Raw genomic sequence first — 41,844 nt, forward strand, 5'->3', positions numbered from 1 at the left:
GTAGCGCCCGTCGGCACCGTGGCCGAAATCGTGGTGGCGTTGGTCACGCTGAAAGCGGTGGCCGCCGTGCCGTTGAAGGTCACGGCCGTGGCCCCGGTCAGGTTCGTACCCGTAATCGTTACCACCGTGCCCACCGGGCCGCTGGTCGGCGTGAAGCTCGTTATGGCCGGCGCTGGGGTAGCGGAGGTTACTGTGAAAGGCAGTGCCGCCGAAGTACCACCGCCCGGTGCCGGGTTGGTTACCGTCACATTATAAGTACCTGCCGCCACTATAGCCGAGGCCGGCACGGTGGCCGTCAGCTGACCAGCCGATACGAAGGTAGTGTTCAGAGCTGCGCCGTTGAAGTTCACCACCGAAGAGCCCAGGAAGTTGGACCCGCTCGCCGTCAGCGTAAAGTCGGCGCTGCCGGCCGCGGCCGTGTTGGGCGAAATGCTGGTCAGCGTCGGGGCCGGGTTGGGCGCCGTCACCGTGAAGCTCAGGCTCGACGTAGCCGTGCCGCCGGGCGTGGTCACCGCGATGGTGCCCGAGGTAGCCCCAGTCGGCACCGTGGCCGTGATGGACGTGGCCGAGTTGACGGTGAAAGCGGTAGCGGCTGTGCCATTGAAGGTCACAGCCGTGGCGCCGGTCAGATTAGTGCCCGTAATCGTTACCACCGTGCCCACCGTCCCACTCAGCGGCGAGAAGCTAGCAATAGACGGCACCTGGGTAGCCGCGTTAACGGGTGCAAAAGCCACACCCCGGAAAACCGTATTGGCCGCCACCGTCTTAATCGTCACCAGCGACGAGTTCGGGTCGGGCGCCGCGTTGTAGCCCGTTACGTCGGTGGCCGAGTACAGCCCGGTCGTGCCGGTGGCAAACAGCGTAGCCGAGTTGCCCACGGCCTGCACGGTCAGCCCGCGCAGCCCCGCTGTCGAGGCAATGACACCGTTGTAGGTCCACGTACCGTTCACCAGCGAGTATTTGTTGATGCCGCCGCCCGCGCCCGAGCGGTCATCGGCCACGTAGGCGACATCGGGACCGGGTACCGTGGCATCCATGTCTACCAGCGCAAAGCCGTAGGGCGAAGGGCTGGTTCCGTTGCCCGGAATAACCAGCGTAGTGTTCTGGCCAGCCGTGGTCGGCAGGCCGGTGCCCACGGTATTCACCCCGATGTTCGTGCCCGAGCTGGAGGAAATGTAAAGCTGCCCGCCGTAGATGCCAACCGCGCGCACGTTGGTAGGCGCAGTGCTCAGCAGCGTAGAAGTAGTAGCGCCCAGCGTGGCGGAGCGCGTGCCGCCGCTACTGGTGGGCGAGCCAGTACCGGCCAGCCAGAAGCGCGTACCATCGTCGGTGGCTGCGCCGCGCGGGCTGCTGGCCAAGTAGGCATCCGTCAGCCCGGTCGAGGTGTCGATGCTGCCATTTACGTCGATGCGGGCCACTACCCGCGCCGCCGCCGAAGCCGTGACCGAGGTCGTGGCCGGCGCCGCGTCGTAGCCCACCAGCGTCAGGTAGCGCCGGTCCGTCGACAGGGCCAACATCCCCTCCGAAGTGGCGCTGGCCGTCAGCGTAAACTGTTTCTGGCTACCGCTGCCACTCGTCGGCAGCGCAATGCTCTGCACCAAGTTGCCATTGGGCGTGTACTCGTCCAGAAACACGGCCGCAGCTGTGCCGGAAGCTACGGCCGCCGTGCCGTCGCCCACGCGCACGACCACGAGGTTTCCGGAGGTGAAGGGTGCCGCTTGTAGGGAGAAGGTTCCAAGGGTGAGTAGTGCGGATAGGCAGCTCAGGTGCCACCTGCTGGTCCTCGCGGTTGTAGAAGTTGTTTTCACGGGCATAGAGCCATTAAAAGGTGGAAAGTCGGGTTATGCGGCACACCGAAGGCGCCGTCGTGGTCCGGGCTTCATACTGAATTCGCCGGGCCTGTGTTGCTGCCCAGGGCATAAAAAAAGCTCCCCGCCGGGGGCGGGGAGCTTTCTTCATAATCAGCAGTGCCGATTACTGCTTGACGATTTTCTGGCTGACTTTTTCGTCGCCGCTGCCAACCGTCACAATGTAAGTGCCGGTTTTCAGGCTGGTTACATCAAAGGCGCCATCCATGCCGAGCTTGCCGTTCAGGACCAGGCGGCCCATCAGGTCGGTTACCTGCACCGTAGCGTCCGAGCTGGCGCCGCTTACGCGGACGTTCAGCTTGTCAGCAACCGGGTTCGGGTACATCGACACTTCCAGCTTGCCACCGTTGCGGATGGATACGACCGGCAGGATGTGCGGCGTGCCGTCGGTGTCCAGCTGACGCAGGCGGTAGTACGATACGCCGGTCAGCGGCTGGGCATCCTCGTGGTTGTATTCGCTCTGGCTGGTGGTGTTGCCGCGGCCATCCACGAAACCGATGGTCTTGAATTCACGGCCGTCTTGGCTGCGCTGTACTTCAAATCCGCGGTTGTTTTTCTCCTGAGCCGTTACCCAGTTCAGGTGAGTGCGGCCGTTGCGCAGCTTAGCCGTGAACGATACCAAGTCCACCGGCAGCGGCGTCTGGGGCTGGTTGTTCGGCACTTTGTAGTTCTCAGCGTTCAGCAGGCCGTCGTCGTTGAATTCGAAGGCGAAGAAGTAGTAGTTCTCGCTCGAGTTCAGGTTGCCAACGGTGAAGCTGTTAGCTGCGCCGCTGAACACTACGAACGTGCCCGTGCTGGCTTCGATGGTCGTGCCAGTACCGTACTGGTAGGCGCCACCCACCGTCGTGCCGGGGTTGAAGTTCGACTTGTCCGTCGGGAACAGGCTCGTGGGCAGCAGCGTGTAAGTACGCGAAGCAATTACGAGGCGGTTCTGACCGTAGGTCGTGCCAGTGGGCGGGTTGCTCAGATCGAACGTAATGGTGGCCGTGGTGCTACCGGTAGGACGCACAATCTGTGCCGTCGATTGCGCCGTCGGTTCTTCTGCAATAGCGAAGCCCGTAGCGCGCCCGTTGCCGCTCAGCAGCATCAGCGGCTGGCCGTTGTTCAGCGCCTGGTTGGTGAAGGTCAGCTCTTGCGTAGCAGCACCAACGCGGGTCGGGGCGTAGCGCACCAGCAGGTTCACAATGCGGTTGCCGTCCATGTTGTTGAGCAGCGTATCCGCAAACACGTAGCCGTTGTTGACCGATTGGTTGGTGGGGTTGCCACCGTTCACAATGTCAAACTCGTACTGCGGCGTCCCAGCGGGGTTACGGCCAACGTCTTCCGTATCGTTCGGGAAGTAGAGGTTCAGCGGCCCGGTCAGCAGGAAGGTTTCCAGACGGATGGTCTTGGAGGCCGACTTGGTGTTTTTCACCGTAGCATCGCCGAACGAACCCAGGGGTTGCAGCAGGCGGATGGTCGGTTCGCTGATACCCGTCACCGATACGTCACGGTCAGGAGCCGGCGAGCTGGAGGCCCGGATCAGGGCGTTAACCGTCAGGGCTTGGTTGCCCGGCACGAAGCGCACGTAGATCGGCTGCTGGGGCACGTTGTTCTGCCCGTCACGCGTCAGCGTCACCGAGGTGAAGAAGTTCACGTTGTCCGTCGACACTTGGAAGTAGCTGCCGCTGGTACCGGCCGGGGTTACCACGATGTCCTGCAGCAGGTTGGTGCCCGAAATCAGGAACGACTGCGAAACCGAGAACGTGGCCGGACGGGTAGCAAACGTAAAGCTGTTGTTGGCCGGGTTCGTGATGGAAATATCCGACACGTTACCGTTGGAGGTAGCCGATACCGACACCGTCACCGGGGTAGCACCCGGGCTTGAGGCTTCAATCGTGCCAGCAAAGGCACCTTGGCCAATGGGAGCCACAAGGCGGACTTCCACAGTAATTGGCGTGATGGTACCACCCGAGGAGGCAATGACCAGCGGACCTGCTACGAATGCACCACCAGCGGAGGCATTACGCAGTTGAATGTTGGCATTCGACGGCGTCAGCGTAATCGGGTTCGTGCCCAGGTTGGTGCCACTCACCGTGAGGGTGCGCGTGTCAGCCGAACCGCTCTGCGTAACGTTGCCGAACGTAATCGTCGTCGGGTTGACGTTGATGGTGGCGCCCGTCGAGCCAGCTACGCCTACCCCGGTTACGTTTACCTGCGTGGTAGCATTATTAGCTGCTACTTGAATCGTTTCCGATTTAGTGCCAGCCGAGGCCGGCGTAAAGCGCACATCAACGGTTACGTTGGTTACCGTGCCGTTCGTGACAGGAATCGTTGCCGTCTGCCCGAAAGCGTTCGAACCGACCCGGACCTGGTAATTATTGGTTGCCGTAATGGTTACGTTGCTGTTGAGGCCGCTACCGTTCACCACGAAAGACTGCGAGGCCGTAGCCGTACCAACCGTGGCCGAGCCAAAGTCAAGCGGGTTCGGCGAGTACGTTACCGTCAGCGTGCCCGGAGCAGCCGTACCCGTACCCGAAACCGCTACGTTCTGGGTAGTAGCTCCAGCGCTGGCGAAGCTGACATTGCCCGAGTAATTTTGAACTGCCGTCGGGGCAAATACCACCTGCACCCCGGCATTCACCGCGCCGGTGCCGTTGCCAGTGTTGCCGCTGGTCACGGGTACCACCACTGATTGCTGGTACACGCTGCCGTTGTAGCTTACCGAAAAGCCAGTCGGAGCCGTTACAGTAACCCCAGCAGTAAGGGAAGTAGCCGTGATATTGAGCGTCTGGGGGCTGGAAGAGGTATTTACCGTTTGGTTACCGAAGGTGGCCGAAGGCGGGTTCACCCCAATGGTGGGCGTACCTTGAATGCCGGTACCCGTCAGATTGAAAGAGGTAGTCGTGCCGGTATCGTCCGAAGAGAACTGCAGGCTCCGGTTAGCCACCCCTGTTGCCGTTGGAGCAAACCGGGCATAGATAACCGTCGAGACGTTGCCGCTCGCATTCGGAGCCAGTTCCAAGCTGGTTTGCGGGTTGCTGAAGGTATTATCGCGGCTAAGTTGGTAGCGCGAACCTGGAATCAGCGTAACGTTGATCGGCTGAGTCAGCCCGGAACCTGTTACGGTATAGGATTTCGAGGCAGAGAACATGCCTACTGCCACCGTACCGAAGTTTTGTGGATCTGCCGGATCGGAAGACGTCACCGAAAACGACTGGGCATAGCCCGTGAGCGACAAGCTCAAGAGGGTGAAGAGTATCGCGCAGAGACGCTGCCAAGCAGGCCGTCGTGTGGCGATTAGGTAAGCGTTTTTCATATGAAAAGCGAGGAATGGTTACAAAGTGAGCGAGGGAAGGCCCTCAGGGGCTCATTACGCAGAACGTAATGGTTTGGATGATTGATTTCTGCTTTTATTATTGTAAGTTTCTTAGTCTACATCGGCTTTTAGGCTGCCTGAGAAGCGTGCGCCCGTTAACACATTTCATGCCACACAAAGGTGCGAAGCTATTTCCCATAAAAAAATTTGTTTTTCATATTCTCATGCCTTTGTAGTTTTTCATCACACAAATCATGGGCAGGAGACAAATATAAAAATACTTCTATTCATATACTTTTATAGCATTCGACTACTTAATAAACAAGAAAAGGTCAATATTTCGTTAAATATGACATAAAAAAACAGCGTTCATGCACAAAACTCCCAATTGACCCTATGTGCTTTAGTCCGGTTCCGGCGGCTATACGGGCAATGACCGAACTGGTTTACAAAAAAAGGCACTTCCTGACCGGAAGTGCCTTTGCATGTGTCGTGGTGTCGAGCTGGCATTACCGCCAGTCTGGACTGGCCGCATTCTGCAGCAACCGAACCCGATTGTTGCCATCAACGGCATCCATCACCCACACTTCAGGCGGCGTGATGTTGTCATTCGCTACATTGACAAAAATGATCTTGGCCCCGCTGGGCGAAAACCGAGGGTTGATGTCGTTCGTGCCAGCCGGTTTGTTAAGAGATAAGTCTTGTAGCCCCGTACCATCGGGTCGCTGCACCAGAATGTGGGCGTTCAACTGGCGCCCCGTGGGGTCGTCGATGCCGGCGAGGTCGCGGGTGTAGAGAATCTGTCGCCCATCTACGCTGAAGCTGGGAGAGTCCAGCCGGCCCGGCAGGTTGGCCACCACCTGGGTCAGCCCGGTGCCATCAGGGTTCAACTGGTATATCTCGGCGTCGTAGGCATTGGCCCCGATGGTCTGAACGACTATTTTATTGGCCAGCATCGACCAATCCAGCTCGCGGAAATGGCGGCCGGCGGGAGCGGTGGCTAGCAGCGTCAGCCCAGTGCCGTCGCGGTTGATGCGGTAAAGCTTGTCGTAGCGGGCATAAATCAGCTGCGAGCCGTCGGGGGACCAGTGATAAGCCAAGCCGTTGTTGTAGTACCCCTCTACCGGAATCGTGGTGATTACCTGCGCAGCGGAACCGTCGCGATTCATCGTGTAAATCTGGTACTGCCCAGTGGCATTGCTGGTGTAAGCAATCCGGTCACGTGTTGGGCATAGCTGGGGCGAGGTTTCGGTGAAGGCGCTGTTGGTCAGGCGCAGCAATATGCCGTTGGCTACGCCGTCAGTAGCATATATATCGGTATTGCCGTTGAGCAGGCGCGAAAACAAATAGCGTAGCTCAGGGAAGGTGCTGGTCTGGAAAGTCCACACGTCGCTGCGGGCGGTTTCGCCGGCGTGGTCGCGCACGGTCACCTGCCAGAAGTAGCTGGTGTTGTATTTCAGCCCGCTCACGGCCACGGTGGTGTCGCGGCTGTTGCTGAGCAGCTGCTGGCGCCCCGTCGAGCTGCCCTCGTAGAGCACGACGTCGTAGCGCAGGGAGTCGCCTTTGTCGGGGTCGGTGCCGTGCCAGCGCAGCGTCAGGCTGGTGGCCTGGCTGCTGGCGCCGTTGGCCGGCGCAGGTTGGTTGGGGGCGTTGGGGCGTTGGTTGGCGGTGGATTTCTCCATGCGGATTTCCACGCTGGTCACCGGCCCTTCGGCCACGTTCACGTTGAGCGTTTCGCTCTTGTAGTCGGTTTTGCGCAACGACAGCGTGTACTGGGCCACGGTCAGGTTGGGCAAAGTAAAGCGGCCCTCGTTGTCGGTGGTGAAGGACGACGTGGCCGGATTGGTGGTAATGACGACGTTGGGCAGCGGCGCGTTGGTGCGGCTGTCGCGCACGATTCCGCTCAGGCTGCCGTAGCGTGCGGGCTCAACGGTGTTTTCTTCGCAGGCGCTCAGCAGCAGGCACAGCGCCCACAGCAAAGCCCAGGCGCAGGACGAAGCAGGGTGACGATTCATGGTGGTGGAGAACATGAAGTAAGAGGCTTGATAACGGCCCAGAGGCGCTGTGGCGGGCAGCTCGGGGCTCATCGGGGAGCGGCGCCGCTAGGGAGCGGCGGGCAGCAGCAGCGAATCGGCGGCCAGGATGGCGCCCTGCTCATCGAGCACCCGCAGCCGCAGGCGGCAGGCGTCGTGGGCGCCTAGGTTCAGCGTGGTGCGCGAAAGCACGACGTCCTGGCCCGGCGCCGCCACGAAATTGCCCGCCTGGGCATTGCGCGACGAACCGCCGCGGCCTTGTTTCTCGGCGCGCAGCTCGTAGGTCCACCGGGCGGCGGCCGGCGCCCCGTTGTTGAGGCAGTGGCCGGTGATGGTCACGTTGTCGCCGCTGCGCTGCACTTCCAGGCGCGCCTGGCAGACGGGGGCATCGGCGGCGGTGGCCAGGCAGGCCGCAACGGCAGCCGCTAGTACGGAGGCATTCAGCATGGCTTCAGTCATTATATAAGGAGTAGAAGAAAAAGCAGCCCGACGTCGGCCGCGCAAGGTGCCGGAGCCGACGTCGGGTCACCTTCAGGGCGACACTCGCCCTTGCTCGATGGTGAGGCGGATGCCGTTGCCGACCATGCGCACCTCGTAGCCCGGGCCCGGCGCGGCACCGCTTTCGCGCTGCACCAGCTCGTTGCCGTTGCCGCGCTGCTCTACCAGGTAGCTGCGGTTGTCCAGGCTCAGGTCCTGTTGCAGCACGTTCTGGTTACCGCGCTGCCGAATTTCAGATTCGATGCCCGTACCGGTCAGCTGGCTTTCGGCCCGGTTGCCGGCTCCTTGCTGGTCCACCACGGTGCGGTTGGCCGCGCCGTACTGCCCGATGTCGGCCAGGTTGGCGGCGCCCGCCTGCACGATTTGCACCAGGTTGCCCAGCGCGGCGGCGCCGGCGTAGCGCTGCTCCACCGTGGCCTCGTTTTGCTGGCCCTGCTGCAGCAATCGGGCCGTATTGGGGCCGACAGTGGCGGCCGGGGCCATCGGCAGCCGCTCGGTACCCAAACGCTCAGCCAGCTGCTGCTCGTTGGAAATACCTTCCCGGTCGGTATTCTGCTGCGCCACCACCGGTAGCGCCAGGATGCTCAGCGCGCTGCTGAACACCGCCAAGGAGAGTGGTTTCATTGTGTGAATCGGATAACTAAGCAAGTCCGGAACGGAAGGCCGCCGCAGTTGGCAGTGGCGCAGCGCCACTGCCACGGGGCTGCTAACCCTGAAACCCTGCTCCGGCGGCGCAGGGCCGAACCGGAACAGGGTTTGCGGCAGCTAGCTCGCTGCGGGTTGGTTAAGGATGATCCTGGTGTACGTTAGCAGTGTTGTTGTTGCCATACTGCTCGATCGTGCTGTTCTGGCCGCTGGCACCCTGCCACACCTTGGCGCTGTTCTCGTTGCCAATCTGGGTCTGACGAGCAAGGTGGCCGTCCCCATCCTGGTCGATGTAGGCTTCGTTGCGGAAGCCGTTGGTGTACTGGTAGGCGCGGCTGTTGTTGCCTTCCTGCTCGATGGTCTGTTTGTTCTCATCGTTGATGATGACCTGCTCGGCGCGGTTGCCGTTGCCGCGCTGCAGTACGCTCGCCACGTTGTCGTCGGAGCCGCCGATGCCGATGGTCTGGGTCGAGTAGTTGTCGCTACCGGCCTGCAGGGCACGCGAATCGTTGCGGCTGCCGATCTGATCCTGCTCGGCGTGGTTGCGGTTGCCCACCTGCTGAATGCGCGCTAGGTTCAGGCTGTTGCCTTCGGATACGCGGCGCTGGCTCTGGCGGGCGTAGTTGTCGTTGCCGCCTTCCTGAATCACCGTGGCTTCATCGCCGATGGCTTCCAGTTGCTCCTGGTGCGAAGTGTTGCGGCCGCCGAGCTGCCGGGCGGTAGCGCTGTTCAGCGAGCCGGTCTGGTACTGCGTGGCGGTGTTGTCGCCGTCGATGGGCGTACCATCACCCTGCACGATGGTGGCCTGGTTCAATTCACCCAACTGGGTTTGGGTGGCGCTGTTCCGGTCGCCGATCTGGCGGGCCGAGGCTTCGTTGCCGCCAATCAGGCCCTGCGTCTGCGAAATGGTGTTGTTGCTGCCATTCTGCGTGCCCAGGGCGCGGTTGCCCAGCCCTGCCTGCGTCTGAGTAGAGGTGTTGCTGTTGCCGGTCGAGGTGATACGAGCGTCGTGATACAGGCCCACCTGGGTCTGAGTGGCCGTGTTGTCGTTGCCCGTCTGGGTGCTCCGGGCTTCGTTGTAGCGGCCGTTCTGGCTTTGCACGGCGTCGTTGCCGTTGCCGGTTTGCGTGCTCGTCTCGAAGTTGTAGCGGCCGTTCTGGCTTTGTTTCAAATCGTTGCCGTCGCCGGCCTGGGTGCCGTGGGCCTCGTTCATCAGGCCGGTCTGCGTCACGTCGGCGTTGTTGGTGCCGCCCGATTGCAGGAGCGTGCTGGTATTATTTTGGGCATGGGCGTAGCCTGCCGCTAGCAGTGCAGCTAGCATGAAAGTAATGCGTTTCATCGGTCGCGTTGGGGTTAGAGGGGAAATTGCTACGGGTTCCCTCCGGAGGAACAGTACAAATATATATTAGAATAATATCAAAGCAAGCTTCTGCGATAAAAAAAGTAAAATACTTTGAAGAAATAATCCTAGTAATCAAAACAGACCCTTGTATTAATCTGGTATGCTGACAGTTACCTTATTCGCAAGTCGCCCCTGGCTACGCTTGGTGCCCGTTTTTGTCCTGCCAATACTGGTATTCTAAAGAGCTGACTGGATTGCTCCGGACACGACAATGCCCGCAGTCTACGCTTGGGTAGCACCGCGGGCATTTCATATCACTGGGACTGGTGGTCAGGGTTTGGCGGGCGGCGATGGGGCGGCCGTTACGGTGCGGGGCACTCCAGCTTTCCGTCCCAGGTACCATACCACCCCTACCCTACCGGCCCAATAGAAATCATTGTACTTGCCCTGCACCATGCCATCGAGCCGGTCGGAAAGGTAGTAGTGGTTATCGACGCTGAGCTGCAGGCCGACCCGGTCGGTGGGCAGCCATTCGACGCCGGCACCGGCCAGCACGTGCGGAAACATTTCGGTGGCGCGGCCCACCATGATGCGGCTGCGGGTGGTAATGCCCGCCCCGGCAAACAGGAAGGGCGTCAAGCGCTCCTGCGGAAACAGGCGCAGGTGGGCGGCGGCTTCGGCGTAATTGAACGTTTCGCGGTAATACTCGCCGGCGGCCAGGGTGCTGCGGCCCAGGTTCACGGCGCCGCTCAGGCGGCGGTTGCCGCCGTAGCGCAGCGTCAGCTCGCCTCCGGGGCGGATCTGCGGGCCGCGGTAGTCGCCGCCGTAGCGCAGGGCGGCGGCGGTCAGGCCCAGGCCAAAGTTGCTGCGGCGCTCGTGCAGGGAGCGGCCCAGCACGTCGATGGTGGCGTTTTCACTTTTCTCGGCCAGGTATTCGGCCACGGCCCGGCCTTTGCGGTCGGCGGGGTTGCGCGGCACCCAGAGGCCCTCCAGCATGCCCTCGATGACCAGGGCCTGCACCGATTTCTCAATGGCTTCCTTCACGGCCATTTCCGTGGGCTCGTTGTAAGTGAAGCCGGTTTCGGTTTCCAGCAGGCGTTTGAAGTCCACAAACCGGAACAGGCTGGCATCGACCTGCTGCGAGAGGATGGTCTTGGAGGTGTAGACCGTCTTCAGAATCTGCCCGTTGCTGGTGCTGATGGCCCGCAGGTACACCGTCACGCGGTCCTGGCGGTACTGGCCCGAGGCCCCGGCCCCGAAGTAGCGCAGCCCGGCCCCGCCGGTCAGGATGTTGGCGTCGTAGGAAATAATACCGCCTTCCAAGATAACTCCAGCAAAGAGCAAAGGCGGGAGCGTGGGCTCTTTCTGGCCGGTAGCTTCCGAGTACTCGGCCCGGCTGCTGCGGATGATTTTCCGCTCGTTGAGCAGGTTGCCCAGGTTTTCGCGCTCGATAGGCTCAAACCAGCGCGAATCTTCCAGGGCGCGCAGCAGGATGCTGGTGGCGCCCTGGGTAATGGCCGTGGAGAAGCTGGAGCCGTTGGCCGTGGGCTTGTACTGCCCCGTCTGGTCGCGGAACTTGTAGACGGCTACTACCACCCGCTCGTCGGGGGCGGGCAGGCTGCGCAGCGTGGCGCTGGCGCGCACTTCGGCCCCCAGGCGGGCCCGCTCGGTGGCAAAGGGCTGGTGAAAATACGGCGCGCAGCCGGCTACCCCGGCCAGCAGCAACGCGGCGGCCGTCCGGGCAAAACGGGTGGGAATACGCATAGCGGTGGAGCAGGGCGAAAGCCGGCGCGTGGCGGCGTGGCGGCCGCCACGCGCTGGGGTAGAGAGTTACATGAAGGGGATGGTAATCGTCGTCTGGTTACCCGTGCCTGAGTCGGTAATCTGCACCGAGAGGCCGGTGCCGGTGGGCGTCACGTTCAGCTGGTAGGTGCCGATGGTGTAAGTGCCCTCCTTCACCGCGCCCTCGCCGAACTGCGAGGTAATGAGCTGGCGTGAGAGCTGCGCGAGAATCTGCTGGTTCAGGCTCTGCTCGAAGTCCTTCAGCGGGTCGCGCTGGTACAGGGACGACGAGGTGGTCTTGTCCTCGATGGTGTTCTGGGCCTGGGCCGAGCTCAGCAGCCAGGAGTAGTTGAAGGTGTTGCCGCCCCCGAAGGCCGGGTTTTTCGGCTCGTACACCAGGTCCTGCGCCGCGGCCGGCTGCCGCGAGCCCAGCACCAACAGGCCTAGTAACAAGGCCAGGCGCATAATCAGCGTAAAATGGCTCATGAGAGTAAGGTGTTTGGAAGGTGGAACAATAGCCTCAGAAAAGGCCTGACCCGGCTTGGTCGGCCCGTTCGAGTTGCTTGGTCACGGTTTGGGAGCGGAACAGGAAGTCGTAGGCCACGGCCACGGCCTCCTGGGCGGCGGCCTCCACCACCTCGAACTTGGGTTGCAGGGGCATTTCCAGCAGCTCGGTGTCGTTCACGTCCACGGCCACCAGGGTGCTGTTGCCGCGCCCGATCCGCTCCCGCAGGGTCACGGTGAAGTCGGTGGCGCCGGGCGGGGCCTCCCAGGTGGTGTAAAACACGTCGTAGAAGTCGTGGCCGGCTTTGGTAATCGTCTGATCTACCACCAGCCCCTCGATTTCGGTGGGCCGAAACCGGCGCGTCTGCGCCGAGTCGGCGCGCAGCAGGCGGCGCAGGGCTTCTTCCAGCTGCTTGGTCGATACGGCCTGTTCTCGCGGCGGGGCGGTTTCGTACGGCCGGGCGGCGGGCGGCGGGGCCGAAGTACCCGGCTTGGGCGCGGTCTGGGCCGGAGCCGGGTGGTGCAACAGGCCCAGCACGAGGCAACCGAGCGCAATCATCCAGGGCCGCCACCACAGCACAGGCGGTGGTGGCGGAGCAGTTTTAACTGTCCGTCGCATATGTGGTGGAGAAATGCGCGTGAGGGCCGTGGCGCGGACCGGTCAGGCGCAGTGAAATAAACTAATCCGAAAGGCTGCGGTTGATCAGAATACCAACAGCCTTACATCAACCAAATGTAATTAAATAAAAGTATCGTACAATAGTTTTGGTATAAAATATTGCTTAAAAGCAAATTATTTGCACTAAAACAGCAAATCCAGAATATTTCCCGGTATAGAGTCAGTCCGCGCCCGGCATTGACTCCCGGCCGCTGGCCCAAAAGCCCATCAGGAAACAACGGGAAGGGCAGGAAGCCGCCCTTGCTTGCAAGCAATGCCAAAAAGCTCCGGGCCCGCGGCGGCTACTCCCACAGGGGATAGTGTTCGAGGTTGACTTCCTGGCCGAAGAAAAGCCGGGTGCTTTCGGCAAACGAGGGCGTGAAGTCGGACACGTAGAAATGATGCTGGGGCGGGCGCACCGCCGCCGGAGCGGCCAGATCGTGCGCCTGCAGCAGCTCGCGCAGGGCTTCGGCCACGATGGCGGAGGGGTCGAGCACGTCGATCTGGCCCTGGTAATACTCCTCGATCTGCTCGCGGATGAGCGGGTAGTGCGTGCAGGCCAGCACCAGGGCTTCGATATCGGCCAGCGCCGGGTCCGACAGGTAGGTGTTGATGACGCTCTGGCTAACGGCGCCGCGCACGAAGCCCTCCTCCACCATGGGCGCCAGCAGGGGCGTGGCCAGGGCGTGCAGGCGAATGTCGCGGTCGAGGGCGTCGAGCTTCTTGCGGTACACGTTGGAGCCCACCGTCTGCTTGGTCCCGATCAGCCCGACCTCGCGCCCGGCGTAGTGCTGCCCGATGTGGCGCACGATGGGGTCGATGACGTTGAGCACCTGGGCCTTGGAGCCCACGTACTCGCGCACCAGCTCGTAGGCGGCGGCCGAGGCCGAGTTGCAGGCAATCAGGATGACCTTGCAGTGCTGGCGCAGCAGCACGTCGCAGATTTTCACCGAGTAGGCCTGAATGGCGGCCGTGCTCTTGTCGCCGTAGGGCAGGTGGGCCGTGTCGCCGAAGTAGACGAGCCGCTCCTGGGGCAGCAGCTGGTTGACGGCGCGGGCCACGGTGAGCCCGCCGATGCCGCTGTCGAACACGCCGATGGGGCGGGCGTCGTGCAGGGCGGGAGCGGCGGAGGCGGAAGCAGGGGCAGACATGGCGCCGAAGGTACGGCGGCGGCGCATTTCGGGCGCGCGGACAAAGCCAGTGCACGTAAAAAAACCGCTCGGCCGGGCAGCCAAGCGGGTTTCGTGGAGAATAACGGAGTCGAACCGATGACCTGTTGCGTGCGATGCAACCGCTCTAGCCAGCTGAGCTAATTCCCCGGATTTGGACTGCAACATACGGGCTTTGCGCAAGCGGCGCAAGCGGGAGGCCCGGTGGCTATTGCGTCGAAATGCGTATGTTGCTCAGCAAACCACATTGCTTTGTATGCTTCGAAGCGTCATTCTGGAGGAAATCGACCAGGCGCTGGCTCACTACGATTCCTCCCACGGCCGCCCCGTTGCCATTGAGCTGGGCGAGCGGAAATACACCCAGTTGGTGCTCGACGTGGCCAGCCTGCACCAGGACGGCGGCGAGCTGACCACCAATACCGGCCGCCCCCTGGCCTACCGCGGCCTGGAAATCCTGCGCGACGACGTGCACCGCGACCGGGTGCGCATCCTGTGACCACGGATTGGCTACGCCGAACTTCGTTTCGACGGATTTTTCGGATTGAACGGATTCGGGGACGATTGTGCAAGGCAGCTCACAGGCAGGCATTGCGCGCGAAGCAACCGCCGGAAGGTGTAGCGAATACTTCCTCATCGTAGCACCGCCGTCACAATACATGCAGACTTAAAGCCCGCACCACCTGAAACTACCGTTGCCGGTTTCGGGCGGTGCTGCTGGTTGAGCCGTCATGCAGCGGAAGGATTGGCTACGCCTTCCGGCGGTTGCTTCGACTACGCCTCACAATGACGACCAGTGAATCGTCGTCTACCATCGTCCCCGAAATCCGGGCAATCCGAAAAATCCGTCGAATCCGTGGTCTACCTTTGCGGGTATGAATCTGCTTTCTGGCGAAAATCTCTCTAAAAATTACGCGGACCGCTGGCTGTTTCGCGACCTGGGCTTCGGCCTGCAACAGGGGCAGCGCGTGGCGCTGGTCGGCATCAACGGGGCCGGCAAAACCACCTTGCTGCGCATTCTGGCCGGCCTGGAGCAGCCCGATACCGGCCTGGTGTCGGTGCGCAAGGGCATCCGGGTGGCCTTTCTGGGGCAGCAGCCACAGTTCGACGAGGAGCTGACGGTGGAGCAAACCATCTTCGCCTCGCAGAACGACACGCTGGCCGCCATCCGCGACTACGAGCACGTGGTGAACGACCCGAACCACCGCTCCGACGATTTGCAGCGGGTGATGGAGCAGATGGATGCGCTCAACGCCTGGGACTACGAGGCGCAGGTCAAGCAGATTCTGGGCCGCCTGGGCATCCTCGGGCCGCTGCTCGACCGTCCGGTGCGGCAGCTTTCGGGCGGGCAGCGCAAGCGCGTGGCCCTGGCCCGGGTGCTCATCGAGGAGCCGGAGGTGCTGATTCTGGACGAACCGACCAACCACCTGGACCTGGACACCATCGAGTGGCTGGAAAACCGGCTGGCCTCCCCCACCCTCACCCTGCTGATGGTCACCCACGACCGGTACTTCCTGGACAAGGTGGCCAACGAAATCGTGGAGCTGGACCAGGGCCGGGTGCACCGCTACCAGGGCAACTACTCCTACTTCGTGGAGAAAAAGGCCGAGCGGGAGCAGATGGAAGTGGCCGAGGTGGAAAAAGCCCGCAACCTGCTCCGCAAGGAATTGGAGTGGATGCGCCGGCAGCCCCAGGCCCGCGGCACCAAGCAGAAGGCCCGCATCGACGCCTTTTATGAAACCCAGGAAAAGGCCAAAACCAAGATTGGCGGCCCCCAGCTGGAGCTGTCGGTGAAAACCACCCGGCAGGGCGGCAAAATCATCGAGGTGGAGCACCTGCACAAGCAATTCGGCGACAAAGTGGTGCTGGACGACTTCAGCTACGTGTTCAAGAAAAAGGACCGCATCGGCCTCATCGGGCCGAACGGGGCGGGCAAGTCGACGCTGCTGAACATGCTCACCGGCAAGCTGCAGCCCGACTCGGGCACCGTGGACGCAGGCCAGACCACCGTGTTCGGCTACTACACCCAGAACGAGCTGGAGTTCGACGAGACGCAGCGCGTTATCGACATCGTGAAGGAGGTGGCCGAGGTGGTGGAAATGGCGAATGGCGACGTGGTGACGGCCTCGCAGTTCCTGCAGCACTTTCAGTTTCCGCCGGCCCAGCAGTACACGCTGGTAAGCAAGCTGAGCGGGGGCGAAAAGCGCCGCTTGCAGCTGCTGCGCGTGCTCATCAAGAATCCGAACTTTTTGATTCTGGACGAGCCGACCAACGACCTGGACATCATCACGCTGAACATCCTGGAGGACTTCCTGCTGAATTTCGCGGGCTGCCTGCTCATCGTGTCGCACGACCGGTACTTCATGGATGCGCTGGTGGAGCACGTGTTCGTGCTGGAGCCCGGCGGGCAGGTGCGGCAGTTCCCCGGCAACTACACCGACTACCGCGAGTGGCAGAAGGAGTATCAATCCGAGGAGTACGCCCGCGAACAGGCCCGCACGGCCAAGGCGGCGGCGGGCGTGGCCCCGTCGGCGGAGGTGAAGGCGGCGCCGGCCCCGGCCGGGCAGAAGCGCAAGGCCAGCTTCGCCGAGAAAAAGGAGTACGAGCAGCTCAGCAAGGACATCGAGCAGCTGGAAACCCGCAAGCAGCAGCTTATCACCCAGCTGAACTCGGGCAACGGCACGCACACCGAGCTGGCCGACTGGGCCGCCGAGCTGAAGCGCACCGACGCCGACCTGGATACGAAAGGGGAACGGTGGCTGGAGCTGGCCGACCTGGTCGACTAAGCGGCACGAATTCGCCGGATTCTACACGAAGGCCCGGGGCTTAGGCTCCGGGCCTTCGTGCGTTTTGGGGCCACGGCAGCCCGAAGCTTTGAAAGCCAAAATCAGCCCCAGCAGCCCGAATGATGCGTTTTCGGATCGATGCCAGCCGGCTGCCAGGGCCTGTCCGAAATTTTTCACCCGGTTCCGTGCTACTTTTTCTGCTTTTCTGCATCCATTTCTCAGGCTCCGCCGCTCCGCTCGCACTACTCCACCACCGAAAACACCTTAGCTATGAAACAGCCCAACCTCGACCAGTGGACCACTGGCTTCGCGCTGGTGGCTTTTCTCGGCCTGTTCGTGGCCCCGCTGCTCTACCTGCAAGCCGGCCGGCGGCACACCCCGGTGGGCTACGTGGCGGCCATCCTGACCTTGTTTTCGCTGACGCTGCTCTATTACGTGCTGTGGTGGAGCGGCTACCTGCAATACTTCCCCTACCTCAACGGCGGCGTGGAACTGTTCACCCTGCTGTTCGGGCCGCTGTTTTACCTCTACCTGCGCCGGCTGGCCGCTCCGGCCGGGCAAGGACCGGCCAGCCGGGCGCACTGGCTGCCGTTCGCCGTCGGCACGTTGCTCAGCCTGCCCTGGCTGCTGACGCCGCCCCTGCAGCGGCCGCAACTGGTGCGGAGCGGCAGATTCTTCGCCCTGTTTCATCAGGCGCTGCCCTGGCTGGCCCTGGCGCTGCTGCTGGGCTACGGCGGGGCGCTGCTGCGGCTGCGGCCGGCTTTCGGCGCGGGGCACCCGGCGGCGCGCTGGGCCCGCTGGCTCACGACCTGCTACTGGGGCTTCGTGCTGGCCAACGGCTCGTACTACGTGTTGGTGCAGCTGCCTTTCTTCTCGCGCAGCTGGGACTACGCCATTTCCCTGGCCATGTCGGCCTTCATCTTCCTGGTGGCCGTGCTGGCCTTCGTGCAGCCGCAGGTATTTCAGCCGGTGGCCGAACCGGCCCAACCGGTCCAGGCAGCTCTTGATACTCCGGCAACCGAGGCCGCTGATCTGGTAGCCGCCAACGCTACCGAGGAAGAAACCCCGCCGACCGAGCCGGCGCGCTATCAGCACTCGGGGCTGCCGCCGCGCGTGGCCCAGGAGCAGGCCCGGCGGCTGCAGCAGCTGATGCAGCAGGAGCGGCTGTACCGCCGCCCGGAGCTGCGCCTCGATACGCTGGCCGAGCACCTGGGCCTGAGCCGGCACCACCTCTCGCAGGTGCTCAACGAGCAGCTCGGCCTGAACTTCTTCGAGTACCTCAACGCCCTGCGCGTGGCCGAGGCCCAGGAGCTGCTGCGCGCCACCTCGCGCCGGCAGCGCAACATCATCGAGGTGGCGTACGCGGTGGGCTTTAACAACAAAGTTTCTTTCAACAAGGCCTTCAAGCAGGCTACTGGCCTTACCCCCAGCGAGTTTCGTCAGCAGCTGACAGTTAACACCGATGGGGATTTACCTTTTCCGCTGACGTCCGGGCTGGAAAAAGGATAAGGTTTATCGGGCTTTACTCGGCGGGGCATATGGTCGGAGTCCTTGGGACAGACCAACTCTCCGCCTTATGCCACATCTGCCTACTCAACTGCCGGCAAGGTTTCCGCCCGAAACCCGACCGGCTGCTCCTACCCTTTCCGCTCCGCTTCCGCCTTGGCCTCGTCGCGCCGAGGGCTGGCCGTGCCTTGCCGCTTCGCGCCGATGCCGGCGGCTGATGCGGACTGCTATGCCTTGAGCACCTGATTCCTCTCTGACTTCTTCGCCCCGGTACGCCGGGGCCTGTGGCAAAGCGGCGGGCTGAACCTGCCGGACCCCACGGCCGGGGTTGCAAACCCGGTCGTGCGCGAAAGTTTCCGCTTGGTGAGTGGGCGGAAACCCGGCCCCGGCGCAGAGCTGCGGGCCTCGTCCGGCGGGTTTGGCCCGCTGCCCCAGCCCTTTCCGCGCCGCCCTTGGGCCACTCTTTGGCCGCGCAACTCAGTCCAACTCTCACCTTCTAACACCCACACAACCTGCGTTATGAAACGAACCTTACTTTTATTCGGCCTGCCGCTCGTGCTCCTCGCGGAGCCCGCGGCGGCCCAGAGCCGCACCGTGTCGGGCCGCGTGACGGACCGCGGCAACGGCCAGGGCCTGCCCGGCGCCACGGTGCTGCTGAAAGGCACTACTACCGGCGCTTCTACCAATGCCGAGGGCACGTTTTCGCTGACGGTGCCGGCCGAGGGCGGCACCCTGGTCATCAGCTCCATCGGCTACGCCACCATCGAGCAGGTCATCGGCTCGCAGTCGACCATCAACGTGGCCCTGGCGGCCGGCACCGAGCAGCTGAGCGAGGTGGTGGTGACGGCCCTGGGCATCGAGCGGGAGCGAAAAAGCCTGGGCTACGCGGTGGAAACCCTGGAAAACAAGGACATCACCCGGGCCAGTGAGCCCAACCTCGTGCGCTCCTTGCAGGGCCGCGTGGCGGGTGTGCAGGTGTCGTCGGCCTCGGGCGGGGCGGGCGGGGCCACGCGCATCGTCATTCGCGGGGCGCAGTCGTTTACCGGCGACAACCAGCCGATTTACGTGGTCGACGGCAACGTCATCAGCAACAACGCGGTGACCAACCTGAGCACGGCCGCCCCGCGCGGCAACGGCGACGACCTCAACAACGGCGTGGACCTGCCCAACCGCGCGGCCGACATCGACCCGAACAACGTGGAGTCGATAACGGTGCTCAAAGGGCCGGCGGCAGCGGCGCTGTACGGGGCACGGGCGGCTTCGGGGGCCATCATCATCACCACCAAGAAGGGCGCGGGGCTGAAGGGCCGCTCCCAGATTGCGGTAACCAGCGCCGTGACGCTGGACCGGGTGAACCGCCTGCCCAAGTTCCAGAACACCTACGGCTCGGGTTCCGACGGCGTGTACGACCCGCAGAACAACGTGAGCTGGGGCCCGCGCATGGACGGCCGCCTGGTGCCCGACTGGCGCACCTACACCCTGGCCGACCCCAACGCGACGGTGGTCGACTCCATTCCGCTCACGCCCAAGCCCGACAACGTGCGGGACTTCTTCGAGACGGGCGTGACGACCAACAACGCGGTGTCGTTTTCGGGCTCGAATCAGAGCTCGAACTTCTACGTGTCCTTGGCCGACGTGCGGACCAAGTCGTTTATTCCGAACACCACCTACAAGCGCACCAGCGTGAGCCTCAGCGGCGGCACGCAGCTCTTTAACAAGGTCACGACCAGCGCCACCTTGACCTACGTGAAGTCGGGCGGGGACCGGGGCGTGCAGGGCCAGTCGCGCTCCAACATCCTGCAGACCATCTACAACACCCCGCGCGACATCGTGCTGACCGACCAGAAAAACTACAACGACCCGCGCTACGACCTGACGGGCTACTACCTGGCCGGCTTCCGCAACAACCCTTACTTCCTGCTCGACAAAAACCTGCTCACCGACGACGTGGACCGGCTGCTGGGCACGGCCACGGTGAGCTACGACCCGCTGGAGTGGCTGAACCTGACCTTCCGGCAGGGCGTGGACGTGTTTACCGACCGGCGCAAGCAGACCATTTCCCAGGGCACCATCAACAACCTGACCGGGCGCTACCTGGAAGACAACAACTTCGGCCGCAACCTGACCACCGACGCGCTGGTGAACGTGACGCGGCGCTTCGGCGAGGATTTCACCCTGAAGGGCGTGTTCGGCACCAACTACCAGGAGCAGCTGACCTCGCGCAGCGTGGCCGACGGCGTGGGGCTGGTCATTCCCGATTTCTACGACCTGAGCAATACCAGCGTGGTGACAAACACCAAGGTGGACACCAAACAGCGCATTCTGGGCCTGTTTGCCGACGTGCAGCTGGCCTACCGCGACTACCTGTTTCTGGGCCTGACCGGGCGCAACGACTGGACCTCGACCCTGCCCCGCGCCACGCGCAGCTTCTTCTACCCCAGCGCCAACGTGGGCTTCGTCTTCACCGACGCGTTCAAGCTGCAAAGCAACTACCTGAGCTTCGGCAAGCTGCGGGCCAACGTGGCCTCGGTGGGCAAGCCGCCAATTCCTTACCAGATCGACCCGGTATTTGTGCGCAGCACCGTCGACAACGGCTTTCAGGCGCAGTACGTGTTTCCCTTGCAGAGCGTGCCGGGCTTCCGGGTGGGCAACGTGCTGGGCAACCCACGGCTGAAGTCGGAGCTGACCACGGCCTACGAGGGCGGGCTGGAAATGCGCTTTTTCCAGAACCGGCTCGGGTTTGACCTGACCTACTACAAGTCCGTCAGCAAGGACATCATCGTGAACGTGCCGGTGCCGGGTCCCTCGGGCTTCACCGCCCAGACGGCCAACGCGGGCACCATGGAAAACCGCGGCGTGGAGCTGGCCCTGAACGCGACGCCGGTGCAGCTCAAGAATGGCTTCACCTGGGACCTGAACTTCACCTTCACCCGCAACCGCAACCGCGTGACCGAAGTGACCAACGTGACGCCCAACATCGGCGTGGGCGGCCTCGGCTCGGTGGCGCTGGAAGCCCGCGTGGGGCAGCCCTACGGCAGCTTCTTCGGCACCAAAATGCTGCGCGACGGGGAAGGCCGCGTGGTCATCGACCCGGTATCGGGCTTCCCGCGCCTTGACCCGGTACTGACCACTCTGGGCAACATCCAGCCCAAGTTCCTGGCCGGGGCCGGCACCACGCTCAGCTACAAGGGCCTGGCGCTGAACGTGCTCTTCGACACCAAGCAGGGCGGCAAGTTCTTCTCCAACACCATCAATACCCTGCAGTTTGCCGGGGCGCTGAAGGAAACCACCGCCCACGACCGGCAGCCCTTCCTCTACCCGAACTCCGTCATACCGAACCCCGACGGCTCGGGCAGCTTCGTGCCGAACACCACGGTGCTGACCGACGGCGGCTTTAACTACTGGCGGCAGGTGTCGACGGCGGGCGAAAACACGCTGTTTGACGCCTCCTACATCAAGTTGCGCGAGGCTTCGCTGAGCTACGCGCTGCCGGCCACGCTGGTGAGCAAGGTGAAGCTGACGGGCATTCAGTTCTCGCTGATCGGCCGCAACCTAGCCCTGTGGACGCCCGATTCGCAACCGCACGTCGACCCGGAGGTCAGCTCCCTGGGCTCGGGCAACAACCAGGGCTATGAGTTTTACGCCTACCCGAGCACCCGCTCCTACGGGGCCAGCCTGCGCCTGACGCTCTAACCCACTCACCGCAACTATTACGGACATGAAAACCAACCTCATCCGACTCGGGGCGGTGCTGGGCCTGCTGCTGAGCGGCACGGCCTGCGAGAAAGACTTCCTCGACATCAACAAGGACCCCAACAACCCCACCACCGCCGACATCAACCTGGTGTTGCCCTCGGGGCAGGCCACGGCCAGCTTCATCATCGGCGGACAGTACAACGTGGTGGGCGAAATCCTGGCTCAGCACCTGGGCATTGCGCAGGGCGGCAACCAGTACCGCGCCTGGGACCAGTTCAGCATCCCCACCAGCACCTTCGACGGGCGCGAGTTTTCGGGCGGGCTCTACGCCGGGGCGCTGGAGGATTTTCAGTACGTCATCAACGCCGGCACGCCGGCCAATGAGTGGCGCATGGTGGGCATTGCCAAGATTCTGAAGGCTCACAGCTACCAGGTCATCACCGATCTGTACGGCGACGTGCCGTTCTCGGAAGCCCTGCAGGGCTCGGCCAACCTCACGCCCAAGTACGACCGGCAGCAGGATATCTACGCCGGCCTGCAGGCCCTGCTCGACGAGGGCATTGCCGACATCGGCAAGCAGCAGGGCCGCTTCCCCGGCACCGCCGACATGAACTACCGCGCCGCCTCGGAGGCCGACATGCAGAAGTGGGTGCGCCTGGCCAACACCCTCAAGCTGCGCCTCTACCTGCGCCTGACGGAAGTAGACGCCGCGGGCGCCCGCGCCGGCATTCAGGCCCTGTACGCCCGCAACGCCGGCGCCACCGACTTCAACTTCATGCGCACGGCCGACAGCTACCAGTTCAACAACGGCACGGCCACCAACTCGGAAAACCCCTTCTACCAGACCAACTTCCGCCTGCAAAACAACCTGGCCGTCAGCAGCAATATCGGCGACACCCTGGTGCGCTACCAGGACCCGCGCCTGCCCGTCTACGCCCTCGACGCCGACCTGACGACCACGCCGCAGGAGTTCCTGTTTGTGCGCCCGGGCCAGAACGCGCCCTACCCGAACAATTTCACCACCAGCAGCGGCGCGCCGGCCGTGCGCCTGTCTTTCCCCGGCACCTTCTTTATCGGGCAGGCCTTCACCAACGTCAACCGCGCCGGCAGCTCCTTCCCCGGCATTTCGGCCACCGACGCGCCGGCCAAATCCCGCCCCACGCTGCTGCTGACCTATGAGGAAAGCCAGCTGCTGCGGGCCGAAGCGGCCGTGCGCGGCTGGGCCCCGGCCGCCGAAAACGCCCAGACGCTCTACGAAACCGGCGTGCGGGCCGCCCTCACCCGCTACGGCATCAGCACGGCCGATGCCACCACCTACCTGGCCCGTCCGCAGGTGAGCTGGGCGGCGGCCGGCACCACGGCCCTGAAGCTGCGCAACGTGGCGGTACAGAAGTGGCTGTCCTTTTTCGCCACCAACGGCGCCGAGGCTTGGACGGAAGTGCGCCGCAGCAACCAGCCCAGCCTGCGGGCCCCGCTGGTAAACCTGCTCGGCGGCGGCCGCTTCGTGAAGCGCCTGCCCTACCCCGACTCGGAGCTGCAGCGCAACCCGCGCATCACCGAAACCGGCCTTTCCCCCGGCGACGTGACCACGCCGGTGTGGTGGGACGTAAACTAGCTCCGCTTCGCGCATTGGTTGTTGTGCTCGACAGCCTCGGTCCTCGCCGGCCGGGGCTGTTTGGCGCTTACCGGAAAGACCAACCCGCTGCCGCCTGAACGGCCGTGCGGGTTGTAGCGCCCCAAACACTACTTTCAGCCGCCGGGCCGGGCATGCAGCCCCGCGGGCCGGGCTTCGTCAGTAGGGCGCCCTGGCTCGATGCTGAGCCCGCGCTTCGTTCACCATTCCCAACCCTACCTTTCCAAACCCCATGAAAAACCCCGTTTCCCTGCTGCGCCTCTGCGCCGTGCTGCTCATGTCGCTGCTGTTCGTCGGCGCGGCCCAGGCCCAGGATGCCGCCCCCAAACCCAGCCCGGCCGCCACGGCCACCGGTAAGGCCGGCAAAGCCAACGTGACCGTGAAATACAGCTCGCCCGCCGTGAAGGGCCGCACCATCTGGGGCGGACTGGAGCCCTACGGCAAGGTGTGGCGCGCCGGGGCCAACGAAGCCACCACCGTCACCTTCGACCAGCCCGTAACGGTGGAAGGCAAAGCCCTGCCGGCCGGCACCTACGCCTTCTTCGTCATCCCGATGGAAAAAGAAGCCTGGACGGTTATTTTCAACAAGACGGCCAACCAGTGGGGTGCCTTCAAGTACGATGAAAAGCAGGACGCCCTGCACGCTTCCGTCAAGCCCCGCAAAGCCGCCAGCCTGAACGAGCGGCTCACCTACACCGTGGAAAGCCCCGGCCTGGTGCTGCGTTGGGAAAACATCGAGCTGCCGGTAAGCATCAAGTAAGCTTCCCCGGCACGTAAAAAGCCCCGCTGGAACATTTCCGGCGGGGCTTTTTACGTGGCTGAAGCATACGACTACCGCATACCGCGGCGGGCCTTGGCCGGCGTAGCGGCCGCGGTGGCCGGGTGCCCATCCAGCCGGAAGTATTGCTGGGTAAACTCGCCCGCCAGCTGCCGGCCGGCCACGGGCATGACCAAGCGCAGGCGGGCGGCGGCGTCGGCGCAGCGGCGGAACCGCACGCGGCCGCGCAGCAGCTGGCCGGGCGCGACGGTGGTTTTGCGCAGCAGGGTGGTTTCCAGCTGCCGCTGCTTGTCGCGGGCGGCGGTGGCCTGCACGACGTGGCTGGCGCGCTCCTGCTCGTAGCGGGCCATTTCGGCCTGGTAGCGGGTTTGCCGGGCGGTGCGACGGGCGGCGTTTTCGTGGCGGGGGCGGCTGCTCAGGTCGTCCAGCAGGTTGCTCAACGACGAGAGCATTTCGGCGGCCGGGCGGGCCGATGCTTTCTGCTGGTGATAGGCGGCCTGCTGCTGCAGGGCCTGAATGTTCTGCTCGGGGTTTTCGGACTGCACGCGCAGGGCTCCGACGCCGGGCGTCGTCGAATACGCGTCGAGGTAAAAGGCTTCGGGGGCCACCAGCACCGGGCGGCGGCTGCGGTTCTGCAGCGTCACGTCGAATTCCAGCCAGGGTCCCGAGGTCGATACCACGCCCAGACGCACGTCGAGGCTGTCCTGCTTGGCCGCTACCACTTCCATACCGTCCTGCCACTGCCCAGCACCCGTTGCGGGCTTGACCAGCACGTAATGGGCCGTGGAGCAGGCGCCGAGGCCGAGCAACAGCGCGCCAGCGGGCAACAGGTGAGCGAAAACAGACCGAAGCGTAAAGATTTTCATGCGTGGTGGGAAGAGTGGTCTGGTAAGTAACGACTATTCCCCGGCCAATCAAAATCCAACCGCCGCCTCCATGCGCCGAGTGCCCGCTATTCACCCGCAACGGCCGCTAATCAATTATCAATCAATTCTTTTAAAGCATTCGGCAACTCAAAATCACCATCATCAGTAGGCGTAAAGTCCAAAACCCGCCTCACGGCGGCCAGCGGAATCGGGCCGAACACGTGGGCGAAGTGCTGCCCGCGGCTCGGAGCCCACTCGCGCTTCACCGCCACGCCAGCGGCAACCAGGGCAGCTTCGTCCAGCTCCAGCAGCACCAAATCCTGGCGGCCACGGTAATAGCGGCTGGCGGTTTCCACTACCTGGTGCCGCTCAGAGGTGTGAATAAAGCCTTCGGCCTGCAGATCGGGGCTGGCGAAAAAGCCGGTTTGCTGGGCCTGCTGCCAGTGCGCCAGCTCGGCAATGCGGTAGAGCATGAATCAGTTGTCCGTTACGAGTTGTCAGTTGTCAGAACCAGTATAAAATGCAGAAGCCAGTTGCCCGCCTTGCGACTGACAACTGGCAACTAGCAACTGACTACTACAACTTATGCCTTCCACAGCTCGTGCTGCTGGCCTTTGCTGGTGGTCAGGATGAAGCGTACGGGGCTGGGCAGCAGCACCAGGCGCACTTTGCCGGGGTACTTTTCGGAGTCGACCCATACGCCGTCTTCGGTAGTGAGCTTGAGGCCGGCGGGCAGGTAGGCCGTGGGCAGCAGCACGTCGGTATCGGAACTCAGGTCGCCGTGGACTTTCTCCAGGGCGGCTTCCAGGTACTCGCCGTACTCCTCGTTGAAATCGTCTTCGAGGTCGTGCAGCTCCTCCTCCACGTCGTCGTAGCGCGAGTCGCTGTAGGCGAGCTGGTGCAGCTCGTGTTTTTTGGTCAGAAGGGCCGTCAGGGCCTGATTCAGGGCGTTGGTATCCATATCGGTATGCAAGGGCGGCCAGGTTGGGGATGCGGCGGCGTCAAGGGCAAATTTGGGAAAGAATCAAGAAAGTCGCCACGCCGGGCACGAATTAGCCCGAAACAGTATTTTTACCACGTCATTTCCCCGACTCCCCATCATTCCACCCAAAACCCAGTCCCGCGCATGGAAACGCTGACCCCGGCCGCCACGGCCGCCCCGCAGACCGCCGATTTTCTGCCCCTCAACGGCACCGACTACCTCGAATTTTACGTCGGCAACGCCAAGCAGTCGGCCTACTACTACCAGGCGGCCTTCGGCTTCGAGCTGGTGGCCTACTCGGGCCCCGAAACCGGCGTGCGCGACCGGGCCAGCTACGTGCTGCAGCAAAACAAGATCCGGCTGGTGCTGACCACCTCCCTGCTCTCCGATTCGGACATCACCCGGCACGTGGCCAAGCACGGCGACGGGGTGAAGGTGATGGCGCTGTGGGTGGACGACGCCCGCAAGTCGTTCGAGGAAACCACCAAGCGCGGCGCCAAGCCCGCTTTCGAGCCCTACACCATCTCGGACGAGCACGGCGAGGTGACCATGGCCGGCATCTACACCTACGGCGAAACCATCCACACCTTCGTGGAACGCTCGAAGTACTCGGGGCCCTTCCTGCCCGGCTTCGTGGCCCGCACCAGCAACGTGCCGCAGGGCGCGCCGGTGGGCCTGCAGGTGGTCGACCACTGCGTGGGCAACGTGGGCTGGGGCGAGATGAACCAGTGGGTGAAGTTCTACGAGGACGTGATGGGCTTTAAGCTGCTCATCACCTTCGACGACGAGGACATTTCGACGGAGTACTCGGCCCTGATGTCCAAGGTGGTATCGAACGGCAACGGCTACGTGAAATTCCCCATCAACGAGCCGGCCGAGGGCAAGAAAAAGTCGCAGATCGAGGAGTACCTCGACTTCTACCACGACGCGGGTGTGCAGCACATGGCCCTCATCACCAACGACATCCGCTCGACCGTGACCGAGCTGCGCCGCCGCGGCGTGGAGTTCCTCTCAGTGCCCGAGACGTATTACGAAGACCTGATTGAGCGCGTGGGCCACATCGACGAGGACATCGAGAGCATCAAGGCCCTGAACCTGCTGGTGGACCGCGACGAAGAAGGCTACCTGCTGCAGATTTTCACCAAGCCGGTGGAGGACCGCCCCACGGTGTTCTACGAAATCATCCAGCGCAAAGGCGCCAAGTCGTTCGGCAAGGGCAACTTCAAAGCCCTGTTCGAGGCCATCGAGCGGGAGCAGGCCCTGCGCGGCAACCTGTAAGCGCCGATTCGGCCAGCGGGTATTCCCGTTTGCTGCCCCACATACAAAACCGCCCCGGCCAGTCTTGGCCGGGGCGGTTTTGCATTCACCCGTTTATGTGAGCCGCGGCGCTATTTCGAGCCAACGAGCACGCCGCCGACGAAGTAGTTGCCGGTTTCGGTGCGCAGGTTGTAGACGATGGGCGCGGTGCCAGCATCCTGGCGGTCGGTGAGGTGAGTGGTTTCCACGGCCGCGGCGCTGCCGAGCTGCAGCACGTTGTCGGAGGGGCGCAGCTCGTCGGCGCGCAGCTGCTGGCCCTCGGCCGTCACGACGGGGTGGTTGGGCGTCACGGTCAGCTCGGTGGCGGGCTTGTAGGGGCGGCCGGGGGCGGTTTCGAGGCCGGCGTACACCAGCGGGGCGCCGATGGTCAGCTGCACCAGCGGGTACTTCTGCTCATCGTGGATGTCGAGGCGCACGACGCGGGTGGGCACGGCTTTGCCGGTCAGCGCGTCGTAGCCGAGCACCACGTCGCCGGGGCGCACCTTGCTGATGTGCACCTCGCGGCCCTCGGGCAGAGCCACGCGGGCATAGGCTGGAAAGCACACGGCTTCCTCGCACTTGAAGGGCCGGTCGTAGGCGGTTTTCAGGTCGACGTACTCCTGGTTCAGGTCGTAGACGGCGCTGCTGTAGCTGGCCAGCTGCTGCACCTGCCCTACCATCAGCTGCTGCCCGCCGGCCAGGGCGCTCAGGAAGTTCTTCTCCTCGGGGCGCTGAATGTCGTCGCCGTAATGAATCCTGGCCAGCTCGGTCTGGAAGGGCATTACGCGGTTTTTCACCAGGGTTTTCTGGGTGGTCCAGGCGGTGCCTAGCTGGGGCAGGTACTTGGTGTAGAGGTCGAGGCGGCGCTTGGTGAACTGGCGAAACTGGTCGTAGTTCTTGCGCTGGCCGGCGCATTGTCCTTCGCGGGCATCGGCCGCGGGTTGGGCCTGCTCTTCCCGCTTCACCGTTTCCAGCTCGGTCTGCAGCTGCCGCTGCACCCGCGTGAAGGCGTTGCCGCTCATTTCGGCGTTGAAAGCCTCCATCATCTTGCTGTTGGCCTCCAGCGCGGGCGTGGCCACCAGCGGGGCCAGCTTGGTCGGGCGCTGATTGCCGCCGATGGCCTGCATCCTGGCCTCGTCCAGGCCGTGCTTGCGCATAAGCTGCTGCATGTAGGCGTCCTGCTCAGCTTCCGATTTCTTTTCCCAGGCCGCGCGGAAGACCGGGTTTTTCATTTGTTGCATGAAGTCGGCCTGGGCGGCCTGGAAGCTGGGGTCCGCCACCATCCGCTGCTGGGTGCTGCCGGCCGGGGCCATCTGCGCCTGCATGAACTGGGCCTTTTCCGAGTCGCTCATCTTGGCAAATCGGGCCTGAAACGCGGGGTCTTGCATCTGCTGGGCCAGCTGCACGGCCTGGGCGTTGTAACCGGGCGTGCCCGCGCCGTGCTGCTGCATATAGGGCATTTTCTGCTGGTCGCTCATCTTATCCACGCCCGCGGCCTGGGCCTGCCGGCCCATGTTTAGCTGAGCCTGCTCGTCGCGCGTTTGCTCGGCCGTGCGCCCGGCACCGATGCCGGCGGCCAGCTGCGTGAGCTGCTTATCGAGCTCGGCAAAGGCGGCCGGACGCTTGAGCGTGGGCCCAAAGGCCGTGGGCGGGGCCGGAATCCGGTCGAAGTAGGGCAGCACGTCGGTCTTGACGGGCTTCTGGGCGAAGGCCACGGCGAAGGGCAGCACCACGAGCAGGGCGGCCAGCAGGAACATCAGCAGACTGGCCAGACGGTGAATTTTCATAGCGGGGTAAGCGGGGAAAAAGGGAACGGAACGGTGGCGGAGGGCGTCGAAAACGACCGGCGTCGAGCCAGTCGCTAAGACGGCTGCAAGTGCGGAAAAAATCGGGCGCACTTCAATCGCATGATAATGTGAGCTTTATCCAACCCGGTCGCCATCGTGTGCAAACTTCCGTTTTCTTTGGCGTAGAAAACCCTCCTTTTGACTTTCCCCGCATATGGCCCTATCCGCTGACGTTCAACAGAAAATCCAAACCTGGCTCACCGGCAACTATGACGACGAAACCAAAGCCGAAATCGTGCGGCTGCAGGCGGCGGGCGACGAGGAAAGCCTGAACGACGCCTTCTACCGCGACCTGGAGTTTGGCACCGGCGGCCTGCGCGGGGTGATGGGCGTGGGCTCGAACCGCATGAACCGCTACACGCTGGGCATGGCCACCCAGGGTTTGTGCAATTACCTGCTGCAGAGCTTCCCCGGCCAGGAAATCAAGGTGGCCGTGGCCCACGACTCGCGCCTGAACTCGCGCGCCTTCGCCCAGACGGCCGCCGGCATCTTCTCGGCCAACGGCATCACGGTGTATCTGTTTGAGGATCTGCGCCCCACGCCCGAGCTGTCGTACACCATTCGTCACCTAGGCTGCCAGAGCGGGGTGGTCATCACCGCCTCGCACAACCCCAAGGAATACAACGGCTACAAGGTGTACTGGAACGACGGCGCCCAGGTGGTGGCCCCGCACGACAAGAACATCATCCGCGAAGTAGGCGCCATCCAGAGCGTGGACGCGGTGAAATTCCAGGCCGACGACTCGAAAATCCACCTCATCGGGGCCGAAGTCGACGACGCGTACCTGAGCCAGGTGCAGCAGCTGAGCATCAACCCCGAGGCCATCAAGCGCCAGCACGACCTGAAAATCGTGTACACGCCCATTCACGGCACGGGCATTACCATGGTGCCGCCGGCGCTGAAGCGCTTCGGCTTCACCAACATCCACATCGTGGAGGAGCAGGCCACGCCCGACGGCAACTTCCCCACCGTGAAGTCGCCGAACCCGGAGGAGAAAGTGGCCATGCAGATGGCCCTGGACAAGGCCAAGCAGATTGATGCCGACCTGGTCATTGCCACCGACCCGGACTCCGACCGCGTGGGCATCGGCGTGAAAAACGCCCAGGGCGAATGGGTGCTGGTGAACGGCAACCAGACGGCCGCGCTGCTGACGCACTACCTCGTATCGGCCCGCCAGCAGGCCGGGCAGCTCAATACCGAGAAGGACTACATCGTCTACACCATCGTGACCAGCGACGTGCTCGGCGACGTGGCCCGGCGCCACGGCATCCGCTCGTTCCAGACCTTGACGGGCTTCAAGTACATTGCCGGCGTCATCCGCGAGCTGGAAGCCCAGCACGACGGCCAGTACTACATCGGCGGCGGCGAGGAAAGCTACGGCTACATGATCGGGGACTTCGTGCGCGACAAGGACGCGGTATCGGCCTGCTGCCTGATTGCTGAAATGGCCGCGGTGGCCAAGGACCAGGGCCGCACGCTCTACCAGGAAATGGAGCAGATGTACCGCACCTACGGCCTCTACAAGGAAGACCTCATCTCGCTGACCAAGAAGGGCCAGCGCGGCGCCGAGGAAATCCAGGAAATGATGGCCGAGCTGCGCCAGAACCCGCCCGCCGCCCTCGGCGGCTCGCCCGTGGTGCAGCTGCTCGACTACCAGCAGCAAGTGGCCCGCGACCTGCGCACCGGGGAGCAGACGCCGCTGCACCACGAGAAGTCCAACGTGCTGCAGTTCGTGACCGATGACGGCTCCAAGGTGTCGGCCCGCCCCTCGGGCACCGAGCCCAAAATCAAGTTCTACTTCAGCCTGAAGCAGCCGAACTTCGGCGCCGCCGAGTCATTCGAGGATGCGCTGGCGGGCCTGGACGGCCGCATCAAGCAGATCATTCAGGAAATGCAGCTGCAGTAAGTTATCATAGACGAAAAATAAGCCAGCTGCTATCCATGAAGGACGGCAGCTGGCTTATTTTATGCCATCAGAAACAAAAACATATGTCAAAAGCAAAGGGACGCGGCGCCAAGGACTATTCTATCCCATCGTTCTTGAGCAGCCGAGGGTTTACACAGGACGCCTATGGCAACTGGCTCGAAAAAGTAACAATGTCAATTGTGCGTCGAGACAGAAAACGCCTTCCTGGGCAAATAATCCAACCAGTAACCGTGCGTCAAGCAGTCCATCGGGCTGTTAGTGATAATGGGGACAAGGATTACTATACGGGCCAAGATTTAGATTGGGCCCTGCTCCAGCATTTTAGCTTGGAACCGTGTCGAGCACCCAAAGAGCTTCATCACTTGGTTCCCTCAGTGGACCACGAAGTGCTATCTGCCACACAACCAGTGTTCCGCATATGCTCGTTGAGGACAAATAAATGTAAATCAGATTACAGTATTGAGGAGGTTAAGCAGTTTTGCCAGCTCTTCCTCAACCATCACCCCTAACCTGATTTCTACAGCCGCACCCCGATGCCCGGCCCGAACAGCACAAACCACTTGTAGCGGCCGTTGAGCAGGTAGCCACCGCCCAGGTATAGCGGAAAGGTCAGCTTGGCGTCGCGGCGGGTGGGGTACACCGAGCCCAGCACCACGATGCCCAGGTTGCGGTTGGCGTTGTTGTCCTGGCTGAGGTTGAAGGCATTCAGGGCCACGAAGCCCGCCCCGACCTTGTAGGGCCGCAGGCGGTTGATTTTCTCGGGATTGTAGAAGCTGAACTGCGCCAGCGTGGCCAGCGAAATACCCCCAAACGAGGTGTAGCTGCCATTCGGCTCCCCGATTTTGCGGGTCAGCAAACCGGCCGGGAAGCTGATGTCGATGTCGAACTTGTAGGTGCGCTTGAGCACCACCTCCACCACCTGCGTGAAGCCCGGGTCGCTGTACTGCCCGGCCTGGTGCTTCACCGTGACGATGATGCGGCTCCATTCGTCCAGGTCGTAGGTTTTGCGGCCCAGCAGCGCGTTCAGGCTCAACGCATCGGTGCGGCAGGCCTTGTCCTGGTAGAACACCGCGCGGGGCGAATTGTCGCCGGGGCAGATGACCACGTTGTCCACGTTGCGGATTTCCACCAACTCGCCCTTGGCGTTCAGGGTCCGGATTTCGAAGCTCAGAAACTGCTTGCCGTACAGCGCCTTGTCCGAGTCGATGCCGTTGGGGTTGAAGTTGAACACCACGTCGCGCACGGTGTGGCCGAAGAGAACCGGGCCGTTGAGCTGGGTGATGGGCCGGGGCGCCTCGCCGTAGCTCACCGACACGAAATCCAGCGGGTGCGGGCGCTGAAACTCGCGCACCGACAGGGCGAAGCCGGTGGCCTGGCCCGCGTTCAGAATGCTGCTCTTGCGCTTGTCGAAGGTGATGGGCACCTGCACGCGCAGCACCACGCGCGAGTCGGTGCGGATGGAGGAGTCGGAGGGAATGACGGGCAGGTCCTCGAAGTGGAAGCGCGCCTTCTGCAGCCCCTCCCCTTCCAGGCGCACGTCCACGGTTTCGCCGGGGCTCACGCTGAGCGAGGACGTCCAGTCGCCGCCGCGGTGCAGCACCTGCACGCCCGTGATGGTGGTTTTGGGCGTGATGTCAAGGTTGGTGACGTAGAGGGCCTGGTCGTTGAGCTTGAGGTAGAGGTAGCCTTCGGTCTGGCGGTGGGTGTTGTAGGGGCGCAGGTAGCAGAGCACCCGGTCGTTCGAGAGGTACTGGCGCGTAAACAGCTCGCCGATGAGCGTGCCGCCCGGCTCCTCCTGGTCCTCGATGCGGTAGGTGCGGCGCAACTCGAAGAAGCGGCCGTTGTCCAGAATCAGCTCGGAGCCGCGGCGGCGGCTGGCTTCGTCCAGGGTCACCATGCGCCGGTCGGGCGTGAGGAAGCGCAGGCGGGTGGCTTTCACGGTGAATTCCTGCCGGAGCGCGGGCAGCTGGTAGTTGAGCCGGCCGCCGTTTTGCAGCATGGGCCGCTCGCTTTGCAGCTTCACCGTGAGGGTGCGGCGCCCGAGCTGCTTGGGCAGCACGTGCAGGCGCAGGGTGCCGTTGGGCTCCCGGGTCACGCGGTAGTCAAACTCGTCGGTGCGCACCCACTCGCCGGTGGCGCGCACGTTGCGCGGGTTCGAGCTGTTCAGCTCCAACACCTTTTCCTCGCCCACGAACAACTCGTCCTCGGCCCCGCGCAGGCTGACGGCAGTGTAGGCCACCGGCAGCAGCGGCACCACGTCGCGCAGGGTTTCTTCGCCGGCCGCGCCGGGCTGCTCCACTACCAGGCGAATAAACTGGCTGCTGGTCAGGTCCTGAAACTTCAGGCGGGTGCGCCAGGCCCCGTCCGCCTCGCGGGTGAGCGAGTCGAGCTGCTGAAAATCAGCCGATTTGCGCAGGCGCAGGGGCTTGTCGCCGGCCACCCGCTCGGGGTACAGGCGCAGTTCCACCGTCTCGTCGTCGCGCCGAAACCAGAAAAACAGCGTCGGCTCGCCCTGCACCACCACCGTGTGGCGGCTGAGCTGGTAAGTGGCCGTGTCGGTGCGCAGCGCCACGTCGCGCAGCAGGGGTACCTGAGCCTGCGCCTCGCCCGCACCGCACCAGAGCAGAACGCAAAAGGCGCCCAGCAGTCGAAAAATCCTAGAAAGTCCCACGGTGCAAAAATAGACCACGGATTCGACGGATTTTTCGGATTGCACGGATTTTGGGGACGGCGGCTCACTGGCCGTCATTGCGAGCGAAGCGCGGCAATCCTTTCCCTCGTGGCACCGCCGGGCCAATACCCACCAACCGAAAACGGCACCGCCCGAATCTGGAGTTACCAATTTCGGGCGGTGCTATTTTGTTAGTCGGCGCGTTGGCCAGGACCGATTGCTTCGCGTTGCTCGCAATGACAGTCAGTGAGCCGCCGTCCCCAAAATCCGTGCAATCCGATATTAATCCGTGAGAATCCGTGGTCAGCTCTTCTCCTTTCGTATCGTCAGGATAAAGAGCACGAGCAGCCAGAAGCCGGTGGCGCCCAGGCCCGCCCAGGTCACGCCGGGCAGGCCGTGGTAGTAGGGCATCTGGCCGGCGGGGTAGTTGCCGAGCAGGCTCAGCCCCGAAAACAGCAGAAAGGCCACCGCCAGCAGCGCAATGATGGTGCGCGACACCAGCCGCTCGGCCGTGCGCAGCAAGGGCAGGTAGCCGCTCAGCTGGGCCTGCACGCGCAAGTCGCCCTTGCTCAGCTTGCGCACGATCTGGCGCAGGTCCGTGGGCAGGGTGTACATCAGGGCCAGCAGCTGCTGCCCGGTGTACTGCAGCTCGGTGGTCACATTGCTCACCGAGTACTGCTCCAGAATCAGCCGGCGGCCGTAGGGGCGCACAAACTCGAAGGTGTTGAATGAGGGGTGCAACACCTTGCCGATGCCCTCCAGAATCACCAGGGCCCGCAAAATCAGGAATACCGAGCCGGGCACCTGCAGGCGGAAGCGGTAGATGATGGTCTGCAGACGCTCGGCCAGGGCGCTCATGCTCATTTCCTTCACGTCGAGGCCGGTGAAGTCGTCGATGAGCAGCTGCAGCTCGGCCTCGAAGGCGCGCATGTCGCGGATGTCGGCCGTAATGGCCAGGCGGCGGAAGTTCAGGGCCATGCCGCGCGCGTCCTGCTGGCTCATGCTGATGAACACGCCCGCAAACGCGTACTTCTGCTGCTTGGTCAGCCGCCCCACCATGCCAAAGTCGATGAGCACGATGGTGCCGTCGGGGCGCACCAGCACGTTGCCGGGGTGCGGATCGGCGTGGAAGATACCGAACTCGAAAATCTGGGTCAGGTAGATGTCCATGCCCGTTTCGGCCACCGTGGCCGGGCTCAGGTTCCAGCGCAGCAGCTGCTCCTTGTCGGTAATCTTGCAGCCGCTGATGTACTCGATGACCAGCACCCGGCTGGTGCTCAGCTCCCGGTAGGGCCGCGGCACGTAGAAGGTCTGATACTCGGCGTAGAGCTTGCGAAACTGCTCCATGGCCCGGCCCTCGGAGGTGTAGTCCAGCTCCTGCATCATGCTGCGCTCGAAGGCCTCCACGATGTCCTGCGGGTTGCTCAGCCCCTGCTTGCGCAGGTAGCCGCCCGTGAGCTTCACCAGCTCGCGCAGCAACGCCAGGTCGGTGGTGATTTTGTCGCGGGCATCAGGGCGCTGCACCTTCACCACCACGTCGGTGCCGTCGAGCAGCCGGGCCTTGTGCACCTGCCCGATGGAAGCCGAGCCCAGCGGCACGTCCTCAAACTCGCTGAACAGCTCTGCCAGCGGCTGGCCCAGCTCCTTCTCGATGATGCGCTTGGCCTCGTCGGTGGCGAAGGGCGGCACCGCGCTCTGCAGCTTGGCAAACTCGTCCACCAGCTCCTGCGGCAGCAGGTCGGCGCGGTTGCTGAGTACCTGGGCCAGCTTCACGAAGGTCGGCCCCAGCTCCTCGATGACCATGCGCACCCGCGCCCAGCGCGAGGTTTCGAACACCGTCTGCTCGCCGTGCTGCCAGGTACGGCGGCGCTGGCGCGGCACCAGCCGCCGCAGCGCGGTGCTGGTTACCACGTCCTCAAAGCCGTAGCGCAGCAGCACCTCCGCCACTTGGCGGATGCGCCCCAGGTTGGTCATCGTGTTCTTGAACATCGAGCGTGAAAATGGGGAAATATGTCCGGGCTTAAGAGGGCAGGCACTTTTTTAGCCCGCAGAAGGCGCGGAAGAAACGCAGAGGGCGCTGAGTTCTGCGCCTTCTGCGAGAAAATTGCCTGCCCGGTAGATACAACAAACCCTGCCCCCGAAACCGCGGGCAGGGTTTGCAATAATCATCGTCAAAACACTTACGAGGCGCTTTCAGCCGAGTCCGACTTCTTGGCCGTAGCCGCGCTGCCCTTGCTGCCCGCGGCCGATTTCTTGGCGGCCGTCGAGGCGGCGCCGGCGGCTTTGGTGGTAGCCTTGGCGGCTGTTTTAGCCGCGCCCGTAGCCGAAGCAGCCGGGGCGCTGGCCTTTTTCGTGCCGGTGCTGGCGGCCGCGCCCGAAGCTTTGCTGCCCGAGCCCTTCACGGTGCGCTTCAGCTCCTCCACGTCCGAGTTCGACGCCACGCCCATGCCCTTCATCACGCGCTTGGCAATGCTGTTGATCTGGGTTTCGAACTCCTTGCGCTTGGTGTCGGAGTTTTTCTGCAGCGACTTCAGGATTTTCTCGCCCTCCTTCTGGGAGAGTTTGTTTTCCTGCACCAGCTGGTTGATGGTGTCCTGCACCCGGTCGTTGGTGCGCGAAACGAACCCCACGCCGGCGTAGATGAACTTCTTAAACAGGTCTTCCATGAGGGGAAAAGGTTGGATTGGTGAAAACCGGCGCGGCAGGCTTCGCAGTCACAAAATAGTATGCATGCCGACTACCTGACGCAAACCTACGAAAAGCTAAATATTCCGGGCTGATTGCGCGCCAATTTTTTGCTGAAAAAAATCAGGCGCTTTCGCAGACCTGCTACCAAGGCTAGGCCACGGCACGTAGCTGAGGGGCAGCGCCTTTGCCCGACCGACGGCGCGGGGCCGTGGCCGCCACTACCTGCCGGGCCGCAGCCTGCGCCTGCCACACGCCCGCCACAAACTCGGCGGCGCGTCCCAGGGCGGCTTTGGCCTCGGGCACGGTGCGCCAGAACAGGTGCCACCAGTGCACCAGCCCCTCGAACACCTGCACCGTGACGGGCACTCCGGCGGCGCGGGCTCGCGCCGCCAGGGCCAGCGTATCGGCGTAGAGCAGCTCCCCATCGGAAACCTGCAGCAGCAAGGGCGGCAGGCCGCGCAGGTCGGCGTAGAGGGGCGAGAGCAGCGGGTTGGTGAGCGGAGTGTCGGCGGCGTAGCGCTGGCCCCAGGTGCGGATTTCGAGGGCTTCCACGAACTGGTCTTCGGCGTGCGGGTGGGCGGCGCGGCCGGTCAGGGCCAGGTCGCTCCAGGGCGAGAAGCAGAGGGCGGCGGCGGGCAAGGCCTCGCCCGCGTCGCGCAGCTGCTGCAGCAGGGCCAGTACTAGGCCGCCGCCGGCCGAGTCGCCGGCCAGCACCACGTCTTCGGCGCGGTAGCCCTGCGTCAGCAGCCAGTGCCAGGCGGCGCGGGCGTCGTCGAGGGCGGCGGGAAAGGGGTGCTCGGGGGCCTTGCGGTAGTCGGCGGAAAGGGCGCGCAGGCCGCAGCGCTGCGCCAGGGCGCCGATGAAGCCGCGGTGGGTATTCAAAGAGCCCATGACGTAAGCCCCGCCGTGCAGGTAAAGCAGCACGCGGTCCGGCGCGGCGCCCTCCGGCTCAATCCATTCGGCCACCACGCCCTCCGCGGCGGGCACGCGCTCGAAGTGCACGTGCCAGGGCATAAACTGCAGCAGGGTGCTCAGTTCCAGGCCCAGGCGCAGGCTGTCGGCGCTGGGGCGACGCCGGGCAATGGGCCCGGCCGCGGCCGCGAGCAGCCGCTTGACGATGTGGTGCTGAAAAGAAGGCATTGTGGGTGGGAAGGCGGAGAACGGTGCGGCAGCAGAAGCAAACTACCGGCGGGAGCGGCTGGCGTGGTACTTCTGTAACGATGCACCACGCCAAAGAGTTGAAATGTATGAGGTTTCCGGGCTGTTTGTACCGCGCCGACACCGTTGTAGAGCCGCATAATTGCGTCTCGTCGTTGAGCGACCAAGGTTGCATCGGCGCGGGCGGAGCCCGGGTTGCGGTGTGCGGCGGTTACGAGCAGCAGCCTCAGCAACGCCCGAGACGCAACTACGCGGCCCTACAATGCGCCCAGCTACGCTTACTGCTGCCCCGGCAGCTTCTGCCCGATGCGGTGCCGGCGGTAGCCGCGCAGGGCCACCGGAATCAGTCCGAGCACCGGAATGAAGAAGGTGAAAACGAACGGATTGCGCCAGAGCAGCCGCAGCGTGGTGCCGAAGCCGCTGAGCCGCAGCTTGTAACCGGGCCCGTACTTGCGGTAGCCGCGCTCAAACTCGTGGAACAGCAGCGGCCAGAACGGCGGCAGGTAGAACGGGAAGTAGCGCCAGTTGGCCTTCATGCGTTGCCACAGTTCCCCTACTTGGAAGGGCTTACGGCCGTAGCGGTCCACGGCCTCGGTCAGCTCCTGCTGCATCTGGGTGTGCACGCGGGCGGTGAGGGCCACGAAATCGTCGCGGGTCAGGTCGTCGAAGGGCTTGTCCGTCCAGTCAGAGGGGCGCAGACGGCTGCCGAGCACGAAGGTGAGCTTGGCCGGGAAGGCCATGTAGAACACCCAGGGCTGCAGGATGATGCCAATCAGCAGCCAGGTGATGGGCAGGAAGGGAATGCCGATTTTCTTGACCCAGCGGTTGAGCCAGTCCCAGCTGTAGGCGCCGGGGTTGAGGTATTCGGCGTTGACGGTGGAAAACAGTACCAGGTCGGTCTGGTGCTGAATGCTCAGGCGCACCACGCTGCTGGCCAGGCGCTGCAGCTGGTACTTGCGGTTGAAGCCCTTGCCGATGCCCGGCACGCCCTCCGGGTACAGCATCAGGTTGTGGTCGTTGTAGTACATCATCGTCTCGAAGTTCAGCGTGGTGGCGTCCACGCAGCCGGCCCGCTTCCAGAAGTCCGGAATCAGGAACGGGTTCATCAGCACCGACTGCGAGAGCAGCGGCGCGGCCAGCGGCCGGGGCATGTCATGGGGCCGGGGCACCGAGCGGTACAGGCTGGCCAGGGCCACGATGGCGTCCCAGGGAAAGGCCATGCCCGAGTGATTGGAGCAGAAAATCAGCGGGCGCTCGGGGTTGTTGCGCTGGGGGAAATTCTCCAGGAAGCCCACCAGTTCGGAGCGAAACCAGACGCGGTCGAGCAGCTGCAGCACGTTCTGGTCGAGGGCGCGCACGAAGTCCTCGTCGAAGTAATCGGAGTAGATGTGCTGGTTGGCGCGAACGGCCGCCGGCGGCGACTGCGAGGGTGGGACGGCGGGGGCGGAAGCCGGGGGCATGGGCGGGAATGCGGCGGGCGAATGGGAAGGCCGGTGCGGGCCGGATTCCAAGATAGGACTTTGGGCGTGACATCCGGGCTCCCGGCTGGTGTGCGCCGGTCCTATTCTCCCTTGTTCCACCAGCGGCCGGCGCCGCTTGGGGGCTACAGCTGCCGTCGCAGCGTCATTTTCGTCACAAATAGGTCGCCGTCGGCGCGGCGCACGAAGACGATGAGGCGGCGGCCGTCGGCGGAGTGCAGCAGGCGCGTCACCTGCGTCAGCGACATGTTGGCGACGGGCTCCAGGTTGATAGATACCAACTCATCCTTGGGCAATAAATTGGCGGCGGCGGCCGGTGAGCCGGGCTCTACGCGCTGAATGATGTAGCGCCGGTATTGGGGGCCGCCCGCCAGGAGTTCCAGCCCGCACATGTCGTGCTCAAACGGGTCCCGAAACAGCGCGTTCGGGCGCAGCCACAGCCGGTTGTGGTGGTAATCAATGACAACGGAGAAGCGCTTCAGCAACTCAAAGCCAATGTTGCCATTGCGGGCCACGCTCACCCGCGCCCGCACGGCCGCCTCGTCCGGAAACGATGCCACCAGCGACTTGATGTGGTAGCGGCCGAGCTGCAAGGCTTGCACCCGGCCCAAGTAACCGCTTACGCTACCATTGAGGCCGCGGCCGAGGTAGGCCCGCAGCCGCTGCGGGGGCAGCGTCAGGCGCTGGTCGGAGCCGGTTTCCAGCGAAAGAGCGTGCCCGGCGCCGGTGTCCAGGATCAGGCGCAGCGGGATGGCAACCGAGTCGTTCAGGGTCACGGCGGTGTTGATGTAGGCCCGGTCGCCTTCAATTTCCAGGGGCAATTCTGCCCACTTCTTGCCACGGGGCGGGCGGTACTGCTCGGGGCGGTGCAGGGTCAGAATCTGCTTTTCGGCCTCCACTTCGATGGCAAAGCTGCGGAATACGTCGGCGCCGAGGATGCCGTGGATGGGCCGCCCCACGTAGCCCGAGAGGTCCAAAATATCATCAGAGAGCAGCAGCAGGGAGAGGTGGCGGGCAGTGGCAACTGTTTTCTCGCCCAGCTCCACCCGCACGCTGTCGGTCTGAAACGCCACCAGCGGCGCTTCTTCGCCCACGCCGGCCACCAAGTACTGCTGGCCCAAGCGCAGGTTCAGCGAGTCGCGCAGGCCCGCATCGGTGATGATGGACGTGCCAACGCCGGTATCAAGGATGAAAAAAAAGGGGCCGCGGCCGTTGAGACGCACGGGCAGCACAATCAGGTTGCGCTGCAGCTCGAATTTCACTTCAGTGCGCCGGGCCCGGGGATGGCGCAACTGAAACGCGGGCGGCTGAGCCAGCGCACCGACGGCTGTCAGCAGCCAGCACAAAGCCAGCAGCAGCCCCGCGCGGCTGCGCAACAGAAGGATTAATGACCAAGGCGCGGCCATGGGTAGCAGCGGGCGGGAAGGGGTGGGCGTATCGACGGTATAAGGTACTAAATCTTCCGCCCGTATGCCAGCCTCAGCAGCCGGGCTGCTCCCAGCTGCCGTGTGGGTCGTAGTGCAGCTGCCCGCCGCGCACCTGTAAGGGTGCGGCTAAATTGTTGTGGTACAGCTGCCCGGTCCCCAGGCCCTGCGCCACATTGCCCACGGCGAATTCGGCCGTGAACTGGCTGATGGCGTTCAGCCCGACGTTGGATTCCAGGGCCGAGGTCAGCCACCAACCCAGGCCGCGCGCCGTGGCCTGCTCAATCCAGCGGCGGGTGGCGGCCAGCCCGCCCAGCAGCGTGGGCTTGAGCACCACGTAGGCCGGCCGCACGGCATCGAGCAGCTGGGCGTGCCGGGCCGGCTCGGTCACGCCGATCAGCTCCTCGTCGAGGGCTATGGGCACGGGCGAGGTGCGGCACAGCTCGGCTAGCGCCGGCCACTGCCCTGTCCGGATGGGCTGCTCGATGGAATGCAGGTCGAATTCAGCCAGCTGGGCCAGCCGCTCGGGTGCTTCGGCCGGGGCAAAGGCGCCGTTGGCATCTACGCGCAGCACCAGCTCGGCGGGCCCGGCCACGGCGCGGATTTCGCGCAGCAGTGCCAATTCCGCCGCGAAATCGATGCCGCCGATTTTCAGCTTGAGGCAGCGGAAGCCCTCGGCGAGCTTCTTGCGAATCTGCGTCTGCATGAAGACCGCGTCGCCCATCCACACCAGGCCGTTGATGGGCAGGCCCGCCTCGCCCCGGCTAAAGGCGTTGTCGAACAGCTGCCGTCGGGCGCCGCCGCGCCAGTCAAGCAGGGCCGTTTCGAGGCCGAAGCGCAGGGCGGGCCAGGCGGGCTCCACCAGTTCGGTCACGGCCGCCAAGTCGACCGCAGCATAACGACCGGCGTTGAAATCGGCGCAGAGCTGCTGCAGGCGGGCCTCAAAGTCGGGGCGGTCATCGGGGCTGAGGCCGGCCAGCGGGGCGGCTTCGCCCAGGGCCAGGCGGCCGGGGTGGGCCTCATCGGTGAGGTGCAGGTACCAGGCCACGTGCTCGGTGAGGGCCCCGCGCGAGGTGCGGGCCGGAAAGTTGAAGCGCAGGGGGCGGCGGGAGTAGTGCAGGCGCAGGGCCATAAGCAGGTGGGCGAAGCGGGTGAAATCGGGCCAAAAGTAAGCGCCGCGCCCCGGCACCCGAGCGGGTCCGGCACGCGGCGCGCTTCTTCCTTGGCGGCGGCTAGTTGTATAGTCCCAGCGTGAGGTGGTTCGGGTCGCGAGTGAAGATAGCCGGGTTTTTCTGGTGTTGGGCGCAGATGAAC

Annotated in this window: 29 protein-coding genes and 1 tRNA gene; 8 read left to right on the top strand and 22 right to left on the bottom strand. The window is 63.7% G+C overall.

Going from position 1 to position 41,844, the window contains the following annotated elements:
- From FDY95_RS19845 to FDY95_RS19895, 11 genes are all read right to left on the bottom strand, one after another.
- Nucleotides 1–1,691 (bottom strand): beta strand repeat-containing protein (locus FDY95_RS19845; RefSeq protein ID WP_212744937.1); only part of this gene is annotated, 1,691 nt, incomplete at its 3' end.
- Between the two features lie 283 nt (nt 1,692–1,974).
- Nucleotides 1,975–4,797, bottom strand: a complete 2,823-nt coding sequence (locus FDY95_RS19850; RefSeq protein ID WP_171025762.1) for a T9SS type A sorting domain-containing protein — start codon at nt 4,795–4,797, stop codon at nt 1,975–1,977.
- Nucleotides 4,798–5,675: 878 nt separating this feature from the next.
- Nucleotides 5,676–7,181 carry a carboxypeptidase regulatory-like domain-containing protein gene (locus FDY95_RS19855; protein WP_171025763.1) on the bottom strand — a complete coding sequence of 502 codons (1,506 nt, stop codon included), beginning with the start codon at nt 7,179–7,181 and terminating at the stop codon, nt 5,676–5,678.
- An 87-nt stretch (nt 7,182–7,268) separates the two neighbouring features.
- Nucleotides 7,269–7,658 (bottom strand): curli-like amyloid fiber formation chaperone CsgH, encoded by a 390-nt coding sequence (gene csgH, locus FDY95_RS19860; protein WP_138080279.1) that lies wholly within the window; start codon nt 7,656–7,658, stop codon nt 7,269–7,271.
- 72 nt (nt 7,659–7,730) lie between these two features.
- Nucleotides 7,731–8,321, bottom strand: a complete 591-nt coding sequence (locus tag FDY95_RS19865; RefSeq protein WP_138080280.1) for a hypothetical protein — start codon at nt 8,319–8,321, stop codon at nt 7,731–7,733.
- 160 nt (nt 8,322–8,481) lie between these two features.
- Nucleotides 8,482–9,681: a hypothetical protein gene (locus FDY95_RS19870; RefSeq protein WP_138080281.1), complete on the bottom strand. Its 1,200-nt coding sequence runs from the start codon at nt 9,679–9,681 to the stop codon at nt 8,482–8,484.
- 333 nt (nt 9,682–10,014) lie between these two features.
- Nucleotides 10,015–11,448 carry a CsgG/HfaB family protein gene (locus tag FDY95_RS19875; protein WP_138080282.1) on the bottom strand — a complete coding sequence of 478 codons (1,434 nt, stop codon included), beginning with the start codon at nt 11,446–11,448 and terminating at the stop codon, nt 10,015–10,017.
- A 66-nt stretch (nt 11,449–11,514) separates the two neighbouring features.
- Nucleotides 11,515–11,952: a curli production assembly/transport component CsgF gene (locus FDY95_RS19880; RefSeq protein WP_246074089.1), complete on the bottom strand. Its 438-nt coding sequence runs from the start codon at nt 11,950–11,952 to the stop codon at nt 11,515–11,517.
- Nucleotides 11,953–11,986: 34 nt separating this feature from the next.
- The gene (locus tag FDY95_RS19885; RefSeq protein WP_138080283.1) at nt 11,987–12,550 is read right to left on the bottom strand and encodes a CsgE family curli-type amyloid fiber assembly protein; all 564 of its coding nucleotides are present in this window, start codon (nt 12,548–12,550) and stop codon (nt 11,987–11,989) included.
- 380 nt (nt 12,551–12,930) lie between these two features.
- Nucleotides 12,931–13,779: a glutamate racemase gene (murI, locus tag FDY95_RS19890; RefSeq protein WP_171025764.1), complete on the bottom strand. Its 849-nt coding sequence runs from the start codon at nt 13,777–13,779 to the stop codon at nt 12,931–12,933.
- A gap of 94 nt (nt 13,780–13,873) precedes the next feature.
- Nucleotides 13,874–13,947, bottom strand: a tRNA-Ala gene (locus FDY95_RS19895).
- 106 nt (nt 13,948–14,053) lie between these two features.
- Between FDY95_RS19895 and FDY95_RS19900 the strand changes: the two genes are divergently transcribed.
- The 6 genes from FDY95_RS19900 to FDY95_RS19925 all read left to right on the top strand — a co-directional run bounded on the left by FDY95_RS19900 (nt 14,054) and on the right by FDY95_RS19925 (nt 24,175).
- A complete protein-coding gene (locus tag FDY95_RS19900; protein ID WP_138080284.1) occupies nt 14,054–14,293 on the top strand; it encodes a hypothetical protein in 240 nt (79 codons plus the stop codon).
- A gap of 376 nt (nt 14,294–14,669) precedes the next feature.
- Nucleotides 14,670–16,580 carry an ABC-F family ATP-binding cassette domain-containing protein gene (locus tag FDY95_RS19905; protein ID WP_138080285.1) on the top strand — a complete coding sequence of 637 codons (1,911 nt, stop codon included), beginning with the start codon at nt 14,670–14,672 and terminating at the stop codon, nt 16,578–16,580.
- 270 nt (nt 16,581–16,850) lie between these two features.
- Nucleotides 16,851–18,089: a helix-turn-helix domain-containing protein gene (locus FDY95_RS19910; RefSeq protein ID WP_138080286.1), complete on the top strand. Its 1,239-nt coding sequence runs from the start codon at nt 16,851–16,853 to the stop codon at nt 18,087–18,089.
- Between the two features lie 516 nt (nt 18,090–18,605).
- The gene (locus FDY95_RS19915; protein ID WP_138080287.1) at nt 18,606–21,779 is read left to right on the top strand and encodes a SusC/RagA family TonB-linked outer membrane protein; all 3,174 of its coding nucleotides are present in this window, start codon (nt 18,606–18,608) and stop codon (nt 21,777–21,779) included.
- Nucleotides 21,780–21,804: 25 nt separating this feature from the next.
- Nucleotides 21,805–23,397 (top strand): SusD/RagB family nutrient-binding outer membrane lipoprotein, encoded by a 1,593-nt coding sequence (locus FDY95_RS19920; RefSeq protein WP_138080288.1) that lies wholly within the window; start codon nt 21,805–21,807, stop codon nt 23,395–23,397.
- A 250-nt stretch (nt 23,398–23,647) separates the two neighbouring features.
- On the top strand, nt 23,648–24,175 hold the full coding sequence (locus FDY95_RS19925; RefSeq protein ID WP_138080289.1) for a DUF2911 domain-containing protein: 528 nt from the start codon (nt 23,648–23,650) through the stop codon (nt 24,173–24,175).
- A 71-nt stretch (nt 24,176–24,246) separates the two neighbouring features.
- Here the strand turns inward: FDY95_RS19925 and FDY95_RS19930 are convergent, their stop codons facing one another.
- The 3 genes from FDY95_RS19930 to FDY95_RS19940 all read right to left on the bottom strand — a co-directional run bounded on the left by FDY95_RS19930 (nt 24,247) and on the right by FDY95_RS19940 (nt 26,020).
- Nucleotides 24,247–25,059: a hypothetical protein gene (locus FDY95_RS19930; protein WP_138080290.1), complete on the bottom strand. Its 813-nt coding sequence runs from the start codon at nt 25,057–25,059 to the stop codon at nt 24,247–24,249.
- 110 nt (nt 25,060–25,169) lie between these two features.
- On the bottom strand, nt 25,170–25,532 hold the full coding sequence (locus tag FDY95_RS19935) for a DUF952 domain-containing protein (RefSeq protein ID WP_138080291.1): 363 nt from the start codon (nt 25,530–25,532) through the stop codon (nt 25,170–25,172).
- A 110-nt stretch (nt 25,533–25,642) separates the two neighbouring features.
- Entirely contained in the window at nt 25,643–26,020 is a 378-nt protein-coding gene (locus FDY95_RS19940) for a hypothetical protein (RefSeq protein WP_138080292.1), read from the bottom strand.
- A gap of 165 nt (nt 26,021–26,185) precedes the next feature.
- Between FDY95_RS19940 and hppD the strand changes: the two genes are divergently transcribed.
- A complete protein-coding gene (hppD, locus tag FDY95_RS19945; RefSeq protein WP_138080293.1) occupies nt 26,186–27,319 on the top strand; it encodes a 4-hydroxyphenylpyruvate dioxygenase in 1,134 nt (377 codons plus the stop codon).
- Between the two features lie 110 nt (nt 27,320–27,429).
- Here hppD and FDY95_RS19950 read toward each other — a convergent pair whose 3' ends face one another.
- Nucleotides 27,430–29,124 carry a Hint domain-containing protein gene (locus FDY95_RS19950; RefSeq protein ID WP_138080294.1) on the bottom strand — a complete coding sequence of 565 codons (1,695 nt, stop codon included), beginning with the start codon at nt 29,122–29,124 and terminating at the stop codon, nt 27,430–27,432.
- A gap of 214 nt (nt 29,125–29,338) precedes the next feature.
- Between FDY95_RS19950 and FDY95_RS19955 the strand changes: the two genes are divergently transcribed.
- A complete protein-coding gene (locus FDY95_RS19955) occupies nt 29,339–31,090 on the top strand; it encodes a phospho-sugar mutase (protein ID WP_138080295.1) in 1,752 nt (583 codons plus the stop codon).
- A 538-nt stretch (nt 31,091–31,628) separates the two neighbouring features.
- Here the strand turns inward: FDY95_RS19955 and FDY95_RS19960 are convergent.
- The 7 genes from FDY95_RS19960 to FDY95_RS19995 form a co-directional block, all read right to left on the bottom strand.
- A complete protein-coding gene (locus tag FDY95_RS19960) occupies nt 31,629–33,782 on the bottom strand; it encodes a hypothetical protein (protein WP_171025765.1) in 2,154 nt (717 codons plus the stop codon).
- A gap of 303 nt (nt 33,783–34,085) precedes the next feature.
- Nucleotides 34,086–35,771 (bottom strand): ABC1 kinase family protein, encoded by a 1,686-nt coding sequence (locus FDY95_RS19970; RefSeq protein WP_138080298.1) that lies wholly within the window; start codon nt 35,769–35,771, stop codon nt 34,086–34,088.
- Between the two features lie 191 nt (nt 35,772–35,962).
- Nucleotides 35,963–36,448 (bottom strand): phasin family protein, encoded by a 486-nt coding sequence (locus tag FDY95_RS19975; RefSeq protein WP_138080299.1) that lies wholly within the window; start codon nt 36,446–36,448, stop codon nt 35,963–35,965.
- A gap of 172 nt (nt 36,449–36,620) precedes the next feature.
- Entirely contained in the window at nt 36,621–37,610 is a 990-nt protein-coding gene (locus FDY95_RS19980; protein ID WP_138080300.1) for an alpha/beta hydrolase, read from the bottom strand.
- 296 nt (nt 37,611–37,906) lie between these two features.
- Nucleotides 37,907–39,088, bottom strand: coding sequence for a lysophospholipid acyltransferase family protein (locus tag FDY95_RS19985; protein ID WP_138080301.1), 1,182 nt, complete (start codon nt 39,086–39,088; stop codon nt 37,907–37,909).
- 143 nt (nt 39,089–39,231) lie between these two features.
- Nucleotides 39,232–40,512, bottom strand: coding sequence for an aspartyl protease family protein (locus tag FDY95_RS19990; protein ID WP_138080302.1), 1,281 nt, complete (start codon nt 40,510–40,512; stop codon nt 39,232–39,234).
- A 73-nt stretch (nt 40,513–40,585) separates the two neighbouring features.
- Entirely contained in the window at nt 40,586–41,662 is a 1,077-nt protein-coding gene (locus tag FDY95_RS19995) for an o-succinylbenzoate synthase (protein ID WP_138080303.1), read from the bottom strand.
- Between the last annotated feature and the right edge of the window lie 182 nt (nt 41,663–41,844).

The organism is Hymenobacter jeollabukensis, from assembly GCF_005771675.1.
GTDB lineage: Bacteria > Bacteroidota > Bacteroidia > Cytophagales > Hymenobacteraceae > Solirubrum > Solirubrum jeollabukense.

Excerpts from the sequence above, each read along its gene's own strand:
- FDY95_RS19855 (WP_171025763.1), bottom strand. The coding sequence starts at position 7,181 with ATGAATCGTCACCCTGCTTCGTCCTGCGCCTGGGCTTTGCTGTGGGCG.
- FDY95_RS19925 (WP_138080289.1), top strand. The coding sequence starts at position 23,648 with ATGAAAAACCCCGTTTCCCTGCTGCGCCTCTGCGCCGTGCTGCTCATG.
- FDY95_RS19915 (WP_138080287.1), top strand. The coding sequence starts at position 18,606 with ATGAAACGAACCTTACTTTTATTCGGCCTGCCGCTCGTGCTCCTCGCG.
- FDY95_RS19990 (WP_138080302.1), bottom strand. The coding sequence starts at position 40,512 with ATGGCCGCGCCTTGGTCATTAATCCTTCTGTTGCGCAGCCGCGCGGGG.
- FDY95_RS19980 (WP_138080300.1), bottom strand. The coding sequence starts at position 37,610 with ATGCCTTCTTTTCAGCACCACATCGTCAAGCGGCTGCTCGCGGCCGCG.
- FDY95_RS19940 (WP_138080292.1), bottom strand. The coding sequence starts at position 26,020 with ATGGATACCAACGCCCTGAATCAGGCCCTGACGGCCCTTCTGACCAAA.
- FDY95_RS19995 (WP_138080303.1), bottom strand. The coding sequence starts at position 41,662 with ATGGCCCTGCGCCTGCACTACTCCCGCCGCCCCCTGCGCTTCAACTTT.
- FDY95_RS19865 (WP_138080280.1), bottom strand. The coding sequence starts at position 8,321 with ATGAAACCACTCTCCTTGGCGGTGTTCAGCAGCGCGCTGAGCATCCTG.
- FDY95_RS19930 (WP_138080290.1), bottom strand. The coding sequence starts at position 25,059 with ATGAAAATCTTTACGCTTCGGTCTGTTTTCGCTCACCTGTTGCCCGCT.
- FDY95_RS19905 (WP_138080285.1), top strand. The coding sequence starts at position 14,670 with ATGAATCTGCTTTCTGGCGAAAATCTCTCTAAAAATTACGCGGACCGC.
- FDY95_RS19910 (WP_138080286.1), top strand. The coding sequence starts at position 16,851 with ATGAAACAGCCCAACCTCGACCAGTGGACCACTGGCTTCGCGCTGGTG.
- FDY95_RS19935 (WP_138080291.1), bottom strand. The coding sequence starts at position 25,532 with ATGCTCTACCGCATTGCCGAGCTGGCGCACTGGCAGCAGGCCCAGCAA.
- FDY95_RS19900 (WP_138080284.1), top strand. The coding sequence starts at position 14,054 with ATGCTTCGAAGCGTCATTCTGGAGGAAATCGACCAGGCGCTGGCTCAC.
- hppD (WP_138080293.1), top strand. The coding sequence starts at position 26,186 with ATGGAAACGCTGACCCCGGCCGCCACGGCCGCCCCGCAGACCGCCGAT.
- FDY95_RS19975 (WP_138080299.1), bottom strand. The coding sequence starts at position 36,448 with ATGGAAGACCTGTTTAAGAAGTTCATCTACGCCGGCGTGGGGTTCGTT.
- murI (WP_171025764.1), bottom strand. The coding sequence starts at position 13,779 with ATGTCTGCCCCTGCTTCCGCCTCCGCCGCTCCCGCCCTGCACGACGCC.
- FDY95_RS19875 (WP_138080282.1), bottom strand. The coding sequence starts at position 11,448 with ATGCGTATTCCCACCCGTTTTGCCCGGACGGCCGCCGCGTTGCTGCTG.
- FDY95_RS19985 (WP_138080301.1), bottom strand. The coding sequence starts at position 39,088 with ATGCCCCCGGCTTCCGCCCCCGCCGTCCCACCCTCGCAGTCGCCGCCG.
- csgH (WP_138080279.1), bottom strand. The coding sequence starts at position 7,658 with ATGACTGAAGCCATGCTGAATGCCTCCGTACTAGCGGCTGCCGTTGCG.
- FDY95_RS19955 (WP_138080295.1), top strand. The coding sequence starts at position 29,339 with ATGGCCCTATCCGCTGACGTTCAACAGAAAATCCAAACCTGGCTCACC.
- FDY95_RS19880 (WP_246074089.1), bottom strand. The coding sequence starts at position 11,952 with ATGAGCCATTTTACGCTGATTATGCGCCTGGCCTTGTTACTAGGCCTG.
- FDY95_RS19920 (WP_138080288.1), top strand. The coding sequence starts at position 21,805 with ATGAAAACCAACCTCATCCGACTCGGGGCGGTGCTGGGCCTGCTGCTG.
- FDY95_RS19870 (WP_138080281.1), bottom strand. The coding sequence starts at position 9,681 with ATGAAACGCATTACTTTCATGCTAGCTGCACTGCTAGCGGCAGGCTAC.
- FDY95_RS19950 (WP_138080294.1), bottom strand. The coding sequence starts at position 29,124 with ATGAAAATTCACCGTCTGGCCAGTCTGCTGATGTTCCTGCTGGCCGCC.
- FDY95_RS19970 (WP_138080298.1), bottom strand. The coding sequence starts at position 35,771 with ATGTTCAAGAACACGATGACCAACCTGGGGCGCATCCGCCAAGTGGCG.